41 protein-coding genes (2 of these 41 cut by a window edge) are annotated in these 57671 nt (G+C 41.0%); 17 read left to right on the top strand and 24 right to left on the bottom strand.

The genetic code is table 11. The annotated features are described in order from the left end of the window. Together BMY70_RS27370 and BMY70_RS27365 are read left to right on the top strand one after the other, a co-directional pair. A protein-coding gene (locus BMY70_RS27370) for a SusC/RagA family TonB-linked outer membrane protein (protein ID WP_090341038.1) crosses the window boundary here: on the top strand, positions 1-2317 show its 3' portion. 1052 nt of this gene lie to the left of the window's left edge; the window shows 2317 of its 3369 coding nt (coding positions 1053-3369); its start codon lies off the left edge, out of view; the stop codon is at positions 2315-2317. A 7-nt stretch (positions 2318-2324) separates the two neighbouring features. Then, positions 2325-3785: a SusD/RagB family nutrient-binding outer membrane lipoprotein gene (locus BMY70_RS27365; protein WP_177197144.1), complete on the top strand. Its 1461-nt coding sequence runs from the start codon at positions 2325-2327 to the stop codon at positions 3783-3785. Positions 3786-3878: 93 nt separating this feature from the next. Here BMY70_RS27365 and BMY70_RS27360 read toward each other — a convergent pair whose 3' ends face one another. Next, a complete protein-coding gene (locus BMY70_RS27360; protein WP_177197143.1) occupies positions 3879-5681 on the bottom strand; it encodes a M61 family metallopeptidase in 1803 nt (600 codons plus the stop codon). Between the two features lie 126 nt (positions 5682-5807). Then, positions 5808-6689 (bottom strand): RpnC/YadD family protein, encoded by an 882-nt coding sequence (locus BMY70_RS27355; RefSeq protein ID WP_090341032.1) that lies wholly within the window; start codon positions 6687-6689, stop codon positions 5808-5810. Between the two features lie 141 nt (positions 6690-6830). Here BMY70_RS27355 and BMY70_RS27350 point away from each other — a divergent pair, with 141 nt between their 5' ends. Beyond that, a complete protein-coding gene (locus BMY70_RS27350) occupies positions 6831-10595 on the top strand; it encodes a hydantoinase B/oxoprolinase family protein (protein WP_229209804.1) in 3765 nt (1254 codons plus the stop codon). Between the two features lie 68 nt (positions 10596-10663). Beyond that, positions 10664-11824: an NRAMP family divalent metal transporter gene (locus tag BMY70_RS27345; protein ID WP_090341030.1), complete on the top strand. Its 1161-nt coding sequence runs from the start codon at positions 10664-10666 to the stop codon at positions 11822-11824. Positions 11825-11833: 9 nt separating this feature from the next. Here the strand turns inward: BMY70_RS27345 and BMY70_RS27340 are convergent, their stop codons facing one another. The 6 genes from BMY70_RS27340 to BMY70_RS27315 form a co-directional block, all read right to left on the bottom strand. After that, a complete protein-coding gene (locus tag BMY70_RS27340; RefSeq protein WP_090341028.1) occupies positions 11834-14002 on the bottom strand; it encodes a glycosyltransferase family protein in 2169 nt (722 codons plus the stop codon). Between the two features lie 313 nt (positions 14003-14315). Further along, positions 14316-15749 carry an APC family permease gene (locus tag BMY70_RS27335; RefSeq protein ID WP_090341026.1) on the bottom strand — a complete coding sequence of 478 codons (1434 nt, stop codon included), beginning with the start codon at positions 15747-15749 and terminating at the stop codon, positions 14316-14318. Positions 15750-16011: 262 nt separating this feature from the next. Beyond that, positions 16012-17271: an NAD(P)/FAD-dependent oxidoreductase gene (locus BMY70_RS27330; protein ID WP_090341475.1), complete on the bottom strand. Its 1260-nt coding sequence runs from the start codon at positions 17269-17271 to the stop codon at positions 16012-16014. Between the two features lie 116 nt (positions 17272-17387). Next, on the bottom strand, positions 17388-18386 hold the full coding sequence (locus tag BMY70_RS27325; protein WP_090341024.1) for a 4-hydroxyproline epimerase: 999 nt from the start codon (positions 18384-18386) through the stop codon (positions 17388-17390). 88 nt (positions 18387-18474) lie between these two features. Beyond that, on the bottom strand, positions 18475-19989 hold the full coding sequence (locus BMY70_RS27320) for an aldehyde dehydrogenase (NADP(+)) (protein WP_262485760.1): 1515 nt from the start codon (positions 19987-19989) through the stop codon (positions 18475-18477). Positions 19990-20105: 116 nt separating this feature from the next. Then, positions 20106-21044, bottom strand: a complete 939-nt coding sequence (locus BMY70_RS27315; protein ID WP_090341020.1) for a dihydrodipicolinate synthase family protein — start codon at positions 21042-21044, stop codon at positions 20106-20108. Positions 21045-21441: 397 nt separating this feature from the next. On the opposite strand from BMY70_RS27315, the gene BMY70_RS27310 reads away from it, so the two are divergent. The 6 genes from BMY70_RS27310 to BMY70_RS27285 all read left to right on the top strand — a co-directional run bounded on the left by BMY70_RS27310 (position 21442) and on the right by BMY70_RS27285 (position 31424). Continuing rightward, the gene (locus BMY70_RS27310) at positions 21442-22536 is read left to right on the top strand and encodes a Gfo/Idh/MocA family protein (protein WP_090341018.1); all 1095 of its coding nucleotides are present in this window, start codon (positions 21442-21444) and stop codon (positions 22534-22536) included. 573 nt (positions 22537-23109) lie between these two features. Next, positions 23110-23721 carry an RNA polymerase sigma factor gene (locus tag BMY70_RS27305; protein WP_090341016.1) on the top strand — a complete coding sequence of 204 codons (612 nt, stop codon included), beginning with the start codon at positions 23110-23112 and terminating at the stop codon, positions 23719-23721. Positions 23722-23858: 137 nt separating this feature from the next. After that, positions 23859-24164 (top strand): hypothetical protein, encoded by a 306-nt coding sequence (locus tag BMY70_RS27300; protein ID WP_090341013.1) that lies wholly within the window; start codon positions 23859-23861, stop codon positions 24162-24164. A 207-nt stretch (positions 24165-24371) separates the two neighbouring features. Then, complete coding sequence (locus tag BMY70_RS27295) at positions 24372-27623, top strand: SusC/RagA family TonB-linked outer membrane protein (RefSeq protein ID WP_229209803.1); 3252 nt, start codon at positions 24372-24374, stop codon at positions 27621-27623. Between the two features lie 35 nt (positions 27624-27658). Continuing rightward, positions 27659-29233, top strand: a complete 1575-nt coding sequence (locus tag BMY70_RS27290; protein ID WP_090341011.1) for a RagB/SusD family nutrient uptake outer membrane protein — start codon at positions 27659-27661, stop codon at positions 29231-29233. Between the two features lie 136 nt (positions 29234-29369). Beyond that, the gene (locus BMY70_RS27285) at positions 29370-31424 is read left to right on the top strand and encodes a sialate O-acetylesterase (protein ID WP_090341009.1); all 2055 of its coding nucleotides are present in this window, start codon (positions 29370-29372) and stop codon (positions 31422-31424) included. A 60-nt stretch (positions 31425-31484) separates the two neighbouring features. On the opposite strand, the gene BMY70_RS27280 is transcribed toward BMY70_RS27285, so the two are convergent. From BMY70_RS27280 to BMY70_RS27240, 9 genes are all read right to left on the bottom strand, one after another. Further along, on the bottom strand, positions 31485-32264 hold the full coding sequence (locus tag BMY70_RS27280; RefSeq protein ID WP_090341007.1) for a TIGR00266 family protein: 780 nt from the start codon (positions 32262-32264) through the stop codon (positions 31485-31487). Between the two features lie 59 nt (positions 32265-32323). Further along, on the bottom strand, positions 32324-32575 hold the full coding sequence (locus BMY70_RS27275) for a hypothetical protein (protein WP_090341005.1): 252 nt from the start codon (positions 32573-32575) through the stop codon (positions 32324-32326). A gap of 109 nt (positions 32576-32684) precedes the next feature. Beyond that, a complete protein-coding gene (gene gltX / locus BMY70_RS27270; RefSeq protein ID WP_090341003.1) occupies positions 32685-34235 on the bottom strand; it encodes a glutamate--tRNA ligase in 1551 nt (516 codons plus the stop codon). A 136-nt stretch (positions 34236-34371) separates the two neighbouring features. Further along, on the bottom strand, positions 34372-34743 hold the full coding sequence (locus tag BMY70_RS27265) for a RidA family protein (protein ID WP_090341001.1): 372 nt from the start codon (positions 34741-34743) through the stop codon (positions 34372-34374). A 135-nt stretch (positions 34744-34878) separates the two neighbouring features. Continuing rightward, positions 34879-35409, bottom strand: a complete 531-nt coding sequence (locus BMY70_RS27260; RefSeq protein ID WP_090340999.1) for an acyl-CoA thioesterase — start codon at positions 35407-35409, stop codon at positions 34879-34881. Between the two features lie 28 nt (positions 35410-35437). Further along, positions 35438-36280 (bottom strand): putative outer membrane beta-barrel protein, encoded by an 843-nt coding sequence (locus BMY70_RS27255; protein WP_090341470.1) that lies wholly within the window; start codon positions 36278-36280, stop codon positions 35438-35440. A gap of 232 nt (positions 36281-36512) precedes the next feature. Beyond that, positions 36513-37199, bottom strand: a complete 687-nt coding sequence (locus tag BMY70_RS27250; protein WP_090340997.1) for a head GIN domain-containing protein — start codon at positions 37197-37199, stop codon at positions 36513-36515. A gap of 79 nt (positions 37200-37278) precedes the next feature. Beyond that, positions 37279-39810: a PspC domain-containing protein gene (locus BMY70_RS27245; protein ID WP_090340994.1), complete on the bottom strand. Its 2532-nt coding sequence runs from the start codon at positions 39808-39810 to the stop codon at positions 37279-37281. Between the two features lie 38 nt (positions 39811-39848). Then, a complete protein-coding gene (locus BMY70_RS27240) occupies positions 39849-40214 on the bottom strand; it encodes a PadR family transcriptional regulator (RefSeq protein ID WP_090340992.1) in 366 nt (121 codons plus the stop codon). Positions 40215-40453: 239 nt separating this feature from the next. On the opposite strand from BMY70_RS27240, the gene BMY70_RS27235 reads away from it, so the two are divergent. Both BMY70_RS27235 and porU2 read left to right on the top strand, forming a co-directional pair. After that, positions 40454-40969 (top strand): dihydrofolate reductase, encoded by a 516-nt coding sequence (locus tag BMY70_RS27235; RefSeq protein ID WP_090340990.1) that lies wholly within the window; start codon positions 40454-40456, stop codon positions 40967-40969. A gap of 33 nt (positions 40970-41002) precedes the next feature. Continuing rightward, on the top strand, positions 41003-43960 hold the full coding sequence (gene porU2, locus BMY70_RS27230; RefSeq protein ID WP_177197142.1) for a putative type IX secretion system sortase PorU2: 2958 nt from the start codon (positions 41003-41005) through the stop codon (positions 43958-43960). Positions 43961-44174: 214 nt separating this feature from the next. Here the strand turns inward: porU2 and BMY70_RS31150 are convergent, their stop codons facing one another. Next, positions 44175-44387, bottom strand: a complete 213-nt coding sequence (locus BMY70_RS31150; RefSeq protein ID WP_218148684.1) for a hypothetical protein — start codon at positions 44385-44387, stop codon at positions 44175-44177. Between the two features lie 73 nt (positions 44388-44460). On the opposite strand from BMY70_RS31150, the gene BMY70_RS27225 reads away from it, so the two are divergent. Further along, positions 44461-45144, top strand: coding sequence for a hypothetical protein (locus tag BMY70_RS27225; protein ID WP_218148683.1), 684 nt, complete (start codon positions 44461-44463; stop codon positions 45142-45144). Here the strand turns inward: BMY70_RS27225 and BMY70_RS27220 are convergent. Then, positions 45137-45586: a hypothetical protein gene (locus BMY70_RS27220; protein ID WP_090340984.1), complete on the bottom strand. Its 450-nt coding sequence runs from the start codon at positions 45584-45586 to the stop codon at positions 45137-45139. The genes BMY70_RS27225 and BMY70_RS27220 overlap by 8 nt on opposite strands. Positions 45587-45821: 235 nt before the next feature. Here BMY70_RS27220 and BMY70_RS27215 point away from each other — a divergent pair, with 235 nt between their 5' ends. Next, the gene (locus BMY70_RS27215; RefSeq protein WP_090340982.1) at positions 45822-46553 is read left to right on the top strand and encodes a DUF4290 domain-containing protein; all 732 of its coding nucleotides are present in this window, start codon (positions 45822-45824) and stop codon (positions 46551-46553) included. Between the two features lie 54 nt (positions 46554-46607). Then, the gene (gene murA / locus BMY70_RS27210) at positions 46608-47915 is read left to right on the top strand and encodes a UDP-N-acetylglucosamine 1-carboxyvinyltransferase (protein ID WP_090340980.1); all 1308 of its coding nucleotides are present in this window, start codon (positions 46608-46610) and stop codon (positions 47913-47915) included. Between the two features lie 61 nt (positions 47916-47976). Here murA and BMY70_RS27205 read toward each other — a convergent pair whose 3' ends face one another. Further along, positions 47977-48834 carry a 3-keto-disaccharide hydrolase gene (locus BMY70_RS27205; protein ID WP_090340977.1) on the bottom strand — a complete coding sequence of 286 codons (858 nt, stop codon included), beginning with the start codon at positions 48832-48834 and terminating at the stop codon, positions 47977-47979. Positions 48835-48985: 151 nt separating this feature from the next. On the opposite strand from BMY70_RS27205, the gene BMY70_RS27200 reads away from it, so the two are divergent. Continuing rightward, positions 48986-49903, top strand: coding sequence for a class I SAM-dependent methyltransferase (locus tag BMY70_RS27200; protein WP_090340975.1), 918 nt, complete (start codon positions 48986-48988; stop codon positions 49901-49903). Between the two features lie 30 nt (positions 49904-49933). Beyond that, on the top strand, positions 49934-51250 hold the full coding sequence (locus tag BMY70_RS27195) for a cryptochrome/photolyase family protein (RefSeq protein ID WP_090340973.1): 1317 nt from the start codon (positions 49934-49936) through the stop codon (positions 51248-51250). 19 nt (positions 51251-51269) lie between these two features. Here BMY70_RS27195 and BMY70_RS27190 read toward each other — a convergent pair whose 3' ends face one another. The 4 genes from BMY70_RS27190 to BMY70_RS27175 form a co-directional block, all read right to left on the bottom strand. Then, a complete protein-coding gene (locus tag BMY70_RS27190; protein ID WP_090340971.1) occupies positions 51270-52550 on the bottom strand; it encodes a M16 family metallopeptidase in 1281 nt (426 codons plus the stop codon). Positions 52551-52628: 78 nt separating this feature from the next. Beyond that, on the bottom strand, positions 52629-53807 hold the full coding sequence (porV, locus tag BMY70_RS27185; protein ID WP_090340968.1) for a type IX secretion system outer membrane channel protein PorV: 1179 nt from the start codon (positions 53805-53807) through the stop codon (positions 52629-52631). A 109-nt stretch (positions 53808-53916) separates the two neighbouring features. Then, on the bottom strand, positions 53917-57306 hold the full coding sequence (porU, locus tag BMY70_RS27180; RefSeq protein ID WP_090340966.1) for a type IX secretion system sortase PorU: 3390 nt from the start codon (positions 57304-57306) through the stop codon (positions 53917-53919). Continuing rightward, on the bottom strand, positions 57284-57671 hold the 3' portion of the coding sequence (locus tag BMY70_RS27175) for a hypothetical protein (RefSeq protein WP_090340964.1). Its footprint extends 230 nt past the window's final position; the window shows 388 of its 618 coding nt (coding positions 231-618); its start codon lies off the right edge, out of view; the stop codon is at positions 57284-57286. The genes porU and BMY70_RS27175 overlap by 23 nt, the downstream gene beginning before the upstream one ends.

Below are 57671 nucleotides of genomic sequence, written 5' to 3'. Positions count from 1 at the left end.
TGGTGTCGATGAAAGCTGGGGACCACGTCTTGATGCAGGATTAAACATTCCGCAGTATAACAGTCCGCTTGATGCAAATGGAAATCGCACCGCCACTCCATGGATTTCACACCCCAACAACGTGAAAGACTTTTTCAGAACTGGTTACACGATCGACAATTCTCTTGCCGTGACCAACGCTACCGAAAACGGCGATACCCGTTTGGCTTTCAGTAATCAAAAACAAGTTGGTACCATTCCAAACACAGATCAAAAACGTTATACAATTCAATTGAATACGACACAGCAATTAACAAAACGTTTGAAAACCAACGCTTTGATCAATTATGTACGTACAGAAAATGACAACCTGGTAGGCCAGGGTTATAATAGCAATAACCCGATGCAATCAATCGGAGGATGGTTTGGCCGTCAGGTTGATATGAAAGATCTGGAAGCAAATTATGAGAAAACATTTGCCAACGGAATGCCTTATAACTGGAATAATAACTTCCACGACAATCCTTATTTCAACGTTTACAACAGCACGCACGGCCGCAAGAAAGATAGAATGTATGGAAATGTAAGCGCGACTTACAAATTCCACGACTGGCTGACAGCGATGGTGCGAGTTGGACAAGATTGGTCAAGCGAGCGTCGTAACGAAATTACCTATAACAAATCGAATTCGACGTTGACCAGTATGGCAGACAAAACCTGGGGCGGCGGTAAATTTAAAGAATGGCAGTATAGCCTAAGCGAATTCAACGCAGATCTTATCCTGACAGGCGGCGGAAATATCGGCAAAGATTTTTCTCTGAACTATACTGCAGGTGCCAATTACAGAAACAATCAGCAGATTAACAGCTCACTTGGCGCCGACCAGCTTACCGTCCCTAACTTATTCACGATCAGCAATACAAAAGGTTCTCCTGTTACCAGTATGAGGACCACAATGTTGCGTTCAAACAGTATTTTCGGACAGGCTTCCTTCGGCTATAAGGAATCACTTTACCTGGATCTTACCGCACGTAACGACTGGAACTCTACATTACCAAGCGATAACTGGTCTTACTTCTACCCTTCTGCCAGTGCGAGCTGGGTATTCACGAATATGCTGGATATCAACCCCAATATTATCCGTTTCGGTAAGTTGAGAGCGAGCTGGGCAAGTGTTGGTAATGGGGGATCACCTTATTTATTACAAGCTCCTTACATCGCAAACGCGGCGGGTTTTAATGGAACAACGCTTTACAGTATTTCAAGCACATTGCCTCCACTAAACCTGAAACCTGAAAAAGCAAACAGTACTGAAATTGGTACGGAATTGCAATTCCTGAATGGCCGTTTGGGGTTGGACGCAACATATTATGATAAAGTAACTACCAACCAGATTATGCAGGTTAACATTTCCAACTCAACCGGATTTGAAAAACTGCAATTGAACGCTGGTGAAATCCAGAATAAAGGAGTTGAATTACAATTGAACCTGGGAATCATCCGCAAGCCGGAAGGTTTCAACTGGGACATGAATGTAAACTGGGCAAAAAACAGCAGCAAGGTTAACAAGTTATACGAAGATCCGGTTACGAAACAAAAACTGGAAGCTTATACCATTACCTCTGCATGGAGCTTAACGGTTGACGCCATTCCTGGCCAAGCTTATGGTGTGATGCGCGGAAATGCATTTTTAAGGGATGAGGCGACCAACGCGATCATCATTGGAAGTGATGGATTACCTAAATACACTTCATCTCCAAAAGTTGTAGGTAATGTAATGCCTGACTGGGTTGGCGGTATCACAAACAGTTTTTCTTACAAGAATTTAAGAATGAGTTTCCTTCTTGATATGCGTAAAGGCGGTGATGTGTTCAGCGTCACACAGTGGTTTGGACTTCAATCAGGTGTTTTGGAACCTACTGTTGCAGGTGGAATCCGTGAAAATGGCTTGATCGTTGGACAGGATGTTTTGAAAGGCGAAAAAGTGATGCTCGAAAATGGCGAAGCGAACAATATCCGTGTCGGCGCGAGAGATTATTTCCAGAGTTTATGGGGTGGTAAAGAAACAGCGATTATCGACGGAAGCTTCATCAAACTTCGTCAGATCGAACTTGGCTACACCCTTCCAGCTTCACTTACCAACAAAGTTACCTGGTTGAAAGGTGCAGGATTATCGGTTTTTGCCCACAACGTAGCATTGCTTTACACGCATAAAAGCAACGTAGCACACATCGACCCTGAAACTGGTTTTGGTGTTGGTAATGACGGACTTGGCATCGAACAATATCAGATTCCTTCCAACAGAAGCGTCGGTGTAAAACTTAATGTTAAATTCTAATTGCGACATGAAAAAAATATCATCCTATATACTGTGCCTCGGACTTTTGGGTTTTTCTGCCCAGTCCTGCACCAACGAATTTGAAGACATCAATACAAATCCAAACAGTCCGGTTGAAGCACCGATCACCAATGTTTTGGCTTATGTAATCCAGGATTTCGCAGCAAATTATTTCGATGCCTGGGGAAACATGAACGAACCGGAAACATACAGCGGACACCTTGGAAAAATCCAGTATGTCGATGAAGCACGTTATATGTACCGCAGCGGAACGATCAGCGATCTTTGGAAAAAAGTATATCGCGATCTTAAAAATGCCCAAGCGGTAATTGACCAGGCCGATAAAACACAAGCGATCAACATGAAAGCGGCTGGTATGACGATTCAGGCTTATATTGGCCAGATCGCAACCGATCGCTGGAGAGATATGCCTTACACCGAAGCGATTAAAGGTGATCAGGGTTTTATCACGCCAAAGTATGACAAGCAGGAAGATATTTACCCTTTACTCATCGCTCAGCTAAAAACCGCAGCAGATCTTTTCGCATCCGGCAGCACTGATCCTCTTGGAGAAGGAGATTTGTTATATGCAGGAAAAGTAGCGAACTGGCAGAAATTCTGTAATTCTTTACGTCTCCGCGTAGCGATCCGTATCTCGGGAATTAACCCGACGCTTTCGAAATCAATCATCGAAGAGATTGCGGCCAATCCGTCAAAATATCCGGTTTTCAGCAGCAATACCGACAATGCATTTTTCAACTGGGTGGGTACCAGTCCATACATCGAACCATGGAATAACGATTTCCGCTCACGTGACGACCACGGTCCAAGTGCGCCGTTGATCAATACACTGACGACTTTGAATGATCCGCGTTTACCGGTTTATGCGAAGCCAGCGCCGGATGATAATGTGTACAGAGGTGTTGAAATTGGTCCGATCAGTTCTCCAACAATTTCTCGTTTTTCAAGAATCGGGGCCAGGTTCCGTGAAAATGCAGCCGGATTCTCTCCTTTCATGCGTTATTCTGAGGTTTTGTTCATCATGTCGGAAGCAGCTTTGAAAGGCTGGAATGTGGGTGGGCAAACGGCTGAAAAACTTTACGAAAGTGGTGTGACAGCTTCTTTGCAGGAAAATGGAATTACTGATGCGGCTGTAGCAACAAAATACCTGAACGAAACAGGTGTAAAATGGGACGGAACGACAACCAAATTGTATACTCAAAAATGGCTGGCGTTGTTTAAAGATGGTCACGAAGCCTGGGCAGAATCAAGAAGAACAGATGTTCCTTTACTTCCAGCCGCGAGTGGATCTCCATTCCCCGGACATACACGCCCGCCTTTCCGCTACCCATATCCGGCAGAGGAAACAACCCTAAACGGAGCAAACAGTGCTGCTTCTGTTGCTGACGTAAAAGATAATTTGTGGGGAAAACAAATGTGGTGGGATACCAGAACCGGAGTTAATTAATAGTTAACCGTAATTGCCAAAATAAAAAGAGACTATTCAAGCCAGGCTTCGATATAGTCTCTTTTTATTTTGAATTCTGACTCGAACATCTGGTTACTTCACCCAGCTTTTCAGGATCATCTGTTGGATTTTGTCAGGGTTTGAAATTGGCTTTATAGCAAATGATCTTTCTGATTTCGTACCTAAAACAACAGGAATAGCAATTTTAGTATCATTTTTAACCAGGTTCAAATGCACTTTTTCCCCTGATTTCTTATTTGCATAGATGTATTCTATGTTTTTATCTGTGGCAGGTTCAGAATCTATTTCCTGAATTACATTGCCTCTGCGAACCCCTGCTCTCCAGGCAGGAGAATCCCAATCAACGTTTGTTACAAGTAAACTGTCATTTTGCAGTTTTGTTTTTATGCCCAGATATCCACCCGGAACCTGTTTCGGCGCGACATCAATATCTAGTCCTGCGTAGTTAAAATATTTTACGTAATCAAGTTCCTTAGTAGTATATACGTAATGGAAAATTTCTTCCAACGATACACCGGCAATTTTCTCACAAACCTTTCTGAATTCCATTTCTGTAAATCCGCGCTTCTGTTTCAGGTAATATTCCTGATACAATGTCCGCATCACATCATCCAGAGATTTCTTATTTTTCGTTTCATGACGAATTTTAAAATCAAGTAACAGACCAACGATCGGCCCTTTGATATAATACGAAATCGTCTTATTAAATTCATCATTAACACGACCGCTCGGTCCATCTGACCAGGTTTCTGCACTAGCCTGAGCAAGCGATTGGTATAATCGTCCCGGCTGAGTTTCCAATTGTAAAATCAAAGATCTAAACGCATCCAACATCTCTTTTTCAGACATCAAACCTGCTCTGTTCAGTATTGGGTATTCGTAATAAACCGTCAAACCTTCAGCAACCCATAGCAAATTCGTCTTGCTCCCGCGGTCATAGTTAAATGGGCCAAGCTCGATCGGGCGAATTCTTTTTACATTATAATGATGAAAATATTCATGTGTCAGAAAGCTCAGCAATCTGATCTTACCAGACTGCGTGCCCAAATCTGCGCCGTTAAAACTTACCGCTGTGGAATTTAAATGTTCAATCCCGCCCCTTCCGGGTCCTATTGCAAGAAATGTATAGTGTTTGTAAGGAATGTCGCCGATTAATCCGGATGCTTGTTCGATCATTTTTTTCAAATCCTGCATGAACTGAGCTTTGTGAAAATCACCCATTTTGAAACCGATGAAACGATGCGGAATACCTCTGATCTCAAAAGCCGGCAACTCTTCCAGATTCCCGATCAAAATCGGACTATCGTAAAGTATGTCAAAATCAGGAGCAGTGTACGTAAAGTTTTTTCCAGGAATCGAGTCAAGTCCGGTAGCTACGTTTTTCCAGTCACGATATGTTTTGATGGCTATTTCTGCGGGTCTTTTAATTTCATCTTCCAAGTAAAGACAGATACTTGCGGGAATAATATAACCGTGTTGTTGGTCAACAAAGCTAGTTCCAACGAACTCACGCGAGGTAACGACATCATATTCAACTTTTAAAGCCGTCGCTTTTCCTTTTTCCACATGCCATCCATTTTTTCCTTTTTTCTTGAATTCAAGATTCTTTCCATCACCATCCCGCACTGAAAAATTAGTAACGGCATCGGCAAAATCCATGATCTGATAGTAGCCGGGCGACCAGGCTGGTATCTTCAATGTGGAGGTTTCATGGGGTCCAACTTTACATTCCATTATTACATGAAATATGTGATTTCCAGGATTCTCCATCGAGACTGTAAAGTGGACCGTATCCTGCGTTTGTCCAAAAATTGTAAAAGATTTAAATAACAGGAGCGCAATGAAAAGCCAGTAAAAAGGAGCGTTTCTTTTCATGATTAAGGTAAAAGGTGGTAATAATTTGATATCAGGAAAGTAAAAAAAATACAATTGAAAGATAACCATTAAAAACAAAAAGACTCCCAAAAGAGCCTTCAATTTTTCAGTTAATATGGTTAATTTTTATTCTAAATTTTGCTGTATATTCAGGACGAAATTCTCTGTCACACTAGCAAAATTTGCTATTTCAGAAATTGTGAATCTATTTGCCAATAAAAGATTACGAACGACTTCTTCTTTACCTGTGACAATTCCCTCTTTTTTTGCCAGATCAATAACTAATTCCCTGATACCCATAGCGGTGCGTTTTTTTGTTAACTCTTCAATTACCTTGTCAAATTTAACATTATATCCCGGATCTGCAAAAGTTACATAATGTTGCAAGAAAATCAGCAGATGATCAATTTTCTTTTTAGTCATACTTTTGCTTAGTAACATTTTTGCGAGCGAATACTTCCGTTGAAATAGATGTTCGTCGCCAAACTTACCCTTTTTAATTGCAAGCAATACTGTTAAGATTACCATAGCAAAAGGATTTTCACTTCCCATTAGCACCTCTTCATTTTGCTCAATAACTTTATAACTATTAAATTGAAAACTAAGTTTTGTACCTAAGTATTCGTAGAAATAAACACTTGGTTTAAAGTTCTTATGAGAATCCGTAAAAATCGCAATGCTTGTTAAACGCTTGCCATATCTGTCAAGTATACGATAGAAATAAGTAAACATTCTTTCACCAAAGTCCTCATCATTATATCCCTGCACTTCAATATGTACTAGAATCCACTCCTCATTCCCTGACTTTGTAAATACTTTAACCAACTTGTCAACGAATTTAGGAGATAGAATTTCTTCTGCCGGAAATAACTGTTCGAGTTCTTTATCCAGAAATTGAAAACCCTTTTCTACATCAAATAAATTTTCAGACTCTTGGAAGAAAAAGGATAAGAAATCAGCAAAAATATTCTCCAATATTCCTTTCCATAATGTGTCATTTCTTTTCATTACTGGCTTAAATCATTAGTGTATGTATCGTTTTTGTTAATCATCAAACTAAATTTCTCCGTAACTGCTGATCACAATCGGTTTTATTCAAAATCCGGTGTAATTTGGTAATTGAATCTTTTTTGCGCTAAACCTACCATTTTGAATACTTCAAACACACCAATCTGGAAAATCAGTATTGATACCGGCGGGACTTTCACAGACTGTCTTGCTATTGATCCCGAAGGAAAAAAGACAAGAATAAAGGTATTGAGCTCTTCACGATTGAGAGGGAGAATAAATAGAAAAGTCACTGATCTAACCTATGACTTTTATTCACCCTGGATTTATGATACTGAACTGCTGGCTGGATATACTTTACGTGTTGGCACTGGCGACGAATCGGCTGTATTGGTTGCAATAGATTATGACAAAAATATACTGACCTTAGATGCTGAACTTTCGGATATTTCGAATGCTGACTTTGAATTATTCAGCGGAGAAGAAGCACCTGTCCTGGCAGCCAGGTTGCTGACGAAAACAAGTTTGAAAGATCCACTTCCACTTATGGAAATGCGATTGGGAACCACCAAAGGGACAAATGCATTGCTGGAACGAAAAGGTGCGAAGACACTTTTGGTAGTCACAAAAGGCTTTAAAGATTTATTATATATAGGAAATCAGCAGCGGCCATCTCTTTTTCAACTAAATATCCCTGAACCAAATTTATTGTACTCGGATGTCATTGAACTGCATGAGCGGATCGATGCTGAGGGTCATATTATCAAGGAATTAGATAGCCGCGATTTCTCACTTTTTCCGGGGATGCACTTCGGATCGATTGCAGTTTCTTTGCTGCACTCATATAAAAATGATCAGCATGAAATTGCCATCACGTCGGCTTTCAGGCAAAGTGGAGCAAAGTATGTATCCGCTTCATCTCAGCTTTTTCCGTTCTCACATTATCTAAGACGCACCCAGACGGCGGTCGTTAATGCATACCTTGATCCAGTTCTGGACATCTATCTTACCAATATAAAAAACTCTTTGCCTGATGGAAGTTTGAAAATCATGACCAGTACCGGTAGTTTGTCCGAACTGAATGGTTTTAGAGCAAAAGACAGCTTATTAAGTGGTCCGGCCGGTGGAATGGTCGCAGCAACCAATACGGCGAAACTTCTTGGCTTTCCGAAAGTACTGACTTTTGATATGGGTGGAACCAGCACCGATGTGGCAAGGATTGACGGGCAGCCTGAATTGAAATATATCACTGAAATTGACGGAATCGAATTTCACAATCCAACGCTTGCCATCGAAACAGTCGCAGCAGGCGGCGGCTCAGTTTGCTGGTTTGACGGGTTCACTTTGCAGGTCGGTCCTGAAAGTGCAGGCGCATCGCCGGGCCCGGCCTGTTACGGAGCTGGCGGCCCCTTAACGATTACAGATGTAAATCTTCTTCTCGGAAAACTGGATCCGGCCAAATTCGGAATTCCCATTCGTAAGGAAAAAGCATTATCAGCACTTACAAATCTTCAGACTTCTATTTTTGACAAGACAAATAACTTGCTTTCTGAATCAGAAATCCTGATAGGTCTGGAAAGGATTGCAAATGAAAAAATGGCTGACGCGATTCGAAAAATTTCGGTAGCGAAAGGGATAAATCCTGCGGAATATGCTTTGATTACATTTGGCGGCGCAGGTGGTTTACATAGTTGTCAACTGGCAGATTTACTCGAAATCAAAAACGTAATTATTCCTTACGATGCGGGACTTTTCAGCGCAGTTGGTATTGGAGAAGCACTGATCAGTGCCCTTGTTTCCAAACAAATTATAACTCCATGGGAAAAAGCAGAAAGTCAAATTTCAAAATGGAAGGATGAGTTACTTGCCAACGCTGAAATTGAACTTACCAGACAGAAAATTACCGAATATGACATCGCCTTTTTCACCGTTTTCCTCCGTTTTGCAGGACAAGAAAATGCGATTGAGGTACCTTATGAAGGAGAACAGACACTGGAAAATTTTAAAAAATCTTACATTACTCAATTCGGCTATTATCCCGAAAATTCAATTGTCGAACTTGAAAGTTTAACACTCAAAGTTCAGGAAAAGGCTGATGTTATCGCCTCAGATTCTATTTTGAATCAGGGAAAAACCGTTGACGCATTGCGGCAAGTCGAACCATTTTATACTTCTGAAAACACAGAAATTGCAGGCTTGTATGAATGGGATATACTGAGCACAGGCGATGAACTGACTGGTCCGTCCATTTTGCTTAATAACACTTCCACTGCTTACATTCCGGCAGGCTGGAAACTTGTTATTCAGGAAAACAAAGATGCAATTGCTTTTAAGACTCAAACAAAAAATATCCAGCCCGGGGAATATAGCGACGAAGTTTCGTTGCAGCTTTTCACGAATCGTTTTAAAGCCATTGCGGAGGAAATGGGCGTTCAATTGCAGCGAACTGCTTTTTCTGTTAATGTGAAAGAACGTCTCGATTTTTCGTGTGCACTGCTGGATGCTAATGGCGAATTGTTAGTTAATGCGCAGCATATTCCTGTTCATTTAGGCAGTATGGGCATCTGCGGAAGGCTTGTCCGGGATGCAATCATAATTGGGCCGGGTGACGTTGTTATTACAAACCATCCAAAATATGGCGGTTCTCACCTCCCGGATATTACATTAATTTCTGGTGTTTTTACGGAAGACAGTGAGTGTCTGGGTTATGTAATTAATAGGGCGCACCATGCAGAAATTGGTGGAAAAACGCCAGGTTCGATGCCGCCGGACGCGACATGTCTGGCCGAAGAAGGTGTTGTCATACTTCCACAATATCTGGTAAAAGCAGGGGTTTTTCAGTGGGAAATTATTAATAAAATCTTCACCGGATGTGCGTATCCAACGCGCAATTTTCTTTCCAACGAAGCTGATATCACGGCCGCTTTATCTGCATTAAAAAAAGGTAGTGAACAACTTTTGAAACTGGTTGATAATCATGGGAAAGAAACGGTTAAAAAGTACATGTACCTGTTAAAAACCAGCGCAATTCAGCAGCTGGCGTATGCATTGAAACCACTGGAAGGTAAAACATTTGAGGCCACTGAATTCCTTGATGACGAATACCGGATCCAGGTTAAAATTTCAATAGATCCAGACAAACAGATTTTTGATTTTACAGGAACTTCACCTGTGCACCCTAACAATCTGAACGCGAATATCTCGATTTTATACAGTGCCATTTTATACGTTTTACGGTTGCTGGTAAATAAAGAGATCCCGCTAAACGACGGGTTAATGAAAAATGTACAGATCGTTCTGCCCGATAACAGTTTTCTTCATCCTGATTTCTCCGACGATCCGTTAAAATGTCCGGCTGTTGTGGGCGGCAATACCGAAGTGAGTCAGCGGCTGGTTGATACATTACTAAAGGCTTTTGAACTGGCAGCGTGCAGTCAGGGAACCATGAACAATTTTCTGTTCGGAAACAAGAATTTCGGGTACTATGAAACCATCGGCGGCGGCGTTGGCGCGGGCCCGGGTTTTAAAGGAAGATCTGCTGTGCATCAGCACATGACTAACACAAGAATCACCGATCCGGAGCCGCTGGAAAGGAAATATCCGGTAAGACTGCTCGAATTCGGTATACGCAAAAACTCAGGAGGCGATGGCAGGTTTGATGGCGGAGATGGTATTATAAGGAAAGTAGAATTTCTCGAAAATTTACAAGTCACCATCATGGGGCAGCATCGCAACTACGCACCTTATGGCTTGAACGGCGGACTAGACGGAAAACCAGGAAGACATACCTTGACAAGTAATCATATCGCAACACAACTTCCAGGAATATGCAGTCTTGAAGCGAAAAAAGGCGATATTTTAACAATTGAAACGCCGGGCGGCGGCGGATATGGCATGCCGGAATAGAAATCAGCTCAATACGAAAACGAAGAACAAGATAAAAACGAAAACTCCGTGTCCAAACCGAACTACTAATGTCTGTAAAATCTTCAAAAGCGCTTCTAGGTGCAGCATTTTTAATGGCAACTTCGGCAGTCGGCCCTGGCTTTCTGACACAAACAACCGTATTTACAGAACAACTTGTTACAAGTTTTGGCTTCATTATTCTGATTTCTGTTTTAATCGATTTGTGCGTACAATTTAACATCTGGCAAATTGTAACTGTATCCGGAAAACATGCTCAGGACCTTGCCAATGAACTTTTTCCGGGGTTAGGATATCTTCTTGCTTTTTTAATTGTACTTGGTGGGTTAGCCTTCAATATTGGAAACGTTGCCGGTGCAGGTTTAGGAATTGAAGCGATGACAGGAGTTTCCGTAAAAACCGGAGCCGCTATCAGTGCGATGATGGCCGTTGGAATTTTTCTATTCAAAGAAGCCGGAAAAGCGATGGATATGTTTACGAAAATTCTAGGGCTGGTTATGATTGCCCTGATCTTATACATTGCTTTCACATCAAATCCACCCTTCGCCGAAGCGATTCACCATACGTTTATTCCTGAAAAATTTAATGCAATTTCAACCTTAACATTGGTTGGAGGAACTGTCGGAGGTTATATATCTTTCGCCGGTGCTCACAGACTTTTAGATTCCGGATTTAAAGGAGAAGCTTCTTTGCCCCAGGTAAATCGGGGTGCAGCAACAGGAATTCTGGTCACGGCTCTGATCCGTTATTTTCTTTTTCTCGCTACTTTGGGCATAATACTGGCAGGCGCAAGAATCAATCCTGAAAACCCTACCGCCTCCGTTTTTGAAAATGCCGCCGGCCAGTTTGGTCGACAAATGTTTGGCTTAATGATATGGTCTGCGGCTATTACTTCTGTGGTAGGAGCAGCGTATACTTCAATATCATTTCTAAAATCCTTCCACCCTCTTCTTGAGAAATACCAGACCTATCTGACGATCATCTTTATTCTGATCTCAACAATCATATTTTTGTTTGTTGGAAAACCTGTAAAAGTGCTGATTTTTGTAGGCACCTTAAATGGATTTGTCTTACCGATTGCACTTACAATATTACTAATCGCCAGTCGAAGATCCCGGCTTATGGGAACCTACAAGCATCCTGTTTTATTACAAATTGCCGGCTGGCTGGTAGTTCTGGTTTTGCTTGGTTTAAGCGTCAATTTATTTTAAAAGTTCAGCTTAAAATAATTTACGATTGCAGCTCGTCTTTTTCAGTTTTACCAAATAAAATAAACGTGACTTGTAAATCGCTTCAATATTTTCATCCGGCACGAAGCCCTTTAATAATTCCGGGTCATCTCCAAGAATATAGTCGTAGCAAAAATCCTTCTGCGCATTTTTCAAGACCATAAATTCTTTTTTGTAATAGATATATTCCATTCTTCCCGGATTCTCTTTTCTGGTAGAAAGCGCGCTCCAGTAATTATAGAATCCCAGTTCCTTTCTGAATAAAATTCCTACATTTTGATTTTCTCCTTCGACATGGTCGAGTAAAGGTTTGACGTTGTAATAATTATCCAGATGGCTCAGAAAGTACATTTTCTCTCTGCTGGTAGAAAAAACAGTTGCTGATTTATCGTCATCGTAGTAACCAAGTTTTTCAAGATCTTTAAAAATCTCTGCCCGTTCACTGTAACCTGGCCAGGATTTTATCGGGTGGCACCGGTCTTTTCCAGGAAATACATAATAATCTCCAAGCTCCTTTTGATAAATTGATTCCTGCAAACTGTCCGTTGCGCAGATCGCAACCGGGATATGCCCGAGAACCTTTTTAGTAAAATATCCCATCGGTACAAGCGGCTTGTTTGGATTCCCATAGACAAAAACAGAAGAGACAAGCATCAGCGGAATAATCAGATAGGCGATCCTGAATTTGAAAACCTCACAATAAATATAAGCTACTAAAATTCCCCCCATTGCAAAGAAAGGCATATGCGTTCTTGTGCTCCAGAGCTGAAACTTCATCATAATGCCAAATAAAATAAATCCAATTACGGCGCTGATCCAGACCCATTTTACCTTCCATTGATTTCTTACAAAAAAAATTGGGATGCAAGCAATTGCCATTAGCCAGAGATGAATTGTGTTGGGTACCATGTCTTCATGCACAGAATAACGAACAGAGAACGGATCTAATCGTAAGCCAATATCGTTTATATCGACACCAAGAAAATCATGAAAATCCCGGATCCGGGTATCTACAAATTGATTAAATCCATTATTGGGAAGTCCAAGATGCAGTCCGATATTTTTGACAATACCGGAAATTGCAAAGGCTACGGAATGTTTATCAACAGGAATTTTTTCAGAGAAAAATCTTGAATCTGTTGGCGGGCTCATGACATTTCCGAACAGCTCATAATTTCTGTAAAAGAATGGTGCGAACGTCAGAACCATAAGCAAAATGGCTAAAACAAGGACCTTTATTGCATATAGAAATCCATATTTCGTCAGAATGCGAATCGCGAAATAGAGCGTAAAAGGAATACCAAAAATAAAGACAGTATACTTCGAAAATCCTCCAAAAGCCAGTGATAACAAAAAAGCGAAAAGCGTCAGCGAAGATTTATTTTCCAGCAGATCAAACCCAAAAAAGACAAATGTGATGAAGAAAAAACAAGCTACATAATCAACCTGAGCACTCGTGCTTTCAAAAATTCCTATTGGTAGTGTTAACAAAAATACGGCGGCCAGCAGTTGACCATTTGCGTTCATACCTACTCGTTTAGCCAGCAGACTGATCCCGCAAAGAGAACCCAAGAATGCCCCATACTGAATAAGTCCTGCGTAAGCATCTGACCCTGAAAGCAATACACTATCTAATACCAAATATTCTGCAAAAACATTTAAATAAAGCTGCTGAATATGTTGTGTAGGGAAATGATCAAGATTTCCATTTGTTACCCAAAATAGAATCCGGTTTAAATGATAGCTGTGCGCGTCAAAATTATTGGGTGGTGGAAATACAGCAAGGAATAATAGTGGCAACACAAAGAACAGCAATCCAATCAACGAAATTATTCTATTCGTTTTACTTAATCCTATGAATCGAAAAACGTCACCCAAGGCATTTAAATAAGCAAAAGAAATTTTTCCTTTTGCACTCAAGTAGCCGAGAAATCCCGCTAATACCAATACTTCTATAAGCCAAAAAATCAAGGCAGAAGTGGCGTTCAAGGCATTGAAGCAGGAAAACGACTCGTTATAAACAAAAATAACAACGCCGTTTGCAATCAGTGAAAATATAAAGGATGCGCGAACATTGGTATAAGGACCTTTGTACGTAGATGTCAGAAAAAAGAGAATGAAAAATAAAAAAACGGAAACCAGAGGTAGCAAAAATTCCATGAATTACCGGTTCAATCTGTTAGTAGTTGTAAATCTTATTGAATTAGGCTGCGAAAGATAGTCTAAATAGAACAAATTTTACATAAATACGCCATCAGATAGCAAAAGTATGAAAGCAGAATTGCTTTTCATCTTCTATTTATTTTTCGGTAAAAGTACTTTAAATATAGTTCTAACAGATTAATAGTGAAGTTTCGGGCGTTTACAGGGACCCTTTTTATAGTAAAAGTTGGTAATGATAGCATCGTCTTTCGATCGAATTATCTCTATCAATACCAACTTTCAAAAACCATATTAAATGACCTTCAGATGATTAATCTGCGGTAATAATATCTTTTTTTGCAATAAGGTAGTAAACCGGAATTCCTAACAAAACAATGATAAGCCCCGGCCAGGTATACTCTGGTTTGAAGATGATAAGCAACACGCAAAATGCGATCCCCATCATAATATAAATAATTGGCAGAAATGGATATCCGAAAGCTTTGTAAGGCCTGTCAGCATTTGGTCTCTTTTTACGAAGTATAAAAATTCCAATAATCGTCAGCATGTAGAACACAACTACAACAAAAGAAATCATATCCAGAAGATTACCATATTTTCCGCTCAGGCTCCATAAAGATGCAATCACACACTGGATCCATAAACCAAATTCCGGTACCGAATTCTTGTTTAACTCTCCTACTTTTTTGAAGAACAAACCATCTTTTGCCATAGAATAGTATACACGAGCTCCCGACATGATCAATCCATTATTACAACCAAAAGTTGAAACCATAATCATGATGGCAATAATGATCGTTCCCGAATCTCCAAAAATCACTTGGGATGCGGTAACACCTACCCTATCCTTATCGGCGGAGGCAATCTCAGGCAACGATAGGACGCCGGTATACATGATATTTGTCAATAGGTAAATAACCGTTACGATGATCGTCCCCAAGGCAAGACTCAAACCAATATTGCGTTGCGGATTTTTAATTTCTCCGGCAATGAAAGTTACATTATTCCACGAATCACTGCTAAAAATAGATCCAACCATGGACGCTGCAATTGCTCCGAAAGCAGAGAAAGTTGTGTAAGATTCAATGCTTCCGTCTAAATTTAACTTATGCAAATCCCACATGGTTGCTGAATCCCAGTTATTATTCCAAACCTCGGATTTCATAAAAAGCAACCCGAAAACAATCAATCCAAGAAGGCTCAATAGCTTGGCAAGTGTAAAAGTAGTCTGAATTATTTTCCCGCTATTAACGCCACGTGTATTGATAAACGTAAGAAAGACGATGATAACAATCGATAGTAACTGCGCCGGCGTTATCTGAAGAAATCCGAGATCAATTGCGACAAGATCCTCACTGAAAACAGGTAGAAGATAGGCTGTGAATTTTGCAAATGCTACAGCAACAGCCGCGATTGTAGCCGTTTGTATCACAGTAAAAAAGCTCCACCCATAAAGAAAGCTGATTAGTGGATTATAAGCCTCCTTTAAATAAACGTATTGTCCACCTGCTTTTGGAAACATTGCGCTAAGTTCGCCATAACTCAATGCCGCAGTCAGCGTCATAAAACCGGTGATCAGCCAAACAAACATCAGCCAACCAACACTTCCGGTATTCCGGGTTATGTCAGCACTAACAATAAAAATCCCTGATCCGATCATACTGCCAGCTACAAGCATAGTGGCATCTACAAGGCCCAGGGATGGTTTAAATGAAGTATTTTCCGACGTACTTTCTTGTGACATATAAGGGTTAGGTTACTAAGGTCATGCTTTTACCTCTGAAAGCTACAATAATATTTTAGAACAATAAAACTTCCAATTCGTTAAAAAATCCAAAATAGTAAAATTTGTTTTAATCCACTTTATCAGAATATTGTTTCAATCCGTAAGGATATACAAAAACTTTCCTCGTATATTTATCGATTTCACCATAACTTATTCCTTCACCTGCTCGGATACAACCAAGGTATAAAGCTTACCATGACCACTACTTCAAAAAACCGGATCAGTTGTAACGTTGTGGATCATAAATTGAAATATCGATAGAATTTGACTTGCGATCAGCCAGTTCTGCAACAATTTTTCCAGTAGCAGGACCAAGACTTACGCCCATCATACCATGACCGCCGGCTACGATTAGATTTTTCAATTTCTTACTATATCCAAGATAAGGCAGACCATCCGGCGAACAAGGACGGAAACCATACCATATGTCTTTTACTTTTGGTAAGTCTGTTGAAAGGTCAGCATAATATTGAGGAATTGAATTTACGATACCCTCTACCCTGTTCATATTTACCTTGTCATTTACCGGCGCAATTTCCATCGTCCCGCCGAAACGAACCTGTCCGTTCATCGGTGTCACTGCTACTCTGGCCTCGATCAAAAGTGACGGATGAATAATTTTATGCTCCGTGTTTGGCTCCATAAATGAATATCCTTTTCCAGGCATTACCGGAATCGACAATCCTGCCAGTTTTGCAAGCTCGGGAAGCCATGTTCCACCCGTCATCACGACAAGATCGCCTTCAATATCTCCATGTCTTGTCTGCACCGCCTTGATCTCACCATCACGAATATCAAATCCGGTTACATCACTGTTTATTTTAATCTCTCCACCGTTCTTTTTCACAAACTCAATCAATTGGGGTATCAGTGCATTGGGATACAAATGCGCGTCGCAACGATAATGAACAGCGCCGATCACATCAAGATTTGTATGCGGTTCCAATGCCTGCACTTGATCTTTACTTAAAATATCAACATCCAGACCAAGTTTCTGCGCGTCTTTTCCTACATGGATTTCCTCTTCACCTGCCTTTTCAGTTTTGTAAAGCATCAGAATTCCTCTGTTTTCCAGACCGAAATTAAACCCTGATTCTTCGGAAAGATCCTTGTATAACTGACGGCTCAATAAATGATAATCTCTCAAATAGGGCGCTGAATTTTCCACATGACTTGCCGTGGCACTTTTCATAAATTTCAAACCCCAGGATATCAGTGAAAAATCCAGAGAAGGTTTCACATAAAAAGGGCTGCGGCTGTTGAACATCCATTTTATTCCTTTCGAGATCATTCCCGGTGCTGCCAAAGGGATAAAATGACTGGGAACGATCATTCCTGCGTTTCCATAAGAACAATTATTTGTCATATCACCCTTATCCAGAACCGTTACCTTCCACCCGTCTTTCAACAGATAATAAGCGGAAGCCAACCCCATAATTCCGCCTCCAACAATGACAACTTTTCCTTTATTTGTGTCCATTTTCATATCGTTTAACCGCAATGGACGCAAAGTTTTACGCAATGGACGCAACCCTGTATTTTAAATTTCGCGTCCATTGCGAAATCCATTGCGCCTATTACGGTTAAAATTTTCTATTACAACACTTGAAAACCGTAAGCATACGGATCTTCGTCGTCGATAATGATTGTATTGTAGCCTGTCACCATCGCCCAGCCTTCAATTCCCGGAATGATCGCAGGTTTATCACCGATGGCAACTTCATCTTCAACAGTGCCGATAAACTTGGACCCGATAATACTTTCATGAACAAACTGGTCGCCTTTTTTTAATTTTCCTTTCGCATGCCATTGTGCCATCCGTGCCGAAGTGCCCGTGCCGCAAGGAGATCTGTCGATTGCTTTATCTCCATAGAAAACTGCATTTCTGGCTGTTGAAGTTGGATCAAGCACCGCGCCTGCCCATAAGAAATGGCTCAGTCCGTTGATATGCTCGTTTTCGGGATGCACAAATGTATATTGTTCATTCATGCGTTTCCTGCAAACCCGGCTCCAGCTGATTAATTGATCAGCAGTATAATTTTCCAATCCTTTGAAATTTTCCTGTGGGTCTACGATTGCATAAAAGTTGCCGCCGTAAGAAACATCCACAGTCAAAGTACCTAAATCAGGACATTCAACCGTCAATTTTTCAGCTGCTAAAAAAGACTTGATATTAACCAGTTTAACGGATTTGACCTTCTTTCCTTCTTGCACATACTCTACCAGAACGAGTCCGGCTGGTGTTTCAAGACGAAGTTTCCCCGGCACTTTTGGCGTTACCAATCCTTCTTCAATCGCGATAGTAACTGTCCCAATAGTTCCATGACCGCACATAGGCAGACAACCGCTGGTTTCGATATATAAAACTCCAATATCATTTTCAGGATCGACTGGCGGATAAAGTATGCTTCCGCTCATCATGTCATGACCACGAGGCTCAAACATCAATCCTTTTCTGATCCAATCAAACTCTTTCAAAAAATGAAGCCTGCGCTCCATCATACTGCTACCTTGCAATAACGGTCCGCCGCCCGCGACAACCCGTACCGGGTTGCCGCAAGTATGGGCATCTATACAGAAAAAAGTCTTACGCATATGTATCGGCTGTCAGCTATCGGCTTTCGGCATTCAGCTTAGGCATTTAAATTATTTTATTTTAATTCCGTTTAAAATTTGAAAGCAATCAGCCAACCGCCTCTTTTGTTCTTTCATTATTGACTGTCCGCCATATATTCAGCGGATTGCTGCTCTTCAATTCGTCAGGTAAAAATTCGTCCGGCCAGTTTTGAAAACTGAGGGGTCTTACAAAACGTTTGATCGAATCTGCTCCTACGGAAGTATAGGCTCCATTGCTTGATGACGGAAAAGGTCCGCCATGATGCATCGACTTACACACTTCAACGCCTGTCGGGAAGTTATTAAATAAAATACGACCGCATTTTGTTTGTAAAATTGATAATACCTCCGTGTTCTCAGACAAATCTTCGTTAGTTGCAAATAGAGAAACAGTCAGTTGCCCTTCCAGTTTTTCTGTAACTGCTACTAATTCTGATGCATCTTTACATTGAACTATTAATGCAAAAGGCCCGAAAACCTCATGGAGTAAAGCAGGATTAACAAGTAATTCAACACCCGCCACCGTTGCAACAGTTGGTAAACCTTGTCCTTTTGCCGCCTCCGTGGCAGAAACCGCAAGAACTTCTACCCCTGACTGCCCGATAATTTTTTCGCGACTTTCAGCATATCCGTTTGCTATTTTCTCGTTAAGCATAGAAGAAGGAGCAATTCCGGCAATTTCCTGCTTTAATGCTTCAATAAACTGATCGAGATCCTTACCGGCGACGCCAATAACCAATCCCGGATTAGTACAAAATTGCCCAACACCCAATGTCAGGGATCCGGCATATTGTTTTGCCAGTTCCTGAGGTGCTGATTTAATTTTATTTGGTAAAAGATACAATGGATTTACGCTCCCCATTTCGGCAAAAACAGGTATAGGTTCCTGACGCTGGTTAGCCAGATCCATTAATGCCTTACCTCCACGATATGAACCTGTAAAACCAACCGCTTTCATCAAGGGATGACTTACAAGTTGCTGGCCCGTTTCGAATGTCGAACTATATACGTGTGCAAATGTTCCCTCCGGCATACCACTTTTCTCAACGGCACGCGAAATAGCATCAGCCATAATCCCCGATGTTTTTGGATGCCCTTCGTGTGCTTTCACAATAACAGGACAGCCTGCTGCAATTGCACTTGCGGTATCGCCACCCGCTGTTGAAAATGCAAACGGAAAATTGCTTGCTCCGAAAACAGTAACAGGACCTAACGGCACGACAGTTTTCCTGATATCTGGTTTCGGCGGCGTACGTTCGGCGTTAGCGGTATCGATGCTCGCATCAAGCGAATCACCCCGTTCCACTGCATCGGCATAACTTCTCCACTGAAAAATTGTTCTCCCTTTTTCTCCTACCAAACGCCCTTCCGGCAAATGAGATTCTGCCATAGCAGTTTGGATAAGCTCAGCACCTAGCGCCTCGATTTCATCCGCTACGGCACGCATGAAGGCGATTCGTTTTTGAAGCGGGAAATTTTTAATGATCAAAAAAGCCTTCTGGGCTTTTTGAACGATACCATCTAATTCTTCTTTTGAAATATCCATAATTGGGGCTTTTAGCGATTGGCTATCAGCGTTTATAATGTTGGTTGGTTTCCAAAAGCTTTACGTAAGCTTCCTGTTTGGGGCAAATCGCACATTGCCCTAAACAGGAAAGCACTTTTGGTCAAAGTTATAATTCAACCAGAACAACAAAATTATGCAACGGATGAGTCCACAGTAAGATTTAAATAATCTGATAAAACAGGCTGAGTTTCGATTGCTTCGTTGATAATCGCCAAAACTTTTTCTCTTTCAGCACCTTCCAAAACTAACCTTGGAGCTCTTACATATTCTGATCCGATACCTGCCAGGGTTGCAGCCAGTTTGATATTCTGAACTAGTTTTGGATGAATATCAAGCTCCAAAAGAGGAAGATACCATCTGTAAACAGCAAGTGCTTCTTTGTATTGACCCGCTTTTACAAAGTTGAAAATAGCAACTGTTTCTTTCGGGAAAGCATCTACCAGACCACCAACGACACCGTCTGCGCCAAGCATTACTTCTTCCATGATCAAAGTATCAACACCACAGAAAACTCTGAAACGGTCACCGAAACGATTAAAAATACGAGTTACATTACTTACGTCACGTGTAGATTCTTTGATCGCCTGAATATTCGGGTAAGCAGATAATTGCTCAAACATATCCAAAGTCACCTCGATCTTGTAATCAACAGGATTGTTGTAAATCATCAACGACAAAGAAGTGCTTTTTGCTATTGTTGTAAAATAAACAACCGTTTCCTGATCGTCTGCTTTGTAGCGCATCGGAGGCAAAACCATTAGTCCGTCAGCACCGATCTCTTCTGCTTTTTTCGCAATTTCAACAGCAACTGCTGTCGATTGTTCTGCAATACATAAAACCACTGGCATCTCCGCAGGAAGCGATTTTTTTGCAAATTTAACCAGTTCGTATTTTTCTTCCGATGTCAATGTGCTTGCTTCGCCCAAAGACCCCGCAACGATAATACCGGTAATTCCCGCTTCAACCTGCGCTGCAAGATTTTTTGCAAACATGTCAAAATCAATCGTGTCGTCAGATTTAAACGGAGTAACTAGTGCAGGAAATACGCCCTGCCATGATGCCTTGTCCATGATATATGTTTGATAAAATTTAAGAATCTGAATTTTTAACAAAGGTAAAGGGTGTATTGCCCGCAAACATTTCAGGTATTAATCAATAATAAACATATTTTAACATAAATGCAGTTGGCCGGCTGTTACATAAACAGCAAATCAACTGCAAAAGGCATTTTTACCAATTTTATATTGGTTTTAATTTCAAATACGGTAAATGATTTTGAAATTGTTCTGAAACCATTACAACAATAGCTATTTGAACAATGCCCGGAACTTGACTTAAAGAAACTTTTGAACCGGAAGTTCCTTGGCGTTACATAAACATCTTAATTTTCCCTAAACGAATTTAAATCCTTAATTTTGATGTTAATATTCCTAATCAACCCCAATTCCATTAAACATTAACATTCGTATGTCTGCTTCAGTTAATGAAAATCCATTGCGCGTCCTTGTTGTCGGCTGTGGTAATATGGGCGCATCCCATGCAATTGCTTACCAGTTATCAGACGGTTTCCAAATCTGCGGGATCGTATCGACAGGAAAAAGCAAAGAAGTTTTAAACGAAAAACTAGGCGGCGGTTATGCGCTTTACAGCGATTATGAAACTGCACTAAACGAGACTCGGCCGGATGCTGTTTGTATATCCACTTATCCGGATACCCATGAAGCTTTTGCGATCCAGGCATTGGAGGCAGGTGCTCATGTATTTATAGAAAAACCTTTGGCTGCTTCTGTTGAAGGTGCGAGAAGAGTTGTCGCTGCTGCAAAAGAAGCGGGCAAAAAAGTCGTTGTTGGCTACATTCTTCGCCATCATCCATCTTGGGAACGTTTCGTGCAGGAAGCTCAAAATATTGGCAAACCGTTGGTAATGCGTATGAATCTTAACCAGCAAAGCCACGGCTATATGTGGACGGTTCATCGGAATCTGATGAAAAGCCTGAGCCCGATCGTAGATTGCGGCGTACATTATATTGACGTGATGTGCCAGATGACCCGTTCAAAACCGGTGCGTGTTAATGCAATCGGTGCACGTCTGACCGAAGATATTCCGGCTGGAAATTACAATTACGGCCAGCTTCAGATCTGGTTTGAAGACGGTTCTGTAGGCTGGTATGAGGCGGGCTGGGGACCGATGATCAGTGAAACCGCATTTTTCGTGAAAGATGTTATCGGGCCGAAAGGTTCTGTTTCCATTGTTGCTAAAGATGCTGGCGGCGCGGGAAAATCTTCTTCAGTAGAGGCTCATACCAAAACGGAATCGATCCGTGTGCATCATGCTGCTTTAAATGATAAGGATGAATTTGTTCAGGAAGATTCCTGGATCAACCTCGAAGACGAGCCGGATCATCAGGAACTGTGTAACCGCGAACAGGCCTATTTCCTTAAAGCTGTAAAAGAAGATCTTGATCTTACAGATCATCTTGAAGACGCGGTAACAAGTTTACAGATCGCTTTTGCCTGCGATGAATCTGTTCGTAACGGTGGCGTGGTTATTGACTTGGTGTAAGCGTATTTAAGATATTTTTTTGAAGAACGGGTATCATTTCTGATACCCGTTTTTTTGTTAACATATTGCAATTTTAAGTTTGGGATAAACAATCAGATTTTCAAAATCTGAGCGGCACTGATTACTTCTCAGATAGGCTGATACTGAAAAAAATCACTTTTTAAATCGTGATTAAAAAAAATTAATTCTTTAACGCCGTCAGGCAAAACTGAGCATCTCCTCAAACCAGTTTTGATCTGTTACTATACAAGTTCCTGACGAAAAATAACCTTCTTCCTTGTTCTGAATTATTTTGATAGTCAACATCGTAACTAATTTGAACTTCTCTGAAAAGTCAAAAATTTACGTTTTTTAACAATTAGTTTATACACACTAAATAATCATCGGTTACATATATAAATCAGTTACACAATATTTTTTGCAAACGTTTGCAATGACTTTTTTAATACCAATATTAAAATTCTATTTAATTATTATATTTATTTATTATAATATTGCCCCTATTAATTAAAACTTTAAAAAATCTATTGTTAGAATTATACTTCCCTATCCTGATAAACAGCTGTAAAATCTATGAGCGCAAATAGAATTCAGTTTATCGAATTTAATGATGAGGAACTCTTCTCCGAAATCAAACTGGACAATCACCAGGCTTTTGAAGAATTATACCGCCGATACTTTTACCGACTTTTGAACGATGCCTATAAACGTCTTCACGACAGGGATCAGTCAGAGGAGCTGGTGCAAGAGTTATTTGTTAATCTATGGTCAAAAAGACATCAAATTTTGCTTGCTAAAACGTTTGATGCGTACTTTCACACGTCTCTGCGCAATGCTGTTATTTCTTTTTTCCGTAAAAATAATAAGGTAGCAGAATACCCGGCCGACTATACCGAACAAGAAGCCGGACAGGTAACGTATGAAGAAATCACGTACAATGATTTGAAAACAGCATACGAACAAAGCGTACAGGAGCTTCCTGAAAAGTGCAGGCACGCTTACGAACTCTTTGAAACCGGTTTATCAATTCAGGAAATTGCAACAGAAACCAATGTTTCTCCCAAGACAATCGAAAGTCATCTTCTGAAAGCAAGAAATGTGATACGCCAACAATTACGCGAGTATTCCCTGGTCTGCACTTCTCTTTTCTTGACTATTTTCGGACAATCACTAGACCTTTTATAGCCGTCAATATTACCAAATAAAAAAATTTCACTTTTTTTTATGATTCAGCTAAGGTATTTGAATTCCTCGTGCGTCCTAGTAATAGCTATCTCATTTTTGTATTAATCCGATTTATTATTATCCAAAACGAATACTTTATGAAGACACCTTTATCACCTGGACTATTGGATAAATATTTGACTGGTACCTGCACACAACAAGAGCGTGAAGAAGTAGAAGACTGGTATCAGTCCTTTGAAAGTTTATCAGAGATAAATACGCTTTTCCCGGAATCAAAAAGTGAAGAGTATTCAAAATCCGTTCTGGAAAAAATCAAGAATAAAATAAAACTGAGAGAACTTGAAGATAAAAAAAGCGGAAAGTTCCAGATAGGCAAGCAGGCATACTGGTATCTGGCCGCTTCAGTTCTGATCAGCACCTGCGTGTGGACTATTTCCCTTTAAGCTTGTCCATCAACAGACCTGCAATTATGGCTCATTTAACTTAGCAAATACAGTCCCTTTTTATAATTTAAATTAAATCACTTTATGAAAGAAAAAACCCTGACTACTTTTTTAGGCTGTTATCACCGATCACAGGCCATTAACGCTTACCAATATCTATGCGCATAGACTATACATTACATTTTCATAATTAAAGCAACCAACTGTATGAAAAGGAATATTACCAGAAAAGGCAAAACTCTCAAAGGGGCGATGCAAAAAACAGTCTTAGTGGCCCTCGCGCTGTCCTGTTCTTTGGGAACATACGCAAACGGGACCATTGAGACAATATCGTCAAAATCTAACAATGCGAATCTGTCCGGTTTGAAAACTGCTGACAGAACGATCAAAGGAAAAGTTACTGATAAAGAAAAAGGTGAAGGCCTTCCCGGGGTGAACGTTGTCATCAAAGGAACCAGCACGGGTACAACCACGGACGGAACAGGTGCTTATACACTTTCTGTGCCTGAAAGCGGAGCCATTCTGGTTTTCTCTTTCGTAGGTTATGTTAGCCAGGAACTTCCAGTAGGGAGCCGTTCTGTACTTGATGTGGCGATCGAATCAGATACAAAAGCATTAAGCGAGGTAGTTGTTATTGGTTACGGTACTGCCAGAAAATCTGACTTGACAGGTGCTGTTGGTTCTGTTAAAGAAGATCAGCTTAAAGAAAGACCTTCTCCTTCTTTGAATCAGGCTTTGCAAGGTAAAGTTTCAGGGGTACAGGTAAACGTTAACTCAGGTCGCCCGGGCGGAAGAAGCAATATACGTATTCGTGGATTCAGTTCTATCAACTCTTCCAATAACCCACTATACGTTGTTGACGGAGTGATGCTTCCGCAGGGAACTCAAAACCAGTATTCTTCTGCAATTGACTATATTAACCCTAACGATATCGTTTCTGTTGAAGTTTTGAAAGATGCATCTTCTACCGCTATTTACGGTGCAAGAGGTGCTAATGGTGTTATTCTCGTTACAACCAAAAAGGGAAGATCCGGTGAAGGGATCATTACTTATAATGTTGACGTGAGTGTGCCAACAATTGGTCCAAAAAGACCTAAAACATTGAATGCTCAACAGTATCTGGATGTAGAAGATCTGGCTTATGCTAATATCCAGAAATTTGACCCTGCTGGCTGGGCTTCTGGAAAATATGCTAACCTTAATCCTCAGACCCGTAGAGCAGCTTTCAGTCTTGCTCACCCTGATGTGTTTACTCTAGCAGCTGATGGCAGCTACAAACCAAATTACGACACTGACTGGTTTAAGGAAGCAACGCAAAACAAAGTTTCTCAAAACCATCAGCTTGGTTTCAGTGGTGGAAATGAAAGAACTACATACGCGTTGTCTCTTGGCTACCGGGATGATCAGGGTTTATTGAAGGAATCTTATCTGAAACGTTATTCAACACGTTTCAGCATTGATGATCAGGTAAAAAAATGGTTAAAAATCGGTGCAACGCTGAGCTATAACAACCAAAGTGAAAATCTTGTTGATATCAATGATGCTGTTCCTCGTCAGATGGTTGAGGATTTCCCTTTCCTTCCTGTAAGATACCCAGACGGAACTTTTGCTAATAACAGAGATTATCCTCAGGCAGAAGGTTCATTCAGTTCAATCCACAGATTATCCGGACGTAAATATATCGTGAATACTGCTACTACATTGGGTAGCTTGTATGGTAACCTTACACTTGCAAAAGGTTTGGAACTACGTTCAGTATTGGGTATCAATGTGATTAACCAGGAAGTAAACCAATCTCAAACGCGTACGTTGGCAATTTCAGAATTTGGTACTGCCAGCAAAGACGCAAGAAAAGAAACGTTCTGGTCATGGGAAAACTACCTGACTTACAACAAAACTGTTGGAATCCATGCTTTGAACGTGCTTGCCGGTATTTCTTGGCAGAAAACGAACATTACGACAACCAACGCCAGTGTTCGTAATTTCTCGACCGATTATTTCGGATTTGACAATCTTGGTGCTGGTGCTACATTACCGGCAGTTGGTTCTCTTGAACAAAGTTTCGCGTTTAACTCTTACTTTGGACGTGTGAACTATACGCTCCTTGATAAATATCTTGTTACGTTCACAGGACGTGCGGATGGATCTTCTAAATTTGGAGAGAACCATAAATTCGCATTTTTCCCTTCTGCGGCTTTGGCCTGGAAAGTATCAGATGAAGAATTCCTGAAAGGAAACTCGATCATTTCAAACTTGAAAATTCGTACAAGTTACGGTTTGACAGGTAACTCTGAAATTCCTCCTTATTCGTCTTTGTCATTGCTTAGCTCTACTTATGCTACAATCTACAACGATACAAGAGTAAGCGGTACAGGTATCAACCGTCTGGCTAACCCTGATTTGAAATGGGAAAAAACAGCTCAGACAGATGCTGGTGTTGAAATCAGTTTCTTGAAAGGAAGAATTTCCGTAGAAGCAGATTACTATTACAGAAAAACAACTGACATGCTTCTGGATGCACCGGTTCCACGTTCAAGCGGTTATGCTGTAATCAGAAAGAACATCGGTTCTATGCAGAATAAAGGATTTGAATTTACTTTGAACACAACGAACATTGAAAGAGGCGACTTCACATGGAACTCGAGCTTCAATGTCTCTTTGAACAGAAACAAAGTACTTTCATTGGCGACACCATCGGATATCTTCGGTGTAGGTGGTCCTAATTTTACAAACCAGACAGGTATCATCCGTATCGGTGAACCGGTTGGATCATTCTGGGGATTGACTCGTCTGGGAACATGGAGCGAAGCTGAAAGAGACGAAGCTGCCAAATTTACCAGCTACCGTAACAACCTTACCATGTTGCCTGGTGATATCAAGTACAAAGATATCAATGGTGATGGTGCTATTACTGATGCTGACCGCTCTATTATCGGAAATGGTAGTCCAAAAGCTTGGGGTACATTCTCTAACACAGTTCGCTTCAAAAGCTTTGACCTTACATTTGATGTTCAGTACTCATATGGTAACGACGTAATGGATATGACGCTTCACCCAAGTGAAGACCGCGTTTCTATCGCAAACAGCTACACTTCTGTATTGAATGCATGGACACCAACAAATCAAAACACGCCCGTTGCCCAAATTCGTGAAACAAGAGCTGGTTATGTAACAAACGTGGATTCTCACTGGATTTTTGACGGATCATTCTTACGCGGAAGAAACCTGTTGCTAGGTTATAACTTCCCGTCAGAAATGACAAGCAAATTGAAACTTAGCAAACTGAGACTTTATGTTTCTGCGCAAAACTTCTTCTTGCTTACAAAATACCCACACGGAGATCCGGAAGTTACACCAACGAACGGTGATCAAAACAGCAACGTGTTCTCACAAGGTATGATCTGGCACGGCTATCCAAAACCAACTACTTACATGGCAGGTTTACAGATCGCATTTTAATTGGCCAATTAATTTATCCTTAAAAAACATTGATTATGAAGTTATATAATTTAAAAAATGTAGCCAAGGTACTTCTCTGCGGATCCATTTTACTTGGCCCGACAAGCTGTTCGGATTTTCTTGACGAGCAAGATCCATCTAACTTAACACCGGATAGTTTTTATACAATACCTGATCACGCGGAAGCAGCAGTAGCAGCTACCTACGCAGGTCTTCGGTTTTATGGTGAAGGAGCTGGTATTTTCTCGGCAAACTGGCAACTGCTTGAAGCTGTTACCGGAACAGCAACAACAGAAACAGGTCAGAATTCAGATTTGAATAACTTGTATTCTTTAACATACGATGGAAACACAGCGCATATAAACAACTGGTACAATGGTTTGTACAGGATTATTGCCAACGCTAATCTTGCGTTGGAAAAAATTCCTACTATTCCATTTCTTGCTCCTGCAACTGATGCACAAAAAAATAAGTTGATCGGTGAAGCGCGCTTCCTTCGTGCTTGGGCATATTTTTATGCTGTAAGACTTTGGGGCGACATTCCATTGGTTACTACACCTCAGACAGCAAACTCCGCGGATTTCTTGCCGTCTCGTGCACCTCAGGAAGAAATTTACAAGCTTATCGTTGAAGATTTGGTTGCCGCAGAAGCAGCTGGTTTGCCAGTGACCGAAACAAGCGGACGTGCTACACAGATGGCTGTTAAATCTCTTTTGTCAAAAGTATATCTGACAATGGCAGGTTTCCCATTGAGCAAAGGTGCTACGCACTACAAACTTGCGGCTGACAAAGCTTTGGAAGTTATCACTTATGCAAAAGCGAACCCGGGTGTAATTAATCTGTTTGACACTTACAAACAAGTTCACCAGGAAAATTTGAAAAACCGTGTTGAACACATTTTCCAGATCCAGTATAACGTGGCAGTAGCAGGTAACCCATTGGGAGATTATTTGCCAAACTTCAAACCGGTAACTTTCTCCGGCCCGGGTGGAACAGGAAGTACAGTACCAACATTATCTTTCTACAATTCGTATGAAGCCGGTGACTTACGTACCGTGGATCAGGAGGGATGGTTCTATACCACTTATTTCACAAATGGTAACGGCGCAAGATTCAGCTTGGGAGCTCCCTACGTTTTCAAACATTTTAACCAGACTGCCAACGGTTCAGAAGGCGTTGCAGGTACCCGTAATAACAACCTGAACGTTCCTTTGATTCGTTACGCAGAGGTTCTTTTGATCTTCGCAGAAGCACAAAACGAGCTTGGTGCACCTACTCAGGAAGCTTACGATGCGTTGAAGAAAGTACGCGACAGAGCTAAATTGACAACCCCGGGATTAGGAACTTTCAGCCAGTCTACTTTCCGCGATGCAGTTTTGAGAGAGCGTTGGTACGAATTCGCTTACGAAGGAATTACCTGGTTTGACATGGTTCGTTTACGCAAAGTTTTCAACGAAAAAACAAAAGGATTTGATGATTTCGTTGGTCACCTTAACCTGAATGTAGGTTCAGGAGTAGCTTTGCAATCGAAACATTTGTTGTTCCCATTAGGTATTCAGGAAATGAAAAATAACCCGAATCTGACTCCTCAGAACCCAGGTTATAACTGATAAAATTGTAAATAACATAAAGCCAGCTCACTAGCATAAAGCTAAGAGCTGGCTTTTTTGTTTTATTTTTAGCCAACTTTACGGTCAGAATTCCCTTCCTGAAATTCGGCAATCTCTTGAAAATAATTAACACACAATGACGGAATCTGTATCGTATCATAACCAGCCTTTCTTTTACTTTTATCAAAAACTGGTCTTTTTGTTTTTGATTTTATCCCTTTCCTACACTGATATATACGCACAACTGATCATTACAAGCCCGGTCAATAATCAGGTTTTACAAAGAGACAAATCCGGCTTTGCAAATGTTGCAGTCACTTCCTATGCGTATGTTCCGTACGAATCTATTGAGCTAAAACTGGCACCCGTTCAAGGAGACGAAAATGAAATAAAATCTTTTTCATTTCCCAAAGATCAGATCAAACAGGGATTTCTGACAGCAACATTCGAAGCAAAAACAGGTTGGTATGAATTGCAGTTAACGGGTTATTCTACAAATGGTCAGGTTGATGTATCAGCAATCACACGGGTTGGTATCGGAGAGGTTTTCCTGGTAGCAGGAAACTCAAATGCGATGGGATTGCCAGACCTCGGTTCCAAAAATTCTTCGGATCAGGTTATCTCCTTTAATGCAATCAATAAATTTCTGAATACCGACAATATCACCGTCGCGCCGGACGAACCTATGCAGGCTCCCCAATTTGCACCGATAAAAGCCAAAGATTACATTTTTCCGTCAGGAGAAACTTCCTGGTATTGGGCAGAGCTTGGAGATATGTTAAATAAAAAACTAAACACGCCGGTTTTGTTCCTGAATTCGGCCTGGGCTGCGGCAAATTCAGAAAATTATCGTGATGGGGCTTTGGGTAAAGATGCTTTTAATGTTTATGTAGGAAAACCCTGGCCAAACCGCCAGCCTTATACCAATATTATCAATACCGTTCGATACCTGAATTCTTCGTTAGGGTTGAGGGCAATTCTTTGGTCGCATGGTGAAAACGACGCTCAGCAAGGCGTTACAGAAGATAATTATTTTAGTAATATCCAAACATTGATTACGAATAGCAGAAGAGATTCCGGAAAAGATATCCCCTGGATCATCGCCCGGAACTCTGCCAGTTCAACCCTGCCAAAACCCTATATTCCAATTATTTCGGCACAAAATCGATTGATTGCACTAAGTGGTTTTAATACATATGCAGGACCAAATCTTGATACCGTGCAAATGCCCAGGCCCGAACAAGGTCATTTTGAAAATATTGCCGGTGGAGTTCAAGGTTTGACCTTAGCTGCTTCCGCCTGGAACCGGGTTTTGACTGATTCATTGCTCAAAGAAATCCCCCCGCTTCAACCGGATTATGCCATTCACACGGGTATAACTCCGTCTAAAGTTTTCCCGGGAGCTTCCTTTGTCTTACCTTTTAATTTTAGCGGCTTGCCAGCCAACACAGTTTCCTTGCAGGCTGAACTTTTAGACAGTGCAGGAAGATTCACGGCTATCGTTGGAGCGGGGAACCAAGCACCACTTAAAATCCAAATTCCACAGGACATTAAAAACGGCCAATACCGGATCCGTCTGACGGGGTTAAATCCCATATTGACCGGAAGTATTTCTGATCCTTTTTCTATTAGCAGCACTTATACCACAATCGATTTTATCAACAGACTAACAGCAAAAACTGTCGACAACAAAATTGAGTTGGCATGGCTTATCGCCGCAATACCCGATTTAAAACAAATCGTTGTTCAGGTGAATAATGATGGTGAATCGTTTTCAGACATTAAAATGCTTGATCCGGTTAATGGGTCCGACTCTCAGATTTATTCCTACACAGACGAAAACGATATAAAAACCAGCAGTTTCTACAGGCTGAAGTTTGAGTATAAAAATGGTGTTACCGGCTATTCGTCGGTATACTCAATTTTCCGGGAAGGCTCGCCAGCGAACTTAATTGTTTTCCCTAATCCTGTTACGAAGCAGTTTTTCTATTTTAGAGCAGATAATAACATTAAACTTATCAAATGTGCACTTTATGACGCGCGGGGGATAGAACATCCTATTCATGCATCCGCTAACGAAATTGTTGGCTTGATCAAGGTCGAACCTTTGAATGCTTTACCAAGCGGAAATTATTACCTGAAAGTCATCACAGAAACGGGGGTTACGGGGCAGACAGTTTTATTCTATTAAAGAAAAAAGGCAAGTACCGGAGCACTTACCTTTCTTTCTTTAATATAAGAAGTAACCTGATCAGGACTCAAACAAATTCCCCAAACCGCCAATAACTGAACCGCCTTCTTTTCTGGCGTTTGGCCCGCCTACTGATAATCTTTGAATTAATTTAGAAATTGGCATCGACTGAATCCAGACACGCCCGGTTCCCCGGAGCGTTGCCAGGAACATCCCTTCACCGCCAAAAACCATCGATTTCAAACCGCCTGAGCGCTGGATATCAAAACTTAAAGACTGTTCGAAAGCAACAACACAACCGGTATCAACACGTAACATTTCGTTGTTCAATTGACGCTCGATTACGACACCACCTGCATGAACAAAAGCCATTCCGTCTCCCTTCAATTTTTGAAGAATAAATCCTTCTCCACCAAAAAGACCTGATCCGAAACGTTGATTGAAGTGGATTTTCATACTGGTACCAAGTGCGGCACATAAAAATCCGTCCTTCTGAACAATGAGTTCGTTTCCATAAATTTTGGACAAATCAATCGGCATAACCGTACCTGGATAAGGCGCAGAAAAAGCAACCTTTTTCTTGCCGGCACCACGATTCGTGAAATGTGTCATGAAAAGAGATTCACCGGTCAGCACACGAGTTCCTGCCTGAAAAATCTTTCCCATTATACTCTGATTAGCTTCAGATCCGTCACCCATCTTGGTTTCAAACTGAATACCATCTTCCATAAAAAGCATCGCACCGGCTTCGGCAATTACCGTTTCATTAGGATCGAGTTCTATTTCCACGATTTGTATATCGTCGCCGATAATCTTGTAATCAATTTCGTGTGAGATCATTTAGCTTTTGAAGTTTATATATTTGTAAATAAATCACGCAGGTACGCCGCCAACAAACATTACTCTTCTTCCTCCTCTTCTGTCTTTTTAGCTTTGGATTTTTTTGTTTTCCTTCCCGGAATATCTTCCCGGTCACGAAGTTTCTTATCGTCCACGTTTTTGTTTAAAAACTGGTTGATACGATCCATATCAAAGCTTGTAGTTATCTCTCCAAACGAATTAATCTGGATATCAAAACCGTCAAGATCTTTGTGCACACGAGGTTTTTCGTTTGCAGGCTTGGCGGAATCAGGTTGTTTCTTTTTGGCCATAATGTTAATTGGCTATCGGCCCGGAGGCCAGTAAACTAAATTACTGTTACGAAATTATACGACTATAAACCCATTGACAAAGCAAAATGATCAAACGGTTAATTTCGACTTATGCCAGGCGAATTTGTGCTGGCAAACGGTCAAGAGCCTGAGTCAATCTGCTAATAACTTCTTGCTTTCCTAAAATCTCCATGATCACCATCAAATCCGGGCCAGCGCCAGCGCCGGTCACCGCAAGACGTAGTGCCTGCATGATCTTCCCCATTTTTATACCGGATGCTTCCATTTTATCCGCAAGTGCATGTTTGATATTGTCTGCTACGAAATCGCCTTCAAACCCTTCAAGGGTTTCTTTAAATCCGGAAATTGCATTAACTGCTTCCTCATTCCATTTTTTTACCGCAACATCCTGGTCATAAACTTCAGGAGCACTGAATAGGAATTCCGATTCGGAAACAATTTCTTTTGTAAAATGAACGCGGTCTTTCAACAAATGAACAATCTGAATAACCTGCTCGTCATTTACTTCGATTCCTTTGGCTGCATAAAGCGGCTTAATTTCAGCTACAATAGCAGCATCATCTTTAAATTTAAGATATTGCTGATTAAACCAGTTTGCTTTCTGAATATCAAATCTTGCACCCGCTTTATGCACACGATCAAAACTAAAAGCTTTAATCATCTCATCCATACTGAAAATTTCCTGTTCTGTTCCGGCATTCCAGCCAAGCAAAGCAAGGAAATTAGCCGTTGCTTCAGGAGAATATCCTTCTTCGCGGAAACCTCTTGCCACGTCACCCGTTACAGGATCTGTCCATTGCAATGGGAAAATCGGGAAACCGCCAAGGTCTGCATCCCGTTTTGAAAGCTTTCCGTTTCCGTCCGGCTTTAAGAGTAAGGGTAAATGTGCAAACTGCGGCATCGTGCTTTCCCAGCCCAGATATCTGTAAAGTAAAACGTGCAAAGGAGCTGATGGAAGCCACTCTTCACCACGAATCACATGCGTAATTCCCATCAAATGATCATCCACAATATTGGCCAGGTGATACGTTGGCATGCCATCCGATTTCAATAAAACCTTATCATCGATCTGCGAAGAATGTACAACTACCCATCCGCGGATCAGATCATTAAAACGGATATCTTCCTTCGGCATAATTTTCATCCGGATGACATACGGCTCTCCGCTTTCCAGACGCGATTTTGTTTCCTCGGGAGAAAGCGTCAGAGAATTTTTCATTTCCAGACGTGTGATCGCGTTATACTGGATGGCCGCAACTTTTGCTTCTTCCAGACGCTTACGCATTGCATCAAGTTCTTCGGCAGTATCAAAAGCATAATAGGCTTTTCCGTCTGCAATCAGTTTTTCTGCATATTGACGGTACATTTCTTTTCTTTCCGACTGACGGTAAGGTGCATGAGGCCCACCATTTTGCGGTCCTTCATCAATTTCAATTCCAAGCCACTGAAGTGCTTCAAGAATATAAGCTTCTGCTCCCGGAACATAACGGTTCTGGTCTGTATCTTCAATACGAAGCAGCATTTGTCCGCCTTGCTGGCGGGCAAAAAGGTAATTATATAGTGCCGTGCGGACACCTCCTGCATGGAGAGGCCCGGTTGGACTTGGGGCAAATCTCACCCGAACTGGTAATTTATTCATTATTGTTTCAACATTAAATATATTCGTCAGGAAGTGACCAAGGGTCGTCAATTATTTTTCAGGCAATTGTCATTTGCCGGTGACGTGTCCTGACAATTACCTGACCAAAAATGACAAGTCCTGACAATTCCTTGACTTACAACGCTACTGCAATCACCGAGATTTCAACATTCACATCTTTCGGCAAACGTGCTACCTGAACGGTTTCACGAGCAGGTGGTTCATTGGTAAAAAATTGACCGTAAACTTCATTCACTACGGCAAAATCATTCATATCTTTTAAAAAAATATTCGATTTTACAACGTTCTCGTAACCAAATCCGGCAGCTTTAAGAATATGTCCGATGTTTTCCATCACCTTACCAGTCTCCACTTTGATACTTCCCGACTGAGAAGCCTCGAACGCGATCTGACCTGAAACATATAAAGTATTACCAACTTTTACAGCCTGGCTGTACGGGCCGATTGGAGCCGGAGCTTTGTCCGAAAAAATAATCTCTTTTGCCATCTTATGAATAATAAATGAGAGCGGTTTGAAAATGATTCTCTATTAAGCGCTTAAAAGTGCCCGCCTCCAGAGGAGACTTTCAACCAACAACGGCTGGTCGCTTAAGGTTTGGCAAAATTACCAAAAAAAGATGGGTTATGGCTTTTCTTCCTGTATTTCGAACAAGGCTTTTAATTCAGTTGCTTCGGAAGGCTTCATCCTGCCAGCCAAAACCAGCCGCAACTGACGTCGTCGCAGAGCGCTTACAAATAATTCTTCGTCCGCTTCTGTTTCAGGCAATAGAGGGGGAACTTCAATCGGTCTTCCGTTCTGATCTACCGCGACGAAAGTATAAAATGCACGGTTGGTGCTCACGCGCAAACCGGCAGGAATATCCTCGGCCCACACTTCAAGAAAAACTTCCATGGAAGAATTAAAAGCGCGGGTTACACGGGCATGCATGGTGATAATATTTCCGAGACGGATAGGCTCTGTGAAAGAAACATTATCCACTGAAGCCGTTACAACAATGCGATTTGAATGTTTTTGTGCCGAAATCGCCGCACAAATATCCATCCAGTGAAGCAAACGCCCCCCCATTAAATTATTGAGCGTGTTGGTATCATTGGGCAGTACCATTTCGGTCATGGTTACTTCCGACTGCTTGGGGGTTTTTGCTTTTAACATTGGGCTGATTTTCAAAAATCTACTTTATTTAAAAACGCGGACAGCGAACATTTCTACGTTCATGCGCTTCTTTTCTTGTTCCAATTAAATAATTAACACGAACCTGAAGAAACAGGTACATATCTTTTCGGGCAGGTCTTCCCCGGTGCCAGCCCGGTTGCTGTGGAATTGCTCCGATTTCTGAAGAGCGATCTGAAAGCTGGCGGGCAAGATCATTAGGCAACGTGCTGTAATCAGGATAAACGGTACTGACATCATCCAGATAATCCGAATTCACAAAGTTATTAACAAGCTCCATCCCTAAACTCCATCGTTCTGCAATCTGGGTCGAAAATCCTGCCCCCAGCATGAAAACCAGTGGCAATCTGTTGTATTTCACGCCTTCTGTTTGCAATGGGGCGAGACTGATCCAATTGCCGTCGAATTCTGTTTTGGGAGTCATATACGTCACTCCGACTCCACCCAGAAGGTATGGATTAAATTTTGCATGACGGTTATAAGCGAATAAATCAGCCTGAATTCCTACATTCAAGTCGGGATTGAAAGTTTTGAATGAAAGATTCTGCTGGTAATTGGGTGTATATTTCTGATCTGCCGAAACCTGATAAAATCTCAATTCACCCCTGGCGCTGAAATGTTCCGTTAGTCGATACAATGCTCCGATTGAAACGGATGGCCCCAACCCTAAATGCTTGTTAATCCTGCCTGTCCGCAAATCACCCATATAATAGGCCACACCAACACCGCCTGTCAAGCTTAAAACGCCGAGCGGAGGCATATACCGTTTGCCGGAAAGTGTCTGAGATTTGACCGATCCAACAAAAATTATTGAGTAAATAAATAAAATCAAGCAGGTTAAAGTATGCTTCATTGGATACCGGTTACGCGTCATGAAATTTAAAATATAATGAGTAAAATAAGCATACCTTTCATAAAATGGAGGATTGCAACTTTTTCTTTAACGTCTTAAATCAGATGCGAAGGTAAGAATGTCCATAAATATATCATGTAAGAAATAACTTTCGTATGAAGTTACAGAATATCTTAAAAGCAAAAAGCCGGACAATGCCGGCTTTTTGCAACGATTCACAAGTAAAAAAATTTTAATCTCTTTTCACAGAACTCGCACCAGAAGTATTCGAATGAATATCTTTCACGCTTCCGCTATAACGAATTCTGCTCGCACCGCTTGCATCTGCATGGATTGTTGCATTGGCCATTACATAGGCACTGCTCGCTCCGGATGCCTCGATATTAACTTCTTTGGCAGGAAAACCCTCTCCTTTGAAAGACGACGCGCCGGAAACTTCTCCACTCAATATATCACACTGGCCAACAATTGTCAACGAGGACGCTCCTGACAGATCCAGAGAAACTTTTGGCGCTGAAAAATTCATGGTTACGCTTGAAGCACCAGAAACTTCAATAGCCATTGTTTTAGAATTTGGAAAATTTCCTACCTGCGCTTTTGATGCGCCGGAAAAATCTACTGCTTCCAATGCTGGCATCGTGATGTTAATATTGACTGTCTTCCTGTTTTTGTTCCAGTTATTTCCACGGTAGCCAATTTTCAAAATACCGGAAGTAACTTTTGCTTCCAGGTCTTTGATATCATCAGGCTGCCCGGTTGCTGTTACGCTGAATTGACTTCCCTTTTTAACGTCAACTTTAAAAGCACTTCCCATAGCAAGTTTGTCAAAACCTGAAAGTTGAAAAGTTTTGCTTTCCTGGGCGAAAACCATTGCTGTTGAGATTAAACAGGCTAACCCAAATAAAAATAATTTTTTCATGACTATGATTCGTTTTATATTTTGATAATGTGACTGAATGATGCCAAATCCGGATTAGAGGTTGCATCTCCTATTAACATTATTGCTGAAAGTCTACCTTGCTTGCACCACTAAGGTCTTTTTTCATATTAGCAACTTGACCAAAATCTGCTTTGGACGCACCAGACGCATGAATATCGACGTTCTGGATAGTCATTCCAACTCCATTGAGTTTACACGCGCCAGACAAATCAATTTCAACTGATTTTGCAGATCCTTTCAAAGTTGCTTTGGATGCTCCGGAAAGTCCGAGCGTTAATTCGTTCGTTTCCACGTCAATTTCAGTTTTTGAAGCACCGGAAACATCTACATCCAGTTTTTGCAACCCTTTGAAACCTATGATTCTGGTCTTGTTTGCTCCGGATAACGAAACTCCTTCGATGGTCGGCATAGTCACGATGATTCCAATTCTTTTCCAATCGTTGTTGAAAAGATTAAAATTGGAAGAACGTTTTACTTTTAAAACACCACCTTCTTCATAGATTTTCAGATCGTCAACGTCTTTTTCTTCCCCATCCGCAGAAACATTAAACTCAGTTCCTTGTTTTACAATGACCGAATATGCCCCGCCGATATCGATTTTCCTGAAATCTTTTACCGGGAATTGTTTGATATAAGTTCCACGCTCGCCCATATCCAAATCACTGTCCTCATCATCATAAGAATAAGAGCCGTTGCTGCTGTTATCCTCATTGTCATTTGAGCGGATGTATTTTGCAGGCAAATTGATACATACCAAACCAGAATCACGTTTAATCGTCCAGCGCAATTGCTCCCAGTTTACATCGTCGTCATTCAGATCATAAGAATCAAGATGATGGTTGCTGCCGTACCAGCGTGAAATTGAAAACCACAAATTTCGGGTAATGATGAATTGCTTGTCAAAAGGAATATTCAGTGTCAGATCGATCTGCTGATCTCGAAAAGGACCATCCTGTTTGAATGTCGGCCCCTCATTAAAGGTAATCACTGAGTCTTTAATAGTCGGTTCATATTGCAATTCAGAGGCAAGTTTTCTCGCAATTTCCTTTGTGCGACCACGAGAGACCATCTTTTTATCAAGCTTCAAGCTATCAGTTGCATTATAACCCGTCAGTCTGATATCGATGTCAATATTTTCTTCTTCGTCTGCATCGTTTTCATCCAGAGTAAGCGTTCCTGCAGGAATTGCATATGAAACTGATTGCGTATACTCGCCGCGCTTTGCAAAGTTCTGCTGATAAGAAACCCCTTGAATTGTAGCCACTATAATACCCACAATCCAAAGCCCAAGTAGGGTCAGCCAAACGGTACTGCCAACAATTTTCTTGTTTGATAAAAGTGTCAGTCCCAGCAGGAGAAAAGTAATAAACGGAATGGCTGAAACGAGCAAACCGGATAAAATCAAACTTGATGGAATTTCCTGTAAAATCCGGAACGGCAGAGGCATACCGTCAAAAGCATCAATACTGGTAATACCCATCACAGCCGAACCGCCCACAACCAGACCAAAAAGTGCCAGAACGGACATCCCAACCAAAAACACGCCGATCATAATCCTAAGCACGGGACCAAGACCTTTTAACAACTTCCCCAAGGCGCCAATTATTAACGCAATGGCACGAAATGGAAAAAGTAATATCTTAGTGATCGGATTTTCTTCTCCTTCTTTATCTGAAAGATTGAGGCTCTGTTTAATATTCGATTCGATGTTGGAAAGTGTTATCGGTTCTCCCTGCATTTCCATTTTTTCAGTCAGCGTATTGGCTGCCGGCGCAATGACCCAGAGAACGATATACAGAATAACACCGGTACCGAAAAGGAAAATAGAAATTACCCATAGGAAACGTACAACACCGAGGTCTACACCGAAATAAGAAGCAACTCCGGAGGCGACGCCACCGACCACTTTACGATCAGGATTCCGGTAGAATTTTTTGATCTTCGTATCTTCTTCCAGAGTTGTAGAACCCGGAAACGCGATCCACATCGCAATGTAAACTAAAGCTGTGAATCCGGAAATACCTCCAAAAAATTCACCATCCAAGCCCATCATGCCACCGCCTACGGGTAATCCGAGCACTGCTAAAAGAAATGCCAGCCTAACCCAAAGCGGATCAATTGTAAAATAATTCGCCAAACCGGACGCAACGCCACCGATCAATTTACGACGAAGATCTCTTACCAGTTTTTTAGGCCCTGCATAAGTTTTACTTTCTGTTTTTGGCGCAGCCGGCGTAGGACTCGAATAAGCTTCTTCTTTTGGTATTTCGCTTTTCGGTTGGGCAGTTCCAAGCGGTTCAGAAAGAATATCTTCGGATTGCTCAATGGCTTCAAAATCTGCAACGGTACCCATCGCAGCGATCAGTTCATCCACATCCGAAAGTGAGATAACCTGCTTGCTTTCCGATTTTTGTTTATTCCAAAACCGCTCGGCGATCCTGCCTTCAATGTCCGATAGAATTTCTTTGCTGTCGGCGAAGGAAGAAAAGTATTTCTGTATGGAATTAAGATAGCTTTTCAGCTTTTCGTATCCGTCCTCCTCAATGTGGAAGATGACACCGCCTATATTAATACTGATTGTCTTTTTCATGATTGAAATAATCGAAGGTCTTTAAATGATCAGTTAGATTAGGAAGATTTTGACGTATCGCTCTTGCTCAGTTCCTCGGTACGATGAATGACTGTCTTTACCGAGTCGGCAAGTTCAAACCACGTTGTCTGCATCGCATCCAGAAATATCTTCCCTTCTTCTGTCAAAACATAGTATTTCCTCGGAGGCCCCGAAGAGGACTCAACCCACTTATAGTCCAGCCAGCCTGAATTTTTCAGTCTTGTTAAAAGCGGATAAAGCGTACCTTCTACCACCATCATCTTAGCGGAGGTCAGCTCATCCAACATATCCGAGGCATATACTTCTCCCCGAGATATGATGTGCAGGATACAGAATTCCAAAATTCCTTTCCGCATCTGCACTTGGGCATTTTCGATATTCATATCGGTTTCATGTTTTACTTAATGAAATGTATTTCATGGCTAACAGACAGGATTTGCACCTTCTATGATTACAAAGGTATGCACAGGTACTTTGCTATGCAAGGTACTATGTGAAAATCTTTTGCGTCATTTGATGAGTGGTAAGATTTCGGGTTGACCGGTAAAAAAAAGGGTCTATAATTCTTACATAATTTTTTTGGTTGTATTTTGAAAATTATTAACAACTAACCGGCGCCAACTTGACACATAAACCTCACTTATATATCATCGCTGCCATGAGCGAAAATCATGTGATCGGGCAGGATAATCGCTTGCCCTGGCACCTTCCGGATGAATGGAAACATTTCCGAAAAGTTACTGACGGAAAGACATTTCTTACCGGTAGAAAAAGCTTTGAAGCTCCGGATGCATTGCATTCTTCCTATCGAAATGTGGTATTGACCCGAAACCCGAACCAGGAAAAACAAGCGGATATCGAATATGCAATGGATTTAGATTCAGGCATTGCGTTACTTAAAGATGAAAACGAAGTATTTGTCTTAGGGGGCGCTTCGGTTTTTGAACAGGCTTTGCCTTTGGTAGAAAAACTTTATCTCACGATCGTCCATACGACGGTGGAAGGTGATGCCTTTTTTCCAAAGCTTGACTGGGATGAATGGAATCTGATTTCCTCCGAATATCATGAAGCCGATGTCCACCACCAGTATGCATTTTCCATGAATCTTTATACCAGAAAGACAATAATGGAAAAATAAATGTGTGGTGTTCATCCTAATTTTCTATTGAAAATGGAACGATACCACACACAATATTTCAGTAAATTATTTCTATTACTTCTCCTACTTTCTACGACGAACAGCTCGGCACAAAAATGGTTGGGAAACGAATGGATTGATACTACGCAGACTTATCTGCGCATTCCTGTCGTCGAAACAGGATTTTATCGAATCACATTTTCCGAGCTGCAAAAGGCCGGATTTCCTGTAAATATGGCTGGTCCGGAATCTTTGCAACTATTTCGCAGAGGCAAAGAAGTTGCCATTGAATTAAATCCAGGAAATGAGAATTCTGGTTTTGAAGGTTTTCTCGACTTTTATGGAGAAAAAAATAATGGCGCGCTTGATTCATCGCTGTATGTAACGCCGAAGGATATGCCGCATTCTTATTACAGTTTGTATTCAGACACTGCTTCTTATTTTCTAACTTTTCGCAGCAATGAAAAAATCGGAAAACGTATTTCGATTTCGGGTTCAAAAACCTCGAAAGAATTGATTTCAGATCATTTTGAGGAAGTAATACAAGTCCGGAGCGAAGAATATCCCGCTGGAAATTTATATCCGATGGGCAGTACCTATGAAAACGGAACCGCGCTGACCAGTTATGATACAGGAGAAGGTTGGACGGGAAAAGAATTGCTTAATAATCAGTCAGAAACATTAAGACTGACGCTTGAAAATCCGGTGCTTCTTAAATTTGAAGGTTCAGAAATTGAACTATTAATTGTTGGCCGGTCAGCCGGAAATCATCAGTTTGTTATTCAGACAGGAGAACCAGGTGCAATCGTCCGAACTGTGGATACATTGAATTTACTGAATTACAATGCTTCTGCATTCAAATTTCAGTTGAATTCGAGAGATATCACAGCTGATGGAAAACTCGCGGTCACAATTATGCCAATTAATAATTCCGGTTCCGTTTCCGTGTCGTATACCAATTGGCGCTATCCTCAGAAAACAGCTATTCCATTAAACCAAAAGCAAAAAATCTATTATTTTGATTTTGAAAGTTCTAAAAAATCGGCAGTTTTTATCAATGCAAAAAACTGGCAATTCTATGATTGCTCAAATGCGTATGAGCTAAAAAGGCTATTTATTCAGGATTCTATTCTTGTTTTAAACGGAGCAAAAAAAGTTATTGCTTTCAAAGAATTCCTTAAAATTCTCCCTATGCGGATTGTGAAATTCAAATCTATAAGTCCTGAGATAGATTATTTAATCATTACGCATCCGCTTGTAAGAAATTCTATCAGCAGCAGCAAAGATCCAGTCCGGGAATATGCGGATTATCGGGCGTCGAAAGAAGGAGGTGATTTCAGAACCTTGATTTTAAATAGTGAAGAAGTTTTTGATCAGTTTAATTACGGAGAGCCTGGTCCGCTGGGAATCAGAAACGCGATATCTTTTTTACACAAAAATACTTCTCTAAAATTTGTATTACTGCTCGGAAAATCAATTGATCCGCAAACAGCGAGGCATCAGTTAAAAGCCCGGCAAAACGATATGATTCCAAATGGTGGCTGGCCAGGTTCAGATATGGCGTTGACGATGGGGCTCGATGATTCCACTATCTATGTCCCCATAGTTCCGATTGGCCGTGTAAATGCTGAAACACCGCAAAACGTTTATGATTATCTGCAAAAAGTAAAAACCTACGAAGCACAAAATAAAGCGGCAAGCTGGCGAAAGAATATCCTTCATTTAAGTGGTGGACATACGGTTAATGAGCGTGAAATTTTCAGACAATATGTGGAATCCTTTGAAAAAAGAATTGCTTTTTCATCTTTGGGAGTAAATGTCCAGACTATATCGAAACGCACGGATGAACCGATTGAAATATTTCCTGTTGATACAATTATAAATAAAGGCGTTGCCCTGATGACACTTTACGGCCATTCGGGTTTAAACTCGAATGATATCAATATTGGTAATCCAAGAGATGCTGACCGTAATTATAAAAATGCCCCCTTATATCCAGCAGTTCTGGTAAATGGATGCGCGATGGGAAATATTTATTATTCCACACCAGCGGTTAGCAACGACTGGATATTAACTCCAGAAAAAGGCTCTGTTTTATTTCTCGCACATACACATAACGGAGTCACTTCTTCACTAAAACATTATACAGATGCTTTTTATGAGGTTCTTGCCGACAGCCTTTTTACCTCCGAGCCTTTTGGACTAATTCAACAGGAAGCTATTCGCAGAAATGTGAAGAAGTATCCGACGATTTCGGATGGAATCACAGCACAGCAAATGAATTTACTTGGCGATCCGGCCATAAAAATATTTCCTACCAAACTCCCCGATTATACCTGGCAACCGGATTTACTTCGATTTTTTGATCCCACAGGAAAAGTGCTGACAAACCAGAGTGACTCCGTCAATATAAAAATTGGGATCAAAAATAACGGCAGATTTAAGTTTGAAAAATATGAAATCGCTATTGAAAGAATCAATGGCGACAAGAATACAAAATATCTGATTCACAGAAATACAACCGCTTACCTCGACACCCTATCGATTACCTTATCTAATAAAAATTATAATTCCGGCCCGGAAAAATGGAATTTCACAATTGACCCAAACAACCTATTACAGGAAGAAAATAAAGCAAATAATTATTTTGAAACAGATTTTATTCTTCCTGAGAGCAATGAAGAAACTCCTGCACAGATTTCAGATGCAGGAGTTTCACCAAATCCATCGAACGAGCATTTCCGCTTTTTCATGAACATTGACGGACTTGTCTTACCCGAAAAATGGAAGATTAAGGTTTTTGATATTCAGGGGCGTACTATTTACGATACTGAATTGCAACCACATCTGGGGAAAAATGAACATATCTGGCGCCCAGTCCGGATGCCGGCTGGAATGTATCTATACCGAATTGAACCTGATAAGAGGTATATCCCTTCTTCCGATAAAGTTGAAAAAGCAATGACCGGAAAATTAATCTGGATGCATTAATGTGGTCAATTCCCAAAATCCCGGATTATTATCTTTTCCTGATCTGGTTGCTGCATAGCGGTATAATTTTATTTTTGAGCTACATCAATCCGAACCATTATACAACAATTGACTCCCACTAGTATCTGGAAGCAGCTACCAATCTATTATCCGGCAAAGGCTATACACTTGCTGAAAATAATATTTATCGTTGGAACAGTACATTTCCAATCGTTTATTCACTGTTTATTTCTATTATTTCTTTCGTTACCGGCACATCTGTTCTGATAGCTTCGAAACTTGTAAATATTGCAGCGTCTGGAATTTGGATGATATATCTGAACCGATGGTTTGGAGAAAAATCAATAATGCTCAGCTGCATTTTATTTTTTGGATCTTTTCTGAAACTTTGGGCACATACTTGGTCGGAGCCTTTATTTCTTATCATTTTATTTTGCTGGACTTATCAATTTTACAAACTGAACAAAAATCCAGAATTTTCTAAAAAGTCTTTTGCTTGTTTGATCTTGCTTGGCATCCTGCTGATATTAATCCGTTACGCCGGAATTTTTATTGTTCCAACGGCACTTGCTTTCGGTGTAGTTTACTTACGAAAAAAGAATTTCTCCAAGACTAGATTTTCAGGATGCTTAGCCTCGGCCTGGACAGCTTTTTTTGCTTTTTATTTATGTATAAATAAATACCTGAGTGGTACGTGGTCCGGCGGAGAGCGGTTTGATGGAAACGTCGATATCCTTGGAAATTTCACAGCATTCTCAAAAGGGATTATGAATGAATTATTCATCATAGACATTGATTCCGAAGATTTTAACTTTCTATCGCTTGCAGGAATTGCAATCCAGATATTAGTAATTATTATCTGGCGGTATCAGAATTTAAAAAAAATAAAAAGCCCGTCACCTTTGAAATTACATTTCTGGATTGTCGCGGGCGGATATTTATTTTTCCTGTTTATCGCGCGTCTTTTTAGTCCCTTTGACGATCCCGGATATCGGCTGTTGGCACCTTACAGTTTTTTGGCTTTGAATGGATTTTGCCTGATTTTGGACTTCGATCAGTTTTCCAAACGTTTGAAATATGCTTCGTTTTTCCTGATTATTTTTTCCTGGCTAGACCTTTTACCACGGCAAAACTTTGATATAAAACTGCTTCAGGTATTTTCCGCATTGTCAGACTTCATTTGACCAGTTTTAAAATACCCGCTTTCGGTATGCTTTTTCCATTGAATATAAACTCCGTGTAAAGAAAATATGGTGCGCCGCACTTTTGTTTTACAGATTTGTAAGAAATAAGAAGGGTATCTGTATCCTGGTTGTTCAGGTGAAGAAACAACTCTGTTTTACCCGATTCCAGAAAAGGAGGCATACACACGTATTGTGTTTCGGTAAGACCACCACCTTCCTGTATCTGAAATGACAGTGCTGAATTATCTTTTACAAATGCCCGTACAGAATCCGGATAATATGGACCTTTGGACACATTGACTAAATTCTTTCCTTTGACATCAACCAATTTGAGCGTAATATGTGCGGTGACCATAGGATCTGTCGTATCGCAGTTTTCACAACCAGATAGAAAAATCAGGCTTAACAGTGCAGATCCGGGTACGGTCTTTATAAAATTCATTCTAAGCGAGTTGGCTGATACTATTCTTTGTGACAATCATTTACCAAAAAAGGTTGTAACAGGATCGTATAATCTGTTAAAAGCAAATGACTTATATTTCAAATAGCGCCGTTCTATCAATTCCCGAAGCGAATATTTGCTGATTTAGCGATTCACAAACCTGACTTCTATCTTCACCCACCTTTACTTTCCATAAAAACTTCTTATTTTTGTCATCTAAAAATCTTCGAAGCTCTTGAAAGAATACGGTAGCAACGTACAAAAACTTGCCGACCACATCGTAAAGATGGAGGATAAGGCAAAACGCAATCTCTACGCGCATATATTGGTTGAACTCATGCGTCAGATCCATCCAAACATGAGGGATAATCAGGACTATACAAATAAACTCTGGGATGATCTTTACATCATGTCCGGATTTCAACTGGATGTGGACAGCCCATATCCACCACCTTCTCCTGAATCTTTGGGTAAAAAACCATTGACAGTTGGCTATAACCAGCATAATCTGATGTATCGCCACTACGGCCGCAACATCGATCTTTTGCTTCAAAAGGCGATTCAGACCGAAAATCAGGAAGATCGTCTGGCTTTTGTTTCTTATGTTTTCAGATTGATGCGTTCGTTTTTTAATACGTGGAATAAGGATAATCCCGAAGATCACGTATTGATCGGTCAGCTTGAACTTTTGACCAAAGGACAATTGAAGGAGGAAATTGATTATATCCGTAAAAATGGACCGGTTGATGCTGCGCCGAAAGACCGTAACAGTAATCAGGACAGAAATCGTGGAAATCATTCGGGCGGCGGCTTTAAAGCACAGCCTAACCAAGATCGTCAGGGACCAAATAATCAGAATAACAATAATAACCGGAACAGGCCGAATAATAAATTCGCAGGCAGGAACAATAACAACAATAATAACAATCGTAATAATAACAATAATCGTAAAAAGCCTGGAATCTGATCTGGTGCTATTTCTCAACCGGTTTAACTTCCATACTACCGCCTGCAACTATCTATGGCTTCATTTAAAATAACAGGAGACAGACGCCTGAAAGGTGAAATTGTACCTCAGGGTGCCAAAAACGAAGCATTACAAATTATTTGTGCCGTACTTCTTACTAAGGAACCGGTTACTATACATAACATTCCGAATATTCGCGACGTCAATCAGCTTATTGATCTTCTCGGAGATCTTGGTGTACGTAAAACCCGGTTGAGTGATTCCTCTATCCGTTTCGAGGCGAACGATATCAATCTGGATTATCTTGAATCGGATTCTTTCCGCCAGAAAGCTGCGGCTTTACGTGGTTCTGTGATGTTGCTCGGACCGATGCTTGCACGTTTCCGTAAAGGCAGAATACCTCGTCCGGGCGGAGATAAAATTGGCAGAAGGCGCCTGGATACGCACTTTATCGGCTTTGAAAAACTGGGAGCGACGTTCAGTTACGATGAAGAAGACGGAGGATTTTACCGCGTTGATGCAGCGAATCTGAAGGGCGCTTATATGCTTTTGGATGAAGCTTCTGTAACCGGAACGGCCAATATCCTGATGGCTGCCGTGATGGCAGAGGGAACAACAACACTTTACAATGCTGCCTGCGAGCCTTATCTGCAGCAACTTTGTAAAATGCTGAACCGCATGGGCGCTAAAATTTCCGGCATTTCTTCCAATTTGCTGGTAATTGAAGGAGTTAGCGAATTAACAGGAACGGAACATACCATGCTTCCGGATATGATTGAAATCGGTAGTTTTATCGGCCTGGCTGCGATGACGCAATCAGAAATAACGATCAAAAACTGTCAGATACCGCAACTGGGAATTATCCCGGAAGTTTTCCAAAAGTTAGGAATTCAAATGGAATTCCGTGGCGATGACATTTTCATCCCTGCTCAGGAAAAATACCGCATGGAAAATTACCTTGACGGCTCTACACTTTCGGTTGCTGATGCCCCATGGCCAGGTTTTACGCCTGACTTACTGAGTATCGTTCTGGTAACTGCGACGCAGGCGCAAGGAACGGTTTTGATTCACCAGAAAATGTTTGAAAGCCGTCTTTTCTTTGTAGATAAGCTTATTGAAATGGGTGCTCAGATTATTCTTTGTGATCCGCACCGCGCAACGGTAATCGGCCATAACCGTGAAACTCAATTAAGAGGAATCCGTATGACTTCTCCTGATATTCGTGCCGGCGTTGCCTTGCTTATTGCGGCCATGTCTGCAAAAGGCGTAAGTATCATTGATAATATCGAACAAATTGACCGCGGATATCAGAACATCGATACGCGATTGAATGCAATCGGTGCGGAAATCGTTCGTTTGTAATCTTACTATATAAAACAAAGAAAGGCGCCCGAAAAGGTGCCTTTCTTTGTTTTACCCTTATCTATTTGCCCTTCTTATAAGTACAAACTGAATTATCGGCTTTAACATAATACGACTTATAGTTTGTCGCTTTCGGATCCATACATCCTTTCAGGTTCAAAAGCTCGACTTTTCTGAACTCAACCGGGTGGCTTTCACTTTGCAGAGAAATAGATCCATGATCTAGTAATTTTCCGTCAATCAAAAGCGCTGCATCATTTCCGCTTACATTTCCTCCACCCATCTGAGGCTTGTTATATTCCAACACCTTTTCTCCATTGGCAAAATGCTGAATCAAAGAATCGCCTAAAACCAGAACTTCGGCACGAACCCACTGATCACCATTATACGTCTTTGATGTAGAATTTACGCAATGCTGTGTGATCAATTTGCCATCCATAACCACATTGGTTCCTGGTGTGCAAAGATTACAGGTCGTACGTTTTTTTTCATCACCACCAAGTAACTGTACCTCAATAGAAATCGGAAAATCCTGGTCTTTTCCCATCGTAGCAGCTGGTTGCCCCTGGACCATAATACCGCTGTTTCTCCACGCCCAACCTTCGCCTTTCGGTGCCTGCTCGCCTACAAAACGGTACTCCACTGCAATTCGATAGTATGAAAAATCTTCTTTATAAAAAATGTGTCCGTACTTTTGTTTGAAATCGTCATACTGATCATAACGAACCACCATTTTTCCATCTTCTACCCTAAAGGTATTTCCAAAATTGTCGTTCAGATCATTCCCACGAATTTTAATATCCCAGCCATCGAGGTTTTTTCCGTTAAAAAGTTGTTTCCATTCCTGCTTAGCAGCATCTTTTTGAGCAAAGGCTGTCAGGGAGAATAAGGCAAATAAGATACTCAGGCGTAATTTCATAAACTGGATGATTAAAGAAAGATTGTAATTGATTAAAGGTCAGGCATAAACAAGATATACAACGTGTTTACGAATTATCCTTTCAAATATCCTGTTGTTTTAAAGCAGGCAGCAGATTGCTACTTCGTGAACTCCGGCCTGTAAATATACTATGAGAACTAAAAATATAAAGCGTAAAGGACATTCAGAGGACTTTTTTGGTGAATATCGCGACTTTTGGTGGAACGAAGGATTTCTTAAATTACTCGCTAAGAGACTTCAGTTACATTCACATTTCAACCTACTCGACGTTGGTTGCGGCCAATGTCATTGGAGTAGATTGCTGGTCGACTACCTTGGAGCCCCCACAAAAGTATGCGGCGTTGATAACGATAGAAAATGGTCAAAAGGTGAGGCAGAATTAAATCAGTTTTTTAAGACAAAAGGTGTAGATTTTGAATTAAAAAAAGGAGACGCTCACGAACTTCCCTACGATGATGAAACTTTTGACATCGTTACTTGTCAGACACTTTTGATTCATGTTCAGCATCCTAAGACAGTTATAGCGGAAATGAAACGGGTTTTAAAGCCTGGTGGCACAATTCTTTGTGTTGAACCAAATAATCTGGTGCAAAGTCTGACCCAAAGTTCTGTATCCATGAATGACCCGATCGACGAGGTTCTTGACCATGTTAAATATGCGTTACTTTTCGAAAAAGGAAAGAAAAAACTAGGTCTTGGGGATAACTCACTCGGCGATCTTGTTCCCGGATTTCTGGTCCAGGCTGGCTTCAATCAGGTAGAAGTTCGTCTTTCTGATAAAGCAATTGCAATGTATCCGCCTTATACCACCGATGAGCAGATAGCGACCATGAGGCAGTGGCAAAACGGAAATACATGGAGTAATGAAGAGTTTTCGGACTATGATTATTTCAGAGCCATGGGCCCGGAAAATCTGGAATTTTTTGAAAATTATAAAAGAAAATATGCACACCTGGGAGAGCGTATGCTGCGTAATATTGATGCAAATAAATATCATTCCGCGGGTGGCGCGATGATGTATGTGATATCAGCTACTAAACCGTTATAATTAAAAGCGACCTAAGTCTACTTTTGTTTTATGAAAAAAGAGAAAATAGCCATTTCCTGGTTTCGCAGAGATTTACGCCTGCTGGATAATGCAGGACTATACCATGCTTTAAAATCCGGCTTTTCTGTACTTCCCCTTTTCATTTTTGATCGCGCAATTCTTGATCAGCTGGAAAACAAAGAAGATAAACGGGTAACTTTTATATATCAGGCAGTTGCCGATCTGAAAAAACAACTAAAAGAACTGGATTCGGATATGGAAGTTCAGTATGGATTTCCGGTAGATATCTGGAAAAGCCTGCTTGAAAAATACGATATCGCAGAAGTTTATACGAATCATGACTATGAGACTTATGCGAAAGATCGTGATGATGAAATTGCCTCGTTACTGAAAAAAAGTGGCGTAGAATTTAAAACTTTCAAGGATCAGGTGATTTTCGAAAAACAGGAAATTCTTACCGGACAGGATACTGTCTATACCGTTTTCACTCCGTATAGCAAAGCCTGGAAAGCCAAGCTCAATGATTTTTATCTTTCCTCCTATCCTACCAAAAAGTACTTTTCGAAATTTTACAAAACAAAGACAACCAATATTCCAACTTTTAAAGAAATGGGATTCATCGAAACAGATCATGATTTCCCGTCTGAAAAAGTTAGATCTGCACTGATTGAGAATTACGAAGAAACCAGAAATTATCCCGCCCTACCCGGAACATCCCGTATAGGAATTCACCTTCGGTTTGGAACGGTCAGTATCCGAGATCTGGCTAGAAAAGCACTCGAGAAAAGTGATACCTGGCTGAATGAGCTGATCTGGAGGGATTTCTATCACCAGATTTTATGGAACTTTCCGCAAGTTGGTCAGGGCAAAGCATTTCGGGCGGATTATGATAAGATTCGATGGAGAAATAATGAGAAAGAATTCAAATTATGGTGTGAGGGAAAAACCGGATATCCTCTGGTTGATGCCGGCATGCATGAATTGAACGAAACCGGCTTTATGCATAATCGCGTGCGTATGGTTACAGCAAGTTTTCTGTCAAAACATTTACTGATCGACTGGCGCTGGGGTGAAGCCTATTTTGCTGAAAAATTACTTGATTATGACCTGGCAGCAAACAATGGCGGCTGGCAATGGGCAGCGGGCTCGGGAAACGATGCTGCACCTTATTTCCGTATTTTCAACCCGACGGCTCAGGCTGAAAAATTTGACTCAAAAGGAGAATACATAAAAAAATGGGTTCCGGAACTCAATAGTCTGAATTATCCGGCACCCATTGTAGATCATAAATTTGCCCGAGAGCGTTGCCTGAAAGCGTACAAGGAAGCACTCAACAAAGACAAATAGAAGTGACAAAAAGCTGTTTTTATTTCCCTCCCACCACGACCTCGACCATTTCTTCAGGCCTTAAATACTTCAATGCCATCAACTGGATATCTTCCGCTGTGGTGGCATGAATTTGTTCGATATAACGGCTAAAAAAGTCAGCTGGTAATTTATCCAGCAAAAGGATCTTTTGGCGATCTGCCACTTCAAAAGCAGTGTTCAAAGATCCCGCAAACTCTCCTGCCATAAAATTCTTAACTGTCTGCAATTCTGTATCGTCTATTAACTCCGTTTGGAGCCGGTAGATTTCCTTTTTTATCTCATCAATTGTCTGTTGGGTAAATTCCTTTTTAACATCCGTACCGATCATGAAGTACCCTTCGCGCCGCAGCGTAACCATATGCGAAGAAATTCCATAAGTCAGGCCTTTTTCTTCACGAATATTTTTCATTAAACGCGAACCAAAGTACCCCCCGAGAATTTCATTTGTTACCAGCATTTTAAAATAATCCGGATGCTGTCTTGTAAATAATCTTCTTCCGATGCGGATTGTAGACTGCACACTATCGGATTTCTCTACCAAAACTTCCTTTCCTTCATAATCGGTGTCGACTATGCGGGAAATTTCGGATGCATCGTTTTTATACTCGCCCTGGCCAAAATATTGATTGACCAGTTTTACATCCACATCACTTACCTGCCCTGCCAAAATAATCGTGCGTTTACCGTTTTTCACAAACACCTCGAAGTGATCCCGAATAGCTGATAAAGACAGATCCTGAATATTTTTTTCTTCCTGACTTTGTCCATAAGGATGTTCGCGGCCGAAAAGTTGTCTCCGAAATTCAGTCGTGGCCAGGTAAGCAGTTTTTTCTTTATTGACCCGAAGATTCTGAAGCGTAATGTTACGGAGTTCGTCCAGTTCTTTTTCCGGAAAATCAGGTTCACCAATCATTTCTTTAATAATCGTCATGACCTCCGGCAAAAATCTCGACAAGCAATAAACCACAATCCCTGAACGGTCTGAAGAATGGGTCATATCAATAAATGCACCGATCTTGTCGAAAGCTTCGCTAATTTCCGAAGAAGTCATGGACCGAGTCCCCTCAGGAAGCATTTTGATTGCAAAATAAGACGCGCCGGTTTCCTTCTCATGCCAGTTCCCGGATTCAAATATACATTCGAACCGGACAACCGGCTGTTCTCCAATGTTGATAACATGAAGCGGAATTCCATTATCCAAGGTATGGGATTGGGGTTCCGGTAGGTGTATTGTATTAATAATTTTATAATCAGGAGCTTCTGTGCGGTCGAGGATCATATTGTTCTTTTGATAAAAAAGCGAATGACGTTCTTACAAACATCATTCGCTTTTCATTAAGATATATAGTAGAAATTATTAGTTGTCAGTATCTCCAACATCTAGTTTTTCAGATTTGTTCAAGCTCAAACCAAGTGTTATACGCAAGGTTTGCGCCAACGGGCTGCCTTGTGTTGTCGGGAACATATAGGCAAAATCCACATTGTAACGGTCAAGGAACTTAGCACCGACACCAGCTGTAAAGAATCTGCGGTCACCTTTGTTTTTATTTTCGCCAAAATAACCTGCACGAAGCGCAAAAATATCATTGTACCAATATTCAGCACCCACTGCCACTGCGATTTCCTGTACTTCTTCTTTAAATCCGTCCGGAGCATCAGAGAAAGAACCAAAAGCACCTTTCAAAGAACCATATCCGTTGATCTGAACGTTTTGAGCAGCTGTTGCGCCAGGTGTCGGAACCATTAATTTGCTGGCATCAACAATAAAATTGAAACGGTTTCTTCCGTCCGCCGTGAACGAAAGTCCACCACCCAATTTCAAATTGGTAGGAATAAAGCTTTCTGTGTCTGTATTTGAGCCATAGTTGATCTTACCACCAAGGTTAGACAATACTGCACCAAGAGACCAGGTAAGTTCGCCTCCTGTATCTTCGTTTTGAATTTGTTTTCTATAAAATGCACTGATATCACCGGCCACTGTTCGTGCTGGTTTAAGAGACACATTGTTAACAACTGCATTTCCCGCAAGGTTGGAAGAAATATATTTCAACGTCAGGCCCATTGAGAAATTCTTCCCAAGCTGTTGGGAATAGGTACCGCTGATCGCCAGCTCTCTTGAATTAAAAAATCCTGTGTGTGTACCAACGGCATCACGCAAATCCAATTCACCGTTGTTGAAGAAATTGATAGAAGCTGCAACTGCCTGACCTTTTCCGATTTTCTTATAAGCAGTAAGATAACCTAACCACATATCGTCAACCAAATTTCTCAACCAAGGAGTATAAGAAGCCGAAACTCCGAAGTCTTTTTGGTTATATGGCAGTTTTGCGGCATTCCAATAAGTTGAATTTGCATCCGGGCTAAGAGCAACACCCGCTTCACCCATACCAGCGCTTCGCGCATCAGGTGCAAAAGTTAAAAAAGCCAGAGGGGAACTTGGTATTCTGCGAATCGTGTCTGCTGCGAGGGACTGAGCAAGCAAACTACTCGTTGACAATAAGAATAATGAAGATAAACTTACAAAAAATAGTCTCATATTTATTGGATTTGCGATAGGAAGTGGTGTTAGTCGACTTCTTTTAAAGGGTCAAAAATACGATGAAAGATATTTAATACTATAATAAAATTACAAGATTTATTATTCGCTAACGCAAACGGAGGAGTTTCCCCGAACGCTTGTCGATAGAATTGTCATTTAATGAACGAATTTGTACAGTATATATAAGTGAATTCATCCCGGAAGTAAATCCATCCAGTCTTATTCCCGAGATTGTTTGCTTGATAATACTCTCACTATTATAGTATTGCCATTGAAAAGCCCCCAGCTTTTGCCCTGAGTTCAGCAATATACTAAAAACAATTTCTACATCATCATCGGCTTTGTTATGAATTAGTTCAAATGACAGATCCTGATCAAAAGGGTTTGGAAAAACCGTAAGACTGCTAAGTTTTATACCAGTTGCTAAACCTACTTGAAATCCGAACGTTATTTCAGAAGAGTTAGTATACGTATCCCAGACTTTAATGACCGCTGTATATTTCCCGGCTGGAAGATTATCGAACGGAAACCGAACTGTTCCCTTCCTGTAGTCAAGGCCAGCTGTATAATAATCGTTCAATACAAAGGTTACCGTATCATTAAGCGTAACCGTAAGATCATGACCGATCCCGGATTGTGACACATTAATGCCATTTTCGTCACTCAGATCAAGAAATAAAACTGAGGAACCTTCGACTGTATCTCCCTCCCGGAAATCTTTTGTATTTATATAGGCTGTCACTTTTGGCGGCGTCATATCCTCGACCGGCGTTACACTTCCTCCAACCAGAATATCAAGCTGACCGGATGCGTCAGACAAGCTATCCTCACTTATGGCATAAAAACTGGCGCGGCCCAAACCAATACGATAGTCAATATCTTTAGGCATAACAAATTCGCAAACAAATTGTCCGCCAGTAATTTTAACAGTCCCGTCGAAAAGTTTATTTCGAAATTCACTATAACTTTTCACCTCTCCTTCATTACCTAAAGTCCGGAAAGAAACAGCCTTATCGTAAACGGTAATACGTGCCATTCCATTGAAAGATTTTTCGACCTGGTTATTTGCAGCAACTTCACCTCGTAAAGCTACCTTTTCCATGGCACGTAAAGTATCCGGCGAAGCAACCCATCTAATCTGTTTTTCCGCTCGTGCCAAACGCATAGACGGATCGCCAAGCAAAGTAAAATTCCGGTTTAAACTTCCGGCTAACCCATTATTTTTAGTTAAACGGAAAATATCGCCCAGCGTCGCGTCCGGCCCCAGGTCAATTAATGCTTCGTAAAAAGCCTTGTTGATCGTGAAGTTTGTACTGGAATAAACGGGGCGTGTTGTACTTACTGCCCCAATTGCTGCACCGCGAGGACTTAATACCATTAATTCAGCACCAGAAATTATACCAGGATCATCGTATCGGCCAAAATCACAAGTCGCAGTAATTAGTAGCGGAAGATTATTATAGCCTCTTGCAGTCTGCATTTCAGCCAGCGTCAACACTTGTTCCTCTGCCCAGCCACTTGTCCCGCCATGACCGGTATAGTTCAGGATAAGCGTTCCGTCATTAATGCTTTTCTTTATTGCAGTGTTTACCGCCGGTACCCTTTGCCCCAAACTTGTCGTTGTTTGTGGATAAGCATCTAAAAATATACGACTCGACAAGAAATTTGTTTGCGTCAGCTTAGCCAGTTCATCTGCGTGTTGTTGATGAACTGTGCCATCGCCATCATCTGCCACAAAATTAATAGTGTTCTGCCACCGCCCCCGAGACTTTGGCGACGATGCGTAATGAATTAACTTGTCGACAATAATCGTCGCATCTGAAACCGATTTAACAGGAAGTCGCCCAATACCAATTTCTTCCGCATAATCTCCTGCGCTATTTTCAATCCAATCACCTTCATCATCCTTCAAAAAACCAAAATAATCATCTGAGGAATAGGTATAAACAGGATTAAGGGATTCGCGGCTTTCATAGACAGGAATCCAGTTATTCCGTTGCGTCAAGGTCTGATTTTGAAGCAGATTTTTGTAATCATACGTAGCGTCTCCAAACAGTAACAAGTATTTTATTTTGCCTGGGTCACTTTTAGACAAATGGCGAACGTAATCACGAATGGCAGAAACATCGGTTTTGCCACTTGAAAATTCATTAAAAATCTGGTCTGTTGTTACGACCAGCGTTTGAAGATTATCTTTTTCTTCACGAAAAGCCGCAAGTCTCTTTGCTTCGGATTCAAATGTTTTCGCGGTAACAATTAAAAGATCAGGGACTGCATTACTGCGTAAATTCTGGTTTTGAATCTTCTGTCCTGAAATCGGCGTCATTGCGTTTTGTAAAGAAAATCCGATGTAAGTTCGTTCACTTTTGCCGTTCGTTTCAACAAAGGACGCCGCAGTTATGGTATTTTTAAAAATCGCAGAAGTAACCTTCGAAGGATCAGAAACATTCCACCAAATCCAGTCTGCTGATACGTTATTGATCTGATAGGCCACGATATCTTTTGAACCTGGTGAAAACCGGTAGAATTGCTGTTTATCATAGGCTTTTAAAATCCTCTTCGTCTGCAGACCGAAATAATTGAGATACGCCTGCGCTGAACTTTGTCCATTTTTATCATAGTTTACGCCCAGTGCAAAGCTCGCTAACGGATTGTCCATCGCCTTCGCAACGAAAACAGCTTCGAATTTTTGAGCTTTAAGATCATATAGACCAGCGCCAACCACGCCAATAGGGCTTTCGCCAACCGATTGACCATTGAGCTGCCATAGAAATTTTGTTGGCACCTGTGCAGAGCCAATTGCAGATGCAGAAAGAATAATATTGGACGAAGGAACAACATCAGGAACATTAGCCTGAATGGTGAATGGGGATGACGTCCCTAGATATTCTCCCCACCATTCGCGACCGGATCTTAACAGATTAACGGATTCATTTTCATGAAACCAGTAATCGTCATATTGATTAACGACAGTTTCTGAAGGTTCTGATTCACTTTGTTTTGCCGCTATTCTCAAACCCTTCCCTGCATCGACCGTCAGGAAATAAAAACTTGTATCGGAATAAATATTGATCTGATGAAAATAACGCGCTTTCAAAGAATCGTAGTAGACCCGGTGAGGGCTTTCTCCATAGAAATAGATAGCATCGGAAGCATCAAACCTGCCATCTTCTTCTCCATTAACTAAAATGGCATTCTGTATTAAATCAACAGGGCGCTTTTCCTTATTATTTTGAGGAAGCATTTTCCCTCCATTTCCATATATTTTTATCTGATCAGGAGAAATAGCATTGATATCGACCCCAATTTTTTTCAGAAAAGCCGCATCCAATTTATAGATACCACCTTCCGTGATCGAAATCTTATAACAATTACCTGATGATAAAACAGAAGAACTCTGTCCGAAAGCCTGAATTGAAAACAGTAGAAAAATCCAGCAACAAAATGCCGGAGTAAACAAGAAATTCACAAATCTAACACGCTTCAACAAGGGCATGAGCAGGGATTGTATAACGACGTTGGGATATTTTATCCGTACAAAGCACGCGAGTACGCCTCAGAGAACCTCTAACAAAGTGTCTGTTATGAAAAACGAAATTGCTGCCTTCCATAAGATGAACCAAGGCAACTTTATTCGCGGTCACAGCATTATCGTCGTACTTTTTGATTGAATTGTAAAGAATGTGATCTGCGCTTGTAGAAGCTTTCGGGTTCTGAGCATATTTCAAAAGCGGTTCAAGAATATCGGAAGGAAAAATGTGCTCGTTCATGACCGGAGCTAACAAAGTCGCAAATGCTGTTTTCCATTCGATGCCATGCGGAGCAATGCGCTTTCTTAACCTGTTTTTAGTTTGGGTATAA

It is taken from the genome of Dyadobacter koreensis (assembly GCF_900108855.1).
Taxonomy (GTDB): Bacteria; Bacteroidota; Bacteroidia; order Cytophagales; family Spirosomataceae; genus Dyadobacter; species Dyadobacter koreensis.
Note: the sequence above shows the minus strand (reverse complement) of the source record. Positions and strands in the feature narration are given on the sequence as shown.

What these genes read in the sequence shown, in the direction of transcription:
- BMY70_RS27365 (WP_177197144.1), top strand. Translation starts at nt 2,325, where the DNA reads ATGAAAAAAATATCATCCTATATACTGTGCCTCGGACTTTTGGGTTTT.
- BMY70_RS27360 (WP_177197143.1), bottom strand. Translation starts at nt 5,681, where the DNA reads ATGAAAAGAAACGCTCCTTTTTACTGGCTTTTCATTGCGCTCCTGTTA.
- BMY70_RS27355 (WP_090341032.1), bottom strand. Translation starts at nt 6,689, where the DNA reads ATGAAAAGAAATGACACATTATGGAAAGGAATATTGGAGAATATTTTT.
- BMY70_RS27345 (WP_090341030.1), top strand. Translation starts at nt 10,664, where the DNA reads ATGTCTGTAAAATCTTCAAAAGCGCTTCTAGGTGCAGCATTTTTAATG.
- BMY70_RS27340 (WP_090341028.1), bottom strand. Translation starts at nt 14,002, where the DNA reads ATGGAATTTTTGCTACCTCTGGTTTCCGTTTTTTTATTTTTCATTCTC.
- BMY70_RS27335 (WP_090341026.1), bottom strand. Translation starts at nt 15,749, where the DNA reads ATGTCACAAGAAAGTACGTCGGAAAATACTTCATTTAAACCATCCCTG.
- BMY70_RS27330 (WP_090341475.1), bottom strand. Translation starts at nt 17,271, where the DNA reads ATGGACACAAATAAAGGAAAAGTTGTCATTGTTGGAGGCGGAATTATG.
- BMY70_RS27325 (WP_090341024.1), bottom strand. Translation starts at nt 18,386, where the DNA reads ATGCGTAAGACTTTTTTCTGTATAGATGCCCATACTTGCGGCAACCCG.
- BMY70_RS27315 (WP_090341020.1), bottom strand. Translation starts at nt 21,044, where the DNA reads ATGGACAAGGCATCATGGCAGGGCGTATTTCCTGCACTAGTTACTCCG.
- BMY70_RS27310 (WP_090341018.1), top strand. Translation starts at nt 21,442, where the DNA reads ATGTCTGCTTCAGTTAATGAAAATCCATTGCGCGTCCTTGTTGTCGGC.
- BMY70_RS27305 (WP_090341016.1), top strand. Translation starts at nt 23,110, where the DNA reads ATGAGCGCAAATAGAATTCAGTTTATCGAATTTAATGATGAGGAACTC.
- BMY70_RS27300 (WP_090341013.1), top strand. Translation starts at nt 23,859, where the DNA reads ATGAAGACACCTTTATCACCTGGACTATTGGATAAATATTTGACTGGT.
- BMY70_RS27295 (WP_229209803.1), top strand. Translation starts at nt 24,372, where the DNA reads ATGAAAAGGAATATTACCAGAAAAGGCAAAACTCTCAAAGGGGCGATG.
- BMY70_RS27290 (WP_090341011.1), top strand. Translation starts at nt 27,659, where the DNA reads ATGAAGTTATATAATTTAAAAAATGTAGCCAAGGTACTTCTCTGCGGA.
- BMY70_RS27285 (WP_090341009.1), top strand. Translation starts at nt 29,370, where the DNA reads ATGACGGAATCTGTATCGTATCATAACCAGCCTTTCTTTTACTTTTAT.
- BMY70_RS27280 (WP_090341007.1), bottom strand. Translation starts at nt 32,264, where the DNA reads ATGATCTCACACGAAATTGATTACAAGATTATCGGCGACGATATACAA.
- BMY70_RS27275 (WP_090341005.1), bottom strand. Translation starts at nt 32,575, where the DNA reads ATGGCCAAAAAGAAACAACCTGATTCCGCCAAGCCTGCAAACGAAAAA.
- gltX (WP_090341003.1), bottom strand. Translation starts at nt 34,235, where the DNA reads ATGAATAAATTACCAGTTCGGGTGAGATTTGCCCCAAGTCCAACCGGG.
- BMY70_RS27265 (WP_090341001.1), bottom strand. Translation starts at nt 34,743, where the DNA reads ATGGCAAAAGAGATTATTTTTTCGGACAAAGCTCCGGCTCCAATCGGC.
- BMY70_RS27260 (WP_090340999.1), bottom strand. Translation starts at nt 35,409, where the DNA reads ATGTTAAAAGCAAAAACCCCCAAGCAGTCGGAAGTAACCATGACCGAA.
- BMY70_RS27255 (WP_090341470.1), bottom strand. Translation starts at nt 36,280, where the DNA reads ATGAAGCATACTTTAACCTGCTTGATTTTATTTATTTACTCAATAATT.
- BMY70_RS27250 (WP_090340997.1), bottom strand. Translation starts at nt 37,199, where the DNA reads ATGAAAAAATTATTTTTATTTGGGTTAGCCTGTTTAATCTCAACAGCA.
- BMY70_RS27245 (WP_090340994.1), bottom strand. Translation starts at nt 39,810, where the DNA reads ATGAAAAAGACAATCAGTATTAATATAGGCGGTGTCATCTTCCACATT.
- BMY70_RS27240 (WP_090340992.1), bottom strand. Translation starts at nt 40,214, where the DNA reads ATGAATATCGAAAATGCCCAAGTGCAGATGCGGAAAGGAATTTTGGAA.
- porU2 (WP_177197142.1), top strand. Translation starts at nt 41,003, where the DNA reads ATGGAACGATACCACACACAATATTTCAGTAAATTATTTCTATTACTT.
- BMY70_RS31150 (WP_218148684.1), bottom strand. Translation starts at nt 44,387, where the DNA reads ATGATAAGAAATAAAGGCTCCGACCAAGTATGTGCCCAAAGTTTCAGA.
- BMY70_RS27220 (WP_090340984.1), bottom strand. Translation starts at nt 45,586, where the DNA reads ATGAATTTTATAAAGACCGTACCCGGATCTGCACTGTTAAGCCTGATT.
- murA (WP_090340980.1), top strand. Translation starts at nt 46,608, where the DNA reads ATGGCTTCATTTAAAATAACAGGAGACAGACGCCTGAAAGGTGAAATT.
- BMY70_RS27205 (WP_090340977.1), bottom strand. Translation starts at nt 48,834, where the DNA reads ATGAAATTACGCCTGAGTATCTTATTTGCCTTATTCTCCCTGACAGCC.
- BMY70_RS27200 (WP_090340975.1), top strand. Translation starts at nt 48,986, where the DNA reads ATGAGAACTAAAAATATAAAGCGTAAAGGACATTCAGAGGACTTTTTT.
- BMY70_RS27195 (WP_090340973.1), top strand. Translation starts at nt 49,934, where the DNA reads ATGAAAAAAGAGAAAATAGCCATTTCCTGGTTTCGCAGAGATTTACGC.
- BMY70_RS27190 (WP_090340971.1), bottom strand. Translation starts at nt 52,550, where the DNA reads ATGATCCTCGACCGCACAGAAGCTCCTGATTATAAAATTATTAATACA.
- porV (WP_090340968.1), bottom strand. Translation starts at nt 53,807, where the DNA reads ATGAGACTATTTTTTGTAAGTTTATCTTCATTATTCTTATTGTCAACG.
- porU (WP_090340966.1), bottom strand. Translation starts at nt 57,306, where the DNA reads ATGCCCTTGTTGAAGCGTGTTAGATTTGTGAATTTCTTGTTTACTCCG.